This window comes from Companilactobacillus versmoldensis DSM 14857 = KCTC 3814 (genome assembly GCF_001434295.1).
Taxonomy (GTDB): Bacteria; Bacillota; Bacilli; order Lactobacillales; family Lactobacillaceae; genus Companilactobacillus; species Companilactobacillus versmoldensis.
Genome location: NZ_AZFA01000011.1, coordinates 1 through 57,671, shown reverse-complemented (window position 1 = coordinate 57,671; position 57,671 = coordinate 1). Strand labels below are relative to the sequence as shown.

Annotated in this window: 44 protein-coding genes, 4 tRNA genes, 3 riboswitches and 1 other annotated feature (1 of these 52 running past the window's edge); of the genes, 33 read left to right on the top strand and 15 right to left on the bottom strand. The window is 37.0% G+C overall.

The window, feature by feature from the left end; translation table 11 throughout:
* On the top strand, positions 1–1,482 hold the 3' portion of the coding sequence (locus FC27_RS07055) for a heavy metal translocating P-type ATPase (protein WP_010623397.1). Its footprint begins 315 nt before the window's first position; only the last 1,482 of its 1,797 coding nucleotides appear in the window; its start codon lies beyond the left edge, outside the window; the stop codon is at positions 1,480–1,482.
* Positions 1,483–1,485: 3 nt separating this feature from the next.
* On the opposite strand, the gene FC27_RS07050 is transcribed toward FC27_RS07055, so the two are convergent.
* The gene (locus FC27_RS07050; RefSeq protein ID WP_010623398.1) at positions 1,486–2,124 is read right to left on the bottom strand and encodes a DNA-3-methyladenine glycosylase; all 639 of its coding nucleotides are present in this window, start codon (positions 2,122–2,124) and stop codon (positions 1,486–1,488) included.
* Positions 2,125–2,227: 103 nt separating this feature from the next.
* Between FC27_RS07050 and FC27_RS07045 the strand changes: the two genes are divergently transcribed.
* A tRNA-Glu gene (locus tag FC27_RS07045) sits at positions 2,228–2,299 on the top strand.
* Between the two features lie 6 nt (positions 2,300–2,305).
* Positions 2,306–2,378: transfer RNA gene (locus FC27_RS07040), tRNA-Val, on the top strand.
* Positions 2,379–2,436: 58 nt separating this feature from the next.
* Here FC27_RS07040 and FC27_RS07035 read toward each other — a convergent pair.
* Entirely contained in the window at positions 2,437–3,111 is a 675-nt protein-coding gene (locus tag FC27_RS07035; protein ID WP_010623399.1) for a hypothetical protein, read from the bottom strand.
* A 91-nt stretch (positions 3,112–3,202) separates the two neighbouring features.
* A riboswitch (SMK box riboswitch) is annotated at positions 3,203–3,284 on the top strand.
* On the opposite strand from FC27_RS07035, the gene metK reads away from it, so the two are divergent.
* Both metK and FC27_RS07025 read left to right on the top strand, forming a co-directional pair.
* The gene (gene metK, locus FC27_RS07030; RefSeq protein ID WP_010623400.1) at positions 3,282–4,487 is read left to right on the top strand and encodes a methionine adenosyltransferase; all 1,206 of its coding nucleotides are present in this window, start codon (positions 3,282–3,284) and stop codon (positions 4,485–4,487) included. It overlaps the preceding riboswitch by 3 nt.
* A gap of 66 nt (positions 4,488–4,553) precedes the next feature.
* Entirely contained in the window at positions 4,554–6,032 is a 1,479-nt protein-coding gene (locus tag FC27_RS07025) for an MDR family MFS transporter (RefSeq protein ID WP_010623401.1), read from the top strand.
* On the opposite strand, the gene FC27_RS07020 is transcribed toward FC27_RS07025, so the two are convergent.
* Positions 5,955–6,437, bottom strand: a complete 483-nt coding sequence (locus FC27_RS07020) for a phosphatase PAP2 family protein (protein ID WP_076613314.1) — start codon at positions 6,435–6,437, stop codon at positions 5,955–5,957. The two genes, FC27_RS07025 and FC27_RS07020, sit on opposite strands and share 78 nt — an antisense overlap.
* A gap of 275 nt (positions 6,438–6,712) precedes the next feature.
* Here FC27_RS07020 and FC27_RS07015 point away from each other — a divergent pair, with 275 nt between their 5' ends.
* From FC27_RS07015 to FC27_RS07005, 3 genes are all read left to right on the top strand, one after another.
* Positions 6,713–8,317, top strand: a complete 1,605-nt coding sequence (locus FC27_RS07015) for a glucosaminidase domain-containing protein (protein ID WP_010623403.1) — start codon at positions 6,713–6,715, stop codon at positions 8,315–8,317.
* Positions 8,315–8,530, top strand: a binding site (T-box leader). (Overlaps the previous gene by 3 nt.)
* Before the next feature lie 41 nt (positions 8,531–8,571).
* Positions 8,572–10,989, top strand: coding sequence for a leucine--tRNA ligase (gene leuS / locus FC27_RS07010; protein ID WP_010623404.1), 2,418 nt, complete (start codon positions 8,572–8,574; stop codon positions 10,987–10,989).
* A gap of 284 nt (positions 10,990–11,273) precedes the next feature.
* Positions 11,274–12,869, top strand: a complete 1,596-nt coding sequence (locus tag FC27_RS07005) for a putative polysaccharide biosynthesis protein (protein WP_050901031.1) — start codon at positions 11,274–11,276, stop codon at positions 12,867–12,869.
* Positions 12,870–12,910: 41 nt separating this feature from the next.
* On the opposite strand, the gene FC27_RS07000 is transcribed toward FC27_RS07005, so the two are convergent.
* Positions 12,911–13,762, bottom strand: coding sequence for an NAD(P)H-hydrate dehydratase (locus tag FC27_RS07000; RefSeq protein ID WP_010623406.1), 852 nt, complete (start codon positions 13,760–13,762; stop codon positions 12,911–12,913).
* Between the two features lie 58 nt (positions 13,763–13,820).
* On the opposite strand from FC27_RS07000, the gene FC27_RS06995 reads away from it, so the two are divergent.
* Both FC27_RS06995 and FC27_RS06990 read left to right on the top strand, forming a co-directional pair.
* Positions 13,821–13,904 (top strand) — tRNA-Leu (locus FC27_RS06995).
* Between the two features lie 902 nt (positions 13,905–14,806).
* The gene (locus FC27_RS06990) at positions 14,807–15,052 is read left to right on the top strand and encodes a GlsB/YeaQ/YmgE family stress response membrane protein (protein ID WP_010623407.1); all 246 of its coding nucleotides are present in this window, start codon (positions 14,807–14,809) and stop codon (positions 15,050–15,052) included.
* Positions 15,053–15,454: 402 nt separating this feature from the next.
* Here FC27_RS06990 and FC27_RS06985 read toward each other — a convergent pair whose 3' ends face one another.
* Positions 15,455–16,912 (bottom strand): catalase, encoded by a 1,458-nt coding sequence (locus tag FC27_RS06985; protein WP_010623408.1) that lies wholly within the window; start codon positions 16,910–16,912, stop codon positions 15,455–15,457.
* A gap of 449 nt (positions 16,913–17,361) precedes the next feature.
* Here FC27_RS06985 and FC27_RS06980 point away from each other — a divergent pair, with 449 nt between their 5' ends.
* From FC27_RS06980 to FC27_RS06965, 4 genes are all read left to right on the top strand, one after another.
* Positions 17,362–18,693 (top strand): dihydrolipoyl dehydrogenase family protein, encoded by a 1,332-nt coding sequence (locus FC27_RS06980; protein ID WP_010623409.1) that lies wholly within the window; start codon positions 17,362–17,364, stop codon positions 18,691–18,693.
* A 72-nt stretch (positions 18,694–18,765) separates the two neighbouring features.
* Positions 18,766–18,827: riboswitch (Fluoride riboswitch) on the top strand.
* A gap of 61 nt (positions 18,828–18,888) precedes the next feature.
* The gene (locus FC27_RS06975) at positions 18,889–20,427 is read left to right on the top strand and encodes a MutS-related protein (RefSeq protein ID WP_029508082.1); all 1,539 of its coding nucleotides are present in this window, start codon (positions 18,889–18,891) and stop codon (positions 20,425–20,427) included.
* Complete coding sequence (locus FC27_RS06970) at positions 20,424–22,190, top strand: MutS-related protein (RefSeq protein ID WP_010623411.1); 1,767 nt, start codon at positions 20,424–20,426, stop codon at positions 22,188–22,190. The genes FC27_RS06975 and FC27_RS06970 overlap by 4 nt, the downstream gene beginning before the upstream one ends.
* A 199-nt stretch (positions 22,191–22,389) precedes the next feature.
* Positions 22,390–23,046, top strand: a complete 657-nt coding sequence (locus FC27_RS06965) for a histidine phosphatase family protein (RefSeq protein ID WP_010623412.1) — start codon at positions 22,390–22,392, stop codon at positions 23,044–23,046.
* A 46-nt stretch (positions 23,047–23,092) separates the two neighbouring features.
* On the opposite strand, the gene FC27_RS06960 is transcribed toward FC27_RS06965, so the two are convergent.
* Entirely contained in the window at positions 23,093–24,034 is a 942-nt protein-coding gene (locus FC27_RS06960) for a DHH family phosphoesterase (protein WP_010623413.1), read from the bottom strand.
* An 18-nt stretch (positions 24,035–24,052) separates the two neighbouring features.
* Positions 24,053–24,901: a metallophosphoesterase family protein gene (locus FC27_RS06955; RefSeq protein ID WP_010623414.1), complete on the bottom strand. Its 849-nt coding sequence runs from the start codon at positions 24,899–24,901 to the stop codon at positions 24,053–24,055.
* A gap of 225 nt (positions 24,902–25,126) precedes the next feature.
* Here FC27_RS06955 and FC27_RS06950 point away from each other — a divergent pair, with 225 nt between their 5' ends.
* The 7 genes from FC27_RS06950 to FC27_RS06925 all read left to right on the top strand — a co-directional run bounded on the left by FC27_RS06950 (position 25,127) and on the right by FC27_RS06925 (position 29,462).
* Positions 25,127–25,351 carry a P8 family protein gene (locus FC27_RS06950; RefSeq protein ID WP_010623415.1) on the top strand — a complete coding sequence of 75 codons (225 nt, stop codon included), beginning with the start codon at positions 25,127–25,129 and terminating at the stop codon, positions 25,349–25,351.
* 312 nt (positions 25,352–25,663) lie between these two features.
* Positions 25,664–25,864, top strand: a complete 201-nt coding sequence (locus FC27_RS06945; protein ID WP_010623416.1) for a cold-shock protein — start codon at positions 25,664–25,666, stop codon at positions 25,862–25,864.
* A gap of 162 nt (positions 25,865–26,026) precedes the next feature.
* Positions 26,027–26,419 carry a hypothetical protein gene (locus FC27_RS11930; RefSeq protein ID WP_010623417.1) on the top strand — a complete coding sequence of 131 codons (393 nt, stop codon included), beginning with the start codon at positions 26,027–26,029 and terminating at the stop codon, positions 26,417–26,419.
* Positions 26,403–27,695, top strand: a complete 1,293-nt coding sequence (locus tag FC27_RS06935; RefSeq protein ID WP_029508083.1) for a Y-family DNA polymerase — start codon at positions 26,403–26,405, stop codon at positions 27,693–27,695. The genes FC27_RS11930 and FC27_RS06935 overlap by 17 nt, the downstream gene beginning before the upstream one ends.
* A gap of 15 nt (positions 27,696–27,710) precedes the next feature.
* Positions 27,711–28,064 (top strand): hypothetical protein, encoded by a 354-nt coding sequence (locus FC27_RS06930; protein ID WP_010623419.1) that lies wholly within the window; start codon positions 27,711–27,713, stop codon positions 28,062–28,064.
* Between the two features lie 214 nt (positions 28,065–28,278).
* Positions 28,279–28,410, top strand: a complete 132-nt coding sequence (locus FC27_RS12160; protein ID WP_268869672.1) for a hypothetical protein — start codon at positions 28,279–28,281, stop codon at positions 28,408–28,410.
* A gap of 155 nt (positions 28,411–28,565) precedes the next feature.
* Entirely contained in the window at positions 28,566–29,462 is an 897-nt protein-coding gene (locus tag FC27_RS06925; RefSeq protein WP_010623421.1) for a tyrosine-protein phosphatase, read from the top strand.
* A gap of 65 nt (positions 29,463–29,527) precedes the next feature.
* On the opposite strand, the gene FC27_RS06920 is transcribed toward FC27_RS06925, so the two are convergent.
* Positions 29,528–29,875 carry a hypothetical protein gene (locus tag FC27_RS06920; protein ID WP_010623422.1) on the bottom strand — a complete coding sequence of 116 codons (348 nt, stop codon included), beginning with the start codon at positions 29,873–29,875 and terminating at the stop codon, positions 29,528–29,530.
* Positions 29,876–30,112: 237 nt separating this feature from the next.
* Between FC27_RS06920 and mscL the strand changes: the two genes are divergently transcribed.
* The 5 genes from mscL to pnuC all read left to right on the top strand — a co-directional run bounded on the left by mscL (position 30,113) and on the right by pnuC (position 34,311).
* Positions 30,113–30,505 carry a large-conductance mechanosensitive channel protein MscL gene (gene mscL, locus FC27_RS06915; RefSeq protein WP_010623423.1) on the top strand — a complete coding sequence of 131 codons (393 nt, stop codon included), beginning with the start codon at positions 30,113–30,115 and terminating at the stop codon, positions 30,503–30,505.
* A gap of 159 nt (positions 30,506–30,664) precedes the next feature.
* A complete protein-coding gene (locus FC27_RS06910) occupies positions 30,665–31,891 on the top strand; it encodes an argininosuccinate synthase (RefSeq protein ID WP_010623424.1) in 1,227 nt (408 codons plus the stop codon).
* Complete coding sequence (gene argH, locus FC27_RS06905; protein ID WP_010623425.1) at positions 31,891–33,291, top strand: argininosuccinate lyase; 1,401 nt, start codon at positions 31,891–31,893, stop codon at positions 33,289–33,291. Before FC27_RS06910 ends, argH begins: the two co-directional genes overlap by 1 nt.
* A 290-nt stretch (positions 33,292–33,581) precedes the next feature.
* Positions 33,582–33,809 carry a hypothetical protein gene (locus FC27_RS06900; RefSeq protein ID WP_010623426.1) on the top strand — a complete coding sequence of 76 codons (228 nt, stop codon included), beginning with the start codon at positions 33,582–33,584 and terminating at the stop codon, positions 33,807–33,809.
* On the top strand, positions 33,769–34,311 hold the full coding sequence (gene pnuC / locus FC27_RS06895; RefSeq protein WP_010623427.1) for a nicotinamide riboside transporter PnuC: 543 nt from the start codon (positions 33,769–33,771) through the stop codon (positions 34,309–34,311). Before FC27_RS06900 ends, pnuC begins: the two co-directional genes overlap by 41 nt.
* Positions 34,312–34,364: 53 nt before the next feature.
* Here the strand turns inward: pnuC and FC27_RS06890 are convergent, their stop codons facing one another.
* The 5 genes from FC27_RS06890 to FC27_RS06870 form a co-directional block, all read right to left on the bottom strand.
* Entirely contained in the window at positions 34,365–37,154 is a 2,790-nt protein-coding gene (locus tag FC27_RS06890; protein WP_010623428.1) for a hypothetical protein, read from the bottom strand.
* A 189-nt stretch (positions 37,155–37,343) separates the two neighbouring features.
* Entirely contained in the window at positions 37,344–40,373 is a 3,030-nt protein-coding gene (locus FC27_RS06885) for a hypothetical protein (RefSeq protein WP_056938085.1), read from the bottom strand.
* A 184-nt stretch (positions 40,374–40,557) separates the two neighbouring features.
* Positions 40,558–43,299 (bottom strand): hypothetical protein, encoded by a 2,742-nt coding sequence (locus tag FC27_RS06880; RefSeq protein ID WP_010623431.1) that lies wholly within the window; start codon positions 43,297–43,299, stop codon positions 40,558–40,560.
* A gap of 446 nt (positions 43,300–43,745) precedes the next feature.
* On the bottom strand, positions 43,746–45,071 hold the full coding sequence (locus FC27_RS06875; RefSeq protein ID WP_010623432.1) for a sensor histidine kinase: 1,326 nt from the start codon (positions 45,069–45,071) through the stop codon (positions 43,746–43,748).
* Positions 45,049–45,747, bottom strand: coding sequence for a response regulator transcription factor (locus FC27_RS06870; RefSeq protein ID WP_010623433.1), 699 nt, complete (start codon positions 45,745–45,747; stop codon positions 45,049–45,051). Before FC27_RS06870 ends, FC27_RS06875 begins: the two co-directional genes overlap by 23 nt.
* A gap of 277 nt (positions 45,748–46,024) precedes the next feature.
* Here FC27_RS06870 and FC27_RS06865 point away from each other — a divergent pair, with 277 nt between their 5' ends.
* The 3 genes from FC27_RS06865 to FC27_RS06860 are packed head-to-tail and all read left to right on the top strand — an operon-like array spanning position 46,025 to position 49,447.
* The gene (locus FC27_RS06865; RefSeq protein ID WP_010623434.1) at positions 46,025–48,121 is read left to right on the top strand and encodes an ArnT family glycosyltransferase; all 2,097 of its coding nucleotides are present in this window, start codon (positions 46,025–46,027) and stop codon (positions 48,119–48,121) included.
* 1 nt (position 48,122) lies between these two features.
* Positions 48,123–48,437 (top strand): hypothetical protein, encoded by a 315-nt coding sequence (locus FC27_RS12235; RefSeq protein WP_010623435.1) that lies wholly within the window; start codon positions 48,123–48,125, stop codon positions 48,435–48,437.
* 41 nt (positions 48,438–48,478) lie between these two features.
* Positions 48,479–49,447 (top strand): glycosyltransferase family 2 protein, encoded by a 969-nt coding sequence (locus tag FC27_RS06860; protein ID WP_010623436.1) that lies wholly within the window; start codon positions 48,479–48,481, stop codon positions 49,445–49,447.
* Between the two features lie 417 nt (positions 49,448–49,864).
* On the opposite strand, the gene FC27_RS06855 is transcribed toward FC27_RS06860, so the two are convergent.
* Entirely contained in the window at positions 49,865–50,839 is a 975-nt protein-coding gene (locus tag FC27_RS06855) for a GMP reductase (protein WP_010623437.1), read from the bottom strand.
* Positions 50,840–51,137: 298 nt separating this feature from the next.
* Between FC27_RS06855 and glnA the strand changes: the two genes are divergently transcribed.
* On the top strand, positions 51,138–52,466 hold the full coding sequence (gene glnA, locus FC27_RS06850; RefSeq protein ID WP_010623438.1) for a type I glutamate--ammonia ligase: 1,329 nt from the start codon (positions 51,138–51,140) through the stop codon (positions 52,464–52,466).
* A gap of 118 nt (positions 52,467–52,584) precedes the next feature.
* On the opposite strand, the gene FC27_RS06845 is transcribed toward glnA, so the two are convergent.
* Positions 52,585–53,082 carry a hypothetical protein gene (locus tag FC27_RS06845; protein WP_010623439.1) on the bottom strand — a complete coding sequence of 166 codons (498 nt, stop codon included), beginning with the start codon at positions 53,080–53,082 and terminating at the stop codon, positions 52,585–52,587.
* Between the two features lie 168 nt (positions 53,083–53,250).
* Between FC27_RS06845 and FC27_RS06840 the strand changes: the two genes are divergently transcribed.
* From FC27_RS06840 to FC27_RS06830, 3 genes are all read left to right on the top strand, one after another.
* A tRNA-Gly gene (locus FC27_RS06840) sits at positions 53,251–53,321 on the top strand.
* Between the two features lie 237 nt (positions 53,322–53,558).
* Positions 53,559–53,624: riboswitch (Fluoride riboswitch) on the top strand.
* Positions 53,625–53,691: 67 nt separating this feature from the next.
* Positions 53,692–54,975, top strand: coding sequence for a phosphopyruvate hydratase (gene eno, locus FC27_RS06835; protein ID WP_010623440.1), 1,284 nt, complete (start codon positions 53,692–53,694; stop codon positions 54,973–54,975).
* Positions 54,976–54,984: 9 nt separating this feature from the next.
* Positions 54,985–57,258, top strand: a complete 2,274-nt coding sequence (locus tag FC27_RS06830; protein WP_010623441.1) for an HAD-IC family P-type ATPase — start codon at positions 54,985–54,987, stop codon at positions 57,256–57,258.
* The last annotated feature ends 413 nt before the right edge of the window (positions 57,259–57,671 follow it).

The following is a 57,671-nucleotide window of genomic DNA, read 5'->3' as shown; positions in this document are numbered from 1 at the left end:
TTGAGAACGTTACTGGATAACTCGCCATCAACCGCTCATGTATTCAAAAATGACGAGATGGTTGATGTCGACGTCGATGAAGTTCAGGTCGGGGATGAATTGTTAGTCCGTCCTAAAGAGCAGGTGCCAGTGGATGCCGTGGTTATCTCTGGTGATTCTGAAGTCGACGAATCAACTTTGACCGGTGAATCAGTGCCAGTTCAAATATCTGCCGGTTCACATGTTATGTCAGGTTCGATCAATGGGGAAACACCATTCAGAATCGAAGCAGAGAAGGTCGCCTCTGAAAGTGAGTATCAGGCAATCGTTAAATTAGTTAAAGAGTCAGAAACTCATCCAGCACATTTTGTTCGTCTTGCTGACCGTTATGCGCTACCGTTCACGATCATTGCATATGTTATTGCAGCCATTGCTTGGTATGTTTCAAAAGATCCCATCAGAATTGCTCAAGTGTTAGTAGTTGCTTCTCCATGTCCACTGATTTTGGCGGCACCAATTGCCTTTGTTTCAGGGATGAGTCGCAGTAGTCGTAATGGGATCATTGTAAAATCAGGAACGGCACTGGAAAAAATCTCCTCTGCTAAAACGATGGCTTTTGATAAGACGGGTACGATCACCAGAGGAAAGTTGGTTATTCAAGCAGTCAAAGTGGTTACTGGTTTTGACCCTAAAAAGATTTATGCTTATGCGGCTGCCGTTGAACAAAATTCGAGTCATATCATGGCTCAAACGATTGTCAATTTTGCTGAGGATCAGAAGTTGACGCTCCCTGAGGTGACTAACGTCAAAGAATTTACCGCACAAGGAATCGTTGGAGAAATTGATGGTCAAATTATTAAAGTGGGTACGGCTGAATTTGTCACTGACCAAGTGGTTGAAAAGGTTCCTGGATCAGCGGTCTATTTGTCAGTTGATGATAAGTACGCTGGTGTCTACAGTTTAATTGACCAGATTCGTCCTGAGGCTAAGGAGACGGTAACAAGACTTCGGAAACTAGGATTCAATGATATTTTGATGATTTCTGGAGATAAAAAAGAGACAACCTCTGCGGTTGCCTCTGAAGTTGGCATAAATAAAACATATCCGTCAAGTTTGCCTGCTGATAAGGTGAAGATCATTCAGCAATTTCCGAAAGCTAAATTGCCAATCATTATGGTCGGTGACGGTGTTAATGATGCTCCGGCTTTAGCTTTAGCTGATGTTGGTATTGCGATGGGTTACAAGGGTGCTAATGCAGCTAGTGAATCAGCTGACGCAGTCGTTTTAAAAGATGATCTCAGCAAGGTTGCTGATGTAGCGAAAATTTCTGATGATACCTTGCGTGTTGCCAAGCAAGCAGTTTTGATTGGTATCATAATTTGTATCGTCTTGATGGTTATCGCTGCTTTTGGTCTAATACCAACGATCATTGGTGCCTTATTACAAGAAGTGGTTGACACGGTGACGATTTTATATGCGCTACGGGCAAAGAGTGATCGCTAACGATTATTTCCAACCAAGTGTTTTTAAATTCATGTCGCGTTTATACATTTTAGAAACGTAAGGATTGCCGGAAACAATGAAACGCATTTTCTTTTCGGCCCATTCTTCCTTATTGGCAACTCCGATTCTTGGAGTTGCCTCTATTTTTTCTGGTGTTTTAGAGTGGGTTAAGTCAAAATTGAATTTTCCAGCGTTGAGCATCGTACCAGAAAGTTCTTTATCCATGATCCCGAAAGCTCTGATCCATTTAGCAGGGCCATTTGTAACGTCATAGCCAGTTTTCTTACGATTCTCTTCCATGATATCTAATCCTTCTAAGGGCTGGACACCGCGGATAAGAACGCCGTTTGGAAGACCTGCTTCTTGAAGACTGATATCCATGTCCAACCAACTGTGGATGGAGTAGATATAAATCGTTCCGCCTTTTTGAAAAAGTGGGTCATTAGCTTTTGAGCGACGGCCACCGTAACTGTGTGCAGCTTTGTCAACAGGTCCTAAGTAGGCTTCGGTCTCAACGATCATTCCAGAGACTTTACCTTTAGGAGAGTCATAAGTTAAAATGTGACCTAACATCTCTTGGGCTGTTTCGATAGTTGATCGAGTTTGAAAAAACTCGTTTGTTTTCGTTACTAAATCCGTCAAATTTATTACCTCAAACTTTTTTGAATAAATTATAAAAATTACTTGCCTTTGCTATTCCACTTAATATATAATACTCCTTGTGCTTACGAAAGAAAGCAGAAATGACCCCTTGGTCAAGTGGTTAAGACACCGCCCTTTCACGGCGGTAACATGGGTTCAAATCCCGTAGGGGTCACTATTTGGAGGATTAGCTCAGCTGGGAGAGCATCTGCCTTACAAGCAGGAGGTCACAGGTTCGATCCCTGTATCCTCCACTAAATAGAAAAAAGAGATATTTCATTAAATGAAATATCTCTTTTTATTTATCCAATTTTAGATGATCAACAATATGTTACCGATAAAACGATAGACAACATTGTTGGTAGCAAATTTGTTGAAAATTTTCAACAGGACCGTGATCAACGTGAAAGCAATTACGGCAATCGTCGAAAAGATATTTAAATATCCAAGTAAAAATAAGATGAGTGTTGCGACTGCAGTTACGATGATCTGAATATATGAATTCATTTCGCCATCAAAATAGGTGATCATTATGGCTATGATGTTGACCAAAAGTAACGGTACGACGAAATGGATCGAAATAAAATGAGCGTAATAAAACAAGATGGCAATCGAAACGAAACAAGGGACGACAAAATCTTTGATGACTATCGAAGCTAAGTTGTATTTTTGCGGAATATATTTAGTAACGAACAAAAAGAAAAGCTGCGCAAAGATCAGGATACTCACGTAAGGATTCATTGATTTATAGCCAAATGCAGCAATTAAAATGAAAATCAGTGAATAAAAGCCACTGAAGAATTGATTAGGCTTCAATGGCAACATGAATTCTTTATATAAGGCGATCATTGCAATCAGTACCAATAAATAATAATTGATTGCAGTACTTGGTAAATGGTGAGTTAATACAAAGCCAACTGCAAAAATATGGAAACTAATTAGTTCAATTAATGATTTAATTAAATTCTTAACTCTAGTTTGGTCCATTGGTTGCTCCTTTACATATGAACTTATAGTAATTGAGTCGACAACAATCGTCAATTCAATCTTTTTATGAAAATAATGTTTTTTTGTGGTAATCTAATAAAAGGTTCCTGATGGGATCCTTTTGCAATTTGCAAAGGAGAAGCCCTGTAACCGAAAGGTGGAAAAAATTAATGTCAAAGAATTACTTATTTACATCCGAGTCCGTTTCTGAAGGCCATCCAGATAAAATTGCTGATCAAATCAGTGATTCAATTTTAGATGCACTTTTAGAACAAGATAAGAATGCTCGTGTTGCCTGCGAAACTACTGTTACAACTGGATTAGTTTTAGTTGTTGGTGAAATATCAACAACTGCTTACGTTGATATCCAAAGTGTAGTTCGTAATACTATTAAAGAAATTGGTTATGATGGGGCCAACCCCGGATTTGATGGTGGAAGCTGTGCTGTCTTAGTTGCACTTGATGAACAATCACCTGATATTGCTCAAGGTGTCAATGACGCTCTTGAAAAGAGAGAGTCAGACCAAGACATCGATCCATTAGATCAAATCGGTGCTGGGGATCAAGGCTTTGTTTTTGGTTTTGCAACTGATGAAACTAAAGAATATATGCCTTTACCAATCTCACTAGCACATAAATTAATGCGCAAAACTGCTGAAGTTAGAAAGAATGGAACAATCGATTATTTGATGCCTGATGCTAAGTCACAAGTTACCGTTGAATACGATGAGAATGACAAGCCAGTTCGTATCGATACGATTGTTTTAAGTACTCAGCACAAAGAAGAAGCAACTCTTGATCAAATCAAGAAAGATATTAAAAAGTATGTTATCGACCAAGTTGTTCCAGCTAATATGATTGATGAAAATACTAAATATTTGATCAACCCAACTGGTCGTTTCGTAATTGGTGGACCAGAAGGGGATTCCGGTCTAACTGGACGGAAAGTCATCGTTGATACATATGGTGGTTTTGCTCGTCATGGTGGTGGTGCCTTCTCAGGTAAGGATGCCACAAAGGTCGACCGTTCAGCAAGTTATGCTGCTCGTTACATTGCTAAAAACTTAGTAGCAGCTGGTATTGCTAAAAAAGCTGAAATTCAAATCGCTTATGCGATCGGTGTTGCACGTCCTGTTTCAATTCATGTTGATACATTTGGTACAAGTGAATATTCAGAAGAAGAAATCGTTAAGTGCATCAACCACAATTTCGATTTGAGACCATTAGGTATCATCGAAATGTTAGATCTGCAAAGACCTATTTACAAACAAACAGCGGCTTATGGCCACTTTGGACGTACAGATATTGACTTACCTTGGGAACATTTAGATAAAGTAGATTCAATCAAAGAATTTTTATCAAAGGTTAAAGATTAGTTAACGAGTACAGAGGCGTTCTTTAAAGTTCATACTTTAAAGGACGCTTTTTTTTATGGAGGAAATATGAAAGAGAAACAAAATCAGTCACACGTGGTTATTGTGACGGTCGCCGTTTTTATCGCGACATTTATGACGGCTGTTGAGGGGACAATCGTTTCAACCGCCATGCCGACTATCATTGGTAGTTTACACGGAGTGAGTTTAATGAACTGGGTCTTCTCAATTTATTTACTGATGACTGCTGTATCAACACCAATTTACGGAAAACTTTCCGATATCATCGGAAGGAAACCAGTCTTTTTGTTCGGACTAGGTCTGTTTGTAGTCGGATCAGTTTTATGTAGTTTATCCAACTCAATGTTGACCTTGATCCTCTCTCGGGTAGTTCAAGGATTAGGTTCTGGGGCCATCCAACCATTAACATTTACGATTATTGCTGATATTTATCCCTTAGAGAAACGGGCCAAGATATTAGGCCTGAACGGATCAGCTTGGGGAGTAGCTGCCGTTATTGCACCATTATTAGGTGGATTCATCGTTGAACAATTAAGTTGGCATTGGGTCTTCTTGATCAACTTACCAGTTGGCTTGATCACAATGTTCTTAATTTGGTACTTCTTTAAAGAAAAAGTCGAAAAAGCCGATCGAGTCAAAATCGATTACGTTGGGACTGTCTTATTGATCCTAGTCCTCTTGCCAATCATGTTGGCTCTACAATATATCGGCACAGGTTCACCACTATTACCGATTGGACTTGTCTTAGTCTCGATCATCGCCGTTTTCATCTTCATCCATTTCGAACGGCGCGTAGCTGATCCGATCTTGCCACTCGAGCTCTTTAAAAATAAGACTTTCGTTATCCAAAACGTCATTGCCTTATTGATCAGTGGATTTTTGATTGGCTTTGAAGCTTACATTCCCACTTGGATGCAGGTAATTTTAGGCTTAAGCCCATCAATGGGGGGATTTGCTGTTACACCAAGTTCCGTCGTTTGGATTTTTGGTTCATTTTGGGCCGGGACACTTTTGAAAAAATTTGCTCCCAATCGAATCATCTATATTAGTTTGATCTTTTTAGCAATTGCTAACACTGCTTTATTGATGGCTCACGTTGGCACTTCGTTTACCTATTTCCTATTACTGGCAGCCGTAGCTGGATTAGGATTTGGCTTGACGATCACCACGACCACGGTGACTGCCCAAACAGTCGTACCACCAGAAAACGTCGGTGTCGCTACCAGTTTCAATACTTTACTAAGAACGATTGGTCAATCAATGATGGTTTCTGTTTATGGAATCGTCTTGAATATGGCACTAGCTAATGGGGCAGCACAAAACAAACACATCACTGTCGACATGATGAATAAATTGATCGACCCACAAACGGCCAATCAGTTACCAACTGATTTGTTGCCAAAGATGCGACAGATCTTATTCAGTGGGTTGCACAATATCTACGTAGCATCAGCTATTTTGCTGGTGATTGCTTTGCTGTTGAATGCCCTTGAGATCAAGAACAAAGATATTCTTCATTCTAAATAAATAAATCGTTGTAATTAAAATAAACGCAGCTAATAAATAGGCACCGATGATATCACTGGGATAATGTACACCCAGGTATATTCGACTGTAACCGATGATGATTGCCATCAAGACAGCCAGAGTAGAGATGATTATCTTGGTACCTATTTTTTTGACGATAAATATCCCGATGACCAGTAGTGGGATGTAAAGACTAAAAGCTGACGAGGCATGACCGCTCGGGTAGCTGTAAGTTGATTCCAGCATGAAATGATGCTGATCAGGACGTGGCCTTTGAATCAAATGTTTGATTAACGTATTTACTATCACCATTGACAGCTTATTAGTTAATAGGAAAGCAGCCGCGTAGTAATACTTTTTTACTGAGAGTATGGCTAAGAAAATTAGCGTAATTATGATTGTCATGATCGTTCCACCGACCTGAGTTAGCGAGCGAAAGAACAATAATAATGAATTGCTATGATTTTGATAGATCAGACTGATTCCAAGATCGTCAAAATCATTGATAAATTGGGAATTGTTGGCAACAAGTAATGTCCAGATAATAAATATTATTATCAAAAATATATCTGATGAAATTAAAAAGTGGCTTTTTTTCATTTTTTTAACCTTCTAATATTGTTTAAAATTTCTTTAAGAAATATAATAGTGTCATGAGTATTTAAAGGGGTGTTGTTTATATGAAAGTTTCACGTTTCCAACGTAAAGCAGAAGAGCAACAAATGATTCACTCGAATGCTAAAAAATTAGCAAATACTAATTTGAAGAAAAACGTTACTGTTTTAGGGGCAGGATTATTTTTTGGTGGAGTAGCCGCTCAGGCAAGTACCGCATTGACCACTCAACCAGTTTTCGCTGATACCACTGACAGTGATGATCAAACAGCCACAACGAATGATACGACAGATTCCGGAGTAGGGATGATCACCCCACGGGGTGTCGGTGACCAAGCTTTTGTCACTTACTTAGGTAATACAGCTCGTAAATTGGCTGAAAATAATGACTTGTATGCATCAGTCATGATTGCTCAAGCTTTGATCGAAAGTGGCTGGGGTACTAGTGGCTTAGCTAGTTCACCAAATTATAATTTGTTTGGTATCAAAGGTTCTTACAAAGGGACCGCTGTTAATATGGCGACTCAAGAAGATGATGGAACTGGTAGTTTGTATTCCATCAATTCTGATTTCAAGAAATATCCTTCATATAAGGAGTCTCTCGAAGACTATGTTTCTTTGCTACGTGGTGGGGTGTCTGGTAATCCACAGATCTATGCCGGTACTTGGAAGAGCAATACTAGTTCCTACAAAGATGCCACAGCATTTTTGACAGGCCGTTACGCTACCGATACGACTTATGCGGATAAATTAAATAATATCATAGAGAAATATAATCTAACTCGTTTTGATGAACCACTTGATGAAGACTCAAATAGTCAGACTTATATTTATGCCCAAGGAGATACTTTGCAATCAGTTGCTGATAAATTTAATATCTCTTTGCAAACTTTGATGGATCTGAATGGCTTGAAGACGTCAAGTTATGTCTATCCAGGTAAAACTTTAATAGTTAATAAAGTTATTGGCGACGATGACGATAATAATAGTGAGACTTCCGCTGTCCAAGCAGTTGATCTCAGCACAAATGCTACAACTAATGATAGTTCAACGGTCGATGATAACGACGATATGTATCAAGGTAAACAAGCACCTGTGATTGTCCAAGATGAAACTAATGGTGTTAAGAAGTATGATAAGTCTGATTCATCAGCAAATGTTGCTGTCAGTGTCAATAACTCGACTGGTTCAACAACTGCCACATCACCAAACTTCTCGTCTGAGACTAATTATCCAGCTACAGCAAGTAATTCATCCAGTTCTTCAGATGCAACTAATAATTCAGCTGTGACTGAAGTATCGACGCCAAGTTATTCAACTGGTTCAACGACAAGTACAACCACTACTACAACAACGCCAGATTATTCATCGTCGAATGATTCAACGGCTACAAATAATAACGATAGTAGTGCAAGTGCAGCTAATAGTAATGCTTCTACAAGTTCACAAACTGAAAGTTCAACTACACCGGTAGCTGCCCAGACTACTAATGACAGCCAAACTCAAACTACCAAGACAGAAGCTACTGCTAAAAGTGATAGTGTCACGGTCAAAGATGGTGATTCGATTCAAAGTCTTGCTGCTCAAGCAGGTATTACTGTCGAACAGTTGAAGCAAATTAATAATTTAAAGTCAGATTTATTGGTTGTCGGACAACTGATAAAGTTGTAATATGTAATTCAAAGGAAATAGTAAGTTGTTTCTGATTTTTCAGAAAGTGCATGGTTGTTGTGAATGCATAAATTAGTTCAACTGAACTCGTCCACTAAGTTTGATTGCTGAACTCATAGTAAGTGATCACGTCTAGTCCATGTTACGGATTTTGAGAGTCATATGTTAAATACATATGGAACTTAGGTGGTACCGCGATAATTCGTCCTATGATTAATTTTTAATCATAGGACTTTTTTTATGGAGGAAAACATATGTCATACAATCACAATGTCGTTGAGAAAAAATGGCAAAAGTATTGGAAAGAACACCAAACATTCAAGACTGGAACTGACAAGAACAAAAAGAATTTTTACGCTCTCGATATGTTCCCATATCCATCTGGACAAGGTTTGCACGTAGGACATCCAGAAGGCTACACAGCAACTGATATCGTTGCTAGAATGAAGCGGATGCAAGGATTCAATGTTTTACATCCGATGGGGTTCGATGCGTTTGGATTGCCTGCTGAACAATATGCTTTGGATACAGGTCACAATCCTGCAGAATTCACTGAAAAGAACATCAATAACTTCAAGCGTCAGATCAATTCACTTGGTTTCTCATATGACTGGGACCGTGAAGTTCAAACGACTGATCCTAAGTTTTATAAATGGACTCAGTGGATCTTTGAACAAATGTACAAAAAGGGTCTAGCTTATGAAGCTAAGGTACCGGTCAACTGGAGTCCTGATTTAGGAACAGTTGTTGCTAATGAAGAGGTCATTGATGGAAAGACTGAACGTGGTGGCTACCCAGTTGTTAGAAAGCCTATGCGTCAATGGATGTTGAAGATCACAGCTTACGCTGATCGTTTATTAGATGACTTAGACTTGATCGACTGGCCTGAATCTATCAAGGAAATGCAACGTAACTGGATTGGTCGTTCAGTTGGTGCTGAGATCGATTTCAAGTTGGAAAATTCTGACCAAACAATCGATGTTTTCACTACTCGGCCAGATACTGCTTTTGGTGTAACTTACGTTGTTTTAGCTCCAGAACATGAATTAGTTGAAAAAATCGTCACACCTGAACAAAAAGATGCCGTTGAAGCATATAAAGAAGAAGTTTCTCATAAGTCTGACCTTGATCGGACTGATTTAAACAAGGATAAGACAGGTGCTTTCACCGGTGCATATGCTATTAACCCTATCAATGGTAAGAGAATCCCTATTTGGATCTCAGATTATGTTTTAGTAACTTATGGTTCAGGTGCTGTTATGGCCGTGCCTGCTCATGATGATCGTGACTATGCTTTTGCTAAGAAATTTGGTTTACCAATGGAACAAGTTATTGAAGGTAATATTGAGAACCAAGCTGTTACTGGTGAAGGTAAACATATCAATTCTGATTTCTTGAATGGCCTTCAAAAAGACGCTGCCATCGACAAGATGGTCGATTACCTTGAGGAAAAGGGCATTGGTAAAAAGAAAGTTAACTATAAGCTTCGTGATTGGTTGTTCTCAAGACAAAGATATTGGGGTGAACCAATTCCTGTTATTCATTGGGAAGATGGCGAAACTACTTTAGTACCAGAAGATGAATTACCTTTAGAATTACCAGCTGATAGTGATATTGCTCCATCGGGAACTCCTGAGAGTCCATTGGCCAACCTAACTGACTGGGTCAATGTTGTTGACAAGAATGGTCGTAAAGGTCGCCGTGAGACTAATACAATGCCACAGTGGGCCGGTAGTTCATGGTATTACTTGAGATATATTGATCCACATAATGATGAAAAATTGGCTGACTATGACTTATTGAAACAATGGTTGCCAGTTGACCTTTATATCGGTGGTGCAGAGCATGCTGTCTTGCATTTACTTTATGCACGTTTCTGGCATAAGGTCCTTTATGATTTAGGCGTCGTACCAACGAAAGAGCCATTCCAAAAGTTGTTCAACCAAGGGATGATCTTAGGTGATAACCACGAAAAGATGTCTAAATCAAAGGGGAATGTCGTTAACCCTGATGATGTTGTTGAATCATATGGTGCCGATACTCTCAGGCTTTATGAAATGTTCATGGGACCATTGGATGCTTCGATTTCCTGGTCAGAAGATGGATTGGCTGGAGCTAACAAGTTCTTGGAACGTGTTTGGAGATTGTTCATCAATAATGATGACGATAATACAGTACGTGATGACTTCTTGACTGATAAGAATGATGGTAAGCTATATAAGGTCTACAATGAAACAGTCAAAAAAGTAACTGAAGACTTTGAGGTCTTACATTTCAATACAGCGATTTCTCAAATGATGGTCTTTACTAATGAAGCCAACAAAGCTGACAGCCTTCCTAAAGAATATGCCGAAGGATTGGTTAAGATGTTGGCACCAATTGCACCACATATGATGGAAGAATTATGGAGCAAATTTGGTCATGACGAATCGATCACTTATGCCAAATGGCCTGAATTTGATGAATCTAAGTTAGTTTCTGATACAGTTGAAATGATCATCCAGGTCAATGGTCGTCTACGTGACAAGTTGAGTTTACCTGTGGATACTGACAAAGAGAAGATCAAAGAATTAGCTCTTAGTGATGAAAAGATCCAAAAATTCATCGACGGCAAAGATGTTGCTAAAGTAATCGTTATTCCTAACAAGATTGTCAACATCGTTGTAAAATAATTTTAGACAAGTTTTGAGTAATGATTTATGCTTAAGAAGTTCGATAGTTGTCGAACTTCTTTTTTATATCAAGAATCAAATGTGAAGTTGACGCCAATAAGCCAGTTTTAGCAATGATTGATTTTTTCAATAATTAAGAGAATTTAAGGTTTCCCTGATTACAAATTTGCTATAATTAAAGGGTTAGTTTTTTTAAGGTGGTGCAGGTATTGAGCGCAAACGACAAGCAATCTGTGGAAGAAGCTATTCCCAAATTGAATCCTGAGTCATCGAGTCAAGATACCATGTTAAAAGGTTCTGTCTGGATGACTGCGGGAAGTATTTTTTCACGTGTTTTAGGTGCTATTTATATTATTCCTTGGATGGCTTGGATGGGTTCGTCGTATTCATCTGCCAATGCCTTATTTGCCAAGGGATATAACATCTATAGTTTATTTCTGATTATTTCTACTGCCGGGATACCGGGAGCCATTTCCAAACAGATTTCCCATTACAATGCTTTAGACGAGTATGCGACCGGAAATCGATTGTTTAAGCAAGGCCTGAAGATCATGGCCTTGATGGGGATAATTTTTGGAGCCATTATGTTTTTTGGCGCCTCAATCATTGCCTTTTTCTTTACCGACAGTGATCCTAATAGTATTCCTGTTATCAAATCACTAGGTATTGCCGTGTTAGTGATCCCTATCTTGAGTATTCTGCGTGGATACATGCAAGGATATTCAGATATGGCTCCATCTGCTATCTCGCAATTTATTGAGCAAGTAGTCCGAGTGATCTACATGTTGGCCGCTACTTATTTGATCATGCAAGTTCAAAAGGGTAGTTACGTCGATGCAGTTACCCAATCGACATTTGCAGCCTTTATTGGGGCAATATTTGCGATTGGACTGTTGGTTTATTATATTTTCAAGAAATTACCGAAATTACGAGCTTTGTCTCGTGATGGTAAGCCGGTTTCAGCAATCAACAAGAATTTTGCTAAAGAAATTTTTGCTCAAGCTTTCCCATTCATTATCATGGATGCCGGGATAACATTCTTTAATCTTTATGATCAATCGACTTTCCAGCAGTACATGTTGATGTTCGTCAATGCTTCAAAAGAGCAACTAGATAATTATTATTCACTGTTCGGTTTCCAGGCCAACAAGTTGATCATGATAATCGTTTCTTTATCAACTGCCATGGCCGTCACAGCCGTTCCAATCTTGTCCGGACTATTCGCCAAGGGTGATAAAAAAGACATCCAGAAGCAAATCAGCAACACTCTCGAGCTATTCTTTTTCATTATGATCCCATCAGCTCTAGGGATGTATGCCGTCTCACAACCATTGTGGACAACCTTTTATCGTTATGATGCCTTAGGTGTGTCAATGCTCCAGTTCTCATCATTGATGTCGATCTTGTTGGGCTTGTTCACTGTCTTATCAGCAGTTTTGCAGGCATTGTATCGAAACCGTCTGGCAATCAAGTATTTGGTGATCGGCTTTATTGTTAAAATCGTTATCCAAATACCAATGATCGGGATGTTCCATGAGTTTGGCCCATTAGTGGCAACCAGTGTCAGCATGGCCTTGATCTGTTATTTGATGTTAAGAAAATTACATGAGCTTTATCCCTTCAATATTGAGCGGACTGAAAATAGGATCAGTGGTATCATCATTTTCTCAGTTGTTATGTTCGTTATCGTTATTTTGATCAATTGGATCGTCTACCGTTTCGTCGGTAATTCTGATCGAATCCTAAGTTTAGTGTTTCTATTAGTTGAAGCGGTAGTAGGTGCAGGTGTCTTTGGTTACTTAGTATTGAAGACTAAATTAGCTGATAAAATTTTAGGTGCCAGAGTGGCTAGGATTCGTCGACTAGTTAAAATTAAATAAAACAAAAAGATGTTGAAATCAATTGATTTCAACATCTTTTTTTAGCCTTTTGCAGTATTATTAGCTATTTTTTTCATAACTTTCGGCAAATTTTTGATTAACATCTCTGGTAAAACTACATAATTCTTTTCAAAAATTTTGTCAGCAACAAAACTGTGTAAGAATAAAGCTGCCTCTACAGTCTTTAAAGAGAAATCAAATTGGCCGACTAAAGCTGCAATAATACCGGTCAAAGTATCACCCATACCACCAGTAGCCATCCCAGCATTACCAGCTGTAATTTGAGAAACTTGATCTTGATAATAGATTTCTGAATGATGTTTTTTGACGATCAAAAGGGCATTTGGGGCTATTTTGTTGATGGCTGTTTGATTATTTTGCTCAGTCTGTTGATCGATATCTAAACCTGAGAGCCTCCGCCACTCACCTTGATGAGGCGTTAGAATCAGATTAGCGCTAGTTTGACTAAGTGATAATTTTTGCTGAGCAATAATCGTTAGTGCCGAGGCGTCAAGTACTAGCGTCTGTTCTGCTTTCGCATTGTCTAGGACCAGGTGAACAAGTGATTTGGCGTATTCATCAGTCCCTAGACCGGGTCCGATGACGATCACGTTTGCCTTATTGATAGCGTCTGAGGTTTCAATGATGTTGTGATAATCGACTGTCATTGCTTCCGGTATCTTGGTATTTATCGCTGTGAACTTTTCCTGAACGGTGGCAACAGTCACTAATCCGGCCCCAGCATGGACTGCAGCTGAAGAAGACATGATCGCAGCTCCGCCAAAGGGCAGAGAACCAGCAATGATTAAGATCTTGCCATAATTACCTTTATATGAGTTTGGGTTGCGAGGGGCAATGATTTGAGATAAAATTGATTTATTGATTTTTTTCATAACATATCCTCGATTTTGTGGTATCGTTTTAAGGTAAGCTTATCACAAAATGAATCAAGCCGTTGTGGCGGAATTGGCAGACGCGCAGTGTTCAGGTCGCTGTATGGTTATCCATGTGCGAGTTCGACTCTCGCCAACGGCATTTTTACCGGTGTTATAGGCTTTATAGAAAAGATCAGCAAAGCCCCAAAACGTTGTTATATCAATGTTCTGGGGCTTTTTGTATTCTATAGGTTTTATATAAAAATAAAAAATGTGCGCACTTCTTGCGCACTTCTTTGTGAAAATCAAGGATACACATGTGATTTTAAGCAATTGGATTTAGACCCTATGTTGATCGATTATATAATATTGAAAATGGTGTGTTTTATTGTAAACGATAATGTGTGGATTTATTTTTTGTATCCTACAAATTAGGGAATTAAATATTGTTAGATACTTTTATCTTTTGTAGGGAGAAAATTTTAAATGATTTTACGTGTTGATCATTTAAACTAAAAAATTAATATGAATTATTTTGGTGTTGTTTGGGTGAGTAGAAATGATAATGGAATATATCTGGGAGTATTAATCGTAGTATCCATTATAATGATTATTTCATATAATGATTATTTCATTTTTCTTTAGTAAAACAAATTGGTTAAAAAATATTTTTACTAGATTCAGCAAGGAAAAAGATAAAGTTGAGGGACCAATTAGTTTTGGACCCGATATTTTTGAATTTATTACAATGTGTGTGAAAGTTATTCTCAATATTTTTAGAAGATAATCAACTTTTAATGCATTAATTTATATGCCAAGACTACTATTAGTAACGATACTCTATAAAATTTGATTCTGTTGTGGGATAGATCAATGCTAACAATTAAATTATTAAAGTTTATCTTATTCGTTACATGGCTTATCAACATTGGTATCTCAGTGTTGATAAGCTCTTTTTGTTTAGTAACTTAATATTTATTAAGTAATTTTAGCGTATTATTTGTCTTATAATCCTTAATACCATAGACTTGAAGTGTTAAATATATTTCAAGGAGGGATTTTATGCATTGGTTATGGGTTTTAATCGTCGGTGCAATTATTGGTATGATTGCTGGTGCGCTTACAAAAAATGGTAAATCAATGGGCTGGATCAGCAATATTGTAGCTGGAATCGTTGGTTCTGCTTTAGGTGAAGGTCTATTGGGATCATGGGGTCCACAAATGGCTGGTATGGCTATAATCCCATCATTGATTGGAGCTATTATTTTAGTTGTGATCGTATCCTTTGTCATTCAAAAGATGTCCTAAATATTTAGGACAAAAAATAAAATATCTAAATAAAAGACGCTAATTATCCGAGGAAAATAATTAGCGTCTTTTATTTTTTAAAGTTCTCTTGGCAGAAGAGAACTTAAGATACATAGGGGGGAGATTCATGTTAAATCCCATAAACCATAAAATTATGAAGGGAAATCATTCTGAGTCTTCATAAGTAATAAACAATGTAGGGGGTTGTTCATTACTTACTCTTCAGAACACCATCATAATATTACATATCTGACCTTAGTTGCGATTACATTTGACAAGAAAAATTTTTATATTGTGGAACGTCATTTCGAAATTAATGTTATCAAGGAAAAATTAATTAGATATCAAAAAAAGCCTCGATCGATGGCATGATTACCATTGATTGAGACTAATTATTTTGAATTATTCAGTTTGTAGGATATCGTCCAAGTTCATCTTTAAACCTGCAGCGACCCGTGAACCATAATCTTTATCAGCACCATACATTTGTCTGATTTCAAGTGTCTTGATCTCATCGTTATCGAAACTACCCATAGCATCGACGACTGTATTGATCAAACGATCTTGTTCTTCCTTACTCATTAACCGATATAAGTCACCAGCTTGAGTTGTATAGTCAGGGGAATAATTATATGGTTGATTACCAGTATGTCCTTCAACTTCATCAGGTTTGATTGAGGCCTTTGGATCCTCTTTAGGACCATCAAAACCATTAGGTTCATAGTTGACATCTCCACCTGGGTTAGTGGTATTCATAGCACCATCACGAGCGTAATTGTGAACTTCATTCAATGGTCTATTGACAGGTAAGTCCTCAAAGTTAGCACCTAATCTGTATCTTTCGGCATCTTTATATGAGAATAATCTACCTTGCAAAAGTTTATCAGGTGAGGCTTCGATTCCTGGGACTAAGTTTGCAGGTGACATAGCTGCTTCTTCAACGTCAGTAAAGTTGTTGCTTGGATTTTCATTCAAGGTCATTTTGCCGACCTTGATCAGTGGGTAATCTTTATGAGAAATTGTCTTTGTGACATCAAAGATATCCCACTTATAGTTGAGTCCTTCTTCATAAGGTAAAATATGAACATATAACGTCCATGATGGATAATCTTTCTTTTCAATCGCATCAAAGAGATCATCTTGAAGATAATCAGTATCTTCTCCGGCCAATTTAGTAGCAGCATCATTAGTCATGTTGTGAACACCTTGGTCTGAGATGAAGTGATACTTGATCCAGAATTGTTCGCCATCTTTATTGACCCACTTGAAAGTATGTGAGCCATAACCGTTCATTTCACGGTATGAAGCTGGAAGTCCACGGTCACCCATCAAATAAGTTACTTGGTGTAATGATTCTGGTGAATGTGACCAGAAGTCCCATTGCATTTCTTGAGTTCTACGATTTGTTCTGGGATCACGTTTTTGAGAATGAATGAAATCGGGGAACTTCAATGGATCATTGACGAAGAATACTGGGGTGTTATTTCCAACAAGGTCATAATTTCCCTCTTGAGTGTAAAATTTAATTGAGAATCCTCTGACATCACGAACAGTATCTGGGTAACCTTTCTCACCAGCTACTTGTGAAAATCTAACGATCAGTGGAGTTTTCTTGCCAGCTTCGTTGAACATATCAGCTTTCGTATATTTACTCATGTCATTTTCAAGGACGAATTCACCCTTGGCACCTGCACCTTTAGCATGAACAACACGTTCGGGGATCCGTTCACGATCGAAATGAGCCAATTTTTCCAAGAGTTGATAGTCTTGCATTAAAACAGGTCCACGTGAACCTGCAGTTTGAGAATGTTGATTATCTGCCCAAGGTTGTCCACTTTCTGTTGTAAGTTTTTTTGCCATGTTACCCTCTCCAATCAATTAAATTATTAAGTGATAAGTGAATGATACAGGTACATCATTAGGTATTTTTGATGGAATGTCAACCGCCTATATTAAAAAAAATAAACATTATTATGTAACATAATAAGAAAACTCAGAACATAAAAATTATAATTTTAAAATTATGATAATTTGTTTATTTGAAAAGTTCTACCTATATATAACTTCAAATTCATCTATCATTTACAAAAATAAATTAAGCAGATATAATTGAATCGAAATTTAGTTAGGCTATATTTAAAGTACTTTCAAAATTATTTGAAAGAAAATTCAACTACCACGTTTGGTCCAAGCTCCTCGGGGAAAATTGTTTTTGATAGAGTGATTTTTTCATTCATTAAAATCTTTGTTTTATTATTACTTTTGTTCTAAATTAAACATAGTAAATAGATTGCAGGAGGAAGTTTTTCATGTCAGATAAGTATGATTACGACGTTCTATATATTGGAGCTGGACACGGGACCTTTGATGGAGCAATTCCTTTAGCAGCCACAGGCTGTAAAGTAGCAGTTATTGAAAGCGGTTTGATTGGTGGAACTTGCCCAAACCGAGGATGCAATGCGAAGATCACTTTGGATGAACCAGTAAAAGCTAGTCGTGAATTAGAACGACTGAATGGTATTTTAACTGGTGATGTCAAGATTGATTGGACGAAAAATGTTGAACATAAGCAAGATGTCATCGATTCTTTGCCAGACATGATCAGCGGACTGATGAAGAGTGTAGGGATCGACATTATCTCTGGTCATGGTGAGTTTTCTGACCCGCATACTGTGGTTGTTAATGATAAAGAAGTAACGGCTGATAAGATCGTTATTTCAACTGGGTTGAGACCACATAAGTTAGACATCCAGGGAACTGATTTAACGCATGACAGCGAAGATTTTATGAATATGAAGTCATTGCCTAAAAATGTTGTTATTATCGGCTCTGGTTACATTGGGATGGAATTTGCGACGATTGCTAATGCCGCAGGTGCTAAGGTAACAGTTATGTTGCATGCTGATAAAGCCTTAAGGCGTTTCCATCAACCATTCGTAGAAAAGGTCATTGCTGACCTTGAAAAGCGAGGAGTAACATTTGTCCGTGATTCTAAGGTTTCAGCAATCATGGAAAATAGTAGTAATTTGACTGTTGAATATGGTGACGATCAGAGCATTGACACCGATTGGGTCTTAGATGCTACTGGTCGGATCCCTAATGTTGAAAATGTTGGCTTAGATAAAGCTGGTGTTAAATATGATCAACACGGTGTGACCGTGAATGATCATTTACAAACTAATGTTGAAAATATTTATGCATCAGGTGATGTTATTGCCAGTGAACAACCAAAATTAACACCGACAGCACTCTTTGAATCAACATATTTAATGGAGTTATTCTCTGGTAAAACCAAAGATGCCATTAAGTTTCCAGTCATCCCATCAGTTGTCTTTACCTCTCCAAGAATTGCTGAAGCCGGCGTTTCAGTGGAAGACGCAGAGGCTCAAGGTCTTTCAGTTACAGATACCGACTTGTCACAAGATTGGTACTATCAAGTCGACAAAGAACAATTGGCTGAAAGCAAACAAGTTCATGATAAGGATGGTAAATTAGTTGGAATCACTGAAATGAGTGATCATGCTGAAGATGTCATTAATAGCTTGTTACCAATCATCGAATTGAAACTCGATAGTGATCAAATCGGTCGAATCGTTAGTTTGTTCCCATCTATCGGTGCTGCATCATTTGGTCGACTTTAAAATAATTATAAATTTAGATAAGAGCTTTAATGCTTGTACTAATAATTGAATGAGCATATTATAAAAACAGATAAAAACTTCGGTGATGACGTTCGCCGTAAGAATTCGTAAGAATTGATGACGCCTGCCCAATAGGGTAGGTGTCTTTTTTTGTCGACATTTATCTTTTATAAAAAATATAAAGGAAGTGCTGATATGTTTAATAGCTTATTGTTCAAAAACAAAGATGAACCAAAGACGATCATCGTTCAAAATGATCCCATCTTACAAGATCTAAATTTAGACGAACTATTTCAACAGGTCGATGAATTTTCAGGATATTCAACCAAAAATTTTGATTATCAATTACCACAAAATTTGGATGATGTAAATTATCGCCAAGCAATTTTTGATGATTTGATTGATCCTGATATTTATCAAGCTTTGGTCAACTTTACCGACAAAATGATTGATTGCCTGAATCAAAAATCTCAATTAGAGCGACTTGATCCTTTGGCATATCGTCAACACGTTTTAGTCAGTCTTTGGGACCAACAATTGAAAGCTATCAACGAATTAGTTGAAGAATTAGCTGATCAGTCAATTACGTCTGAAGGGCTCAGATCATTTTTGCAGTATCTGAATGATTTTCAAAAAAGTTCCGAGATTGAACAGTTACGTGAAGTCATAGCTGACATCAATCAAAAATTTTCGAAAATTTATTACCGTTTATATTTGAGTGGAAGAAATGTCACGGTCGAATCCGATCCTCAACCACGAGAGAGCTTTGATGAAAGATTCAAAAAGTTGTTCGGTGGTTTGTTTGAAGACACTGACAAAATGCTTGCACCAATCAAAATAAAGCACACTCCCGCACCATTCAATATGAATAACTTACAAACATCGATCATCAGCCAGTTGATCAAGTTATATCCTGATCAATTTGCGCAATTGAATGAATTTTATGGAAAATATCGTAGTTTTCATAATGATCGTATCCAACTAGCTGTTCAAGAATTAACTTTTTACGTTGGTTGGGCCAAGGTGGAAAAAATGATTAGCCAAGAATTTGGTTTGGATTTCACATTGCCTAAAGTTACGGTCGATGGTGAACAGTCAATCAGCGATTCTTTTGATTTTTCGATGGCCGTCAAAAATTTGTCGGACAAAGATAGTGACTCTATTGTTACTAATGACTATCATCTGTTACCAGACCGACCATTTTTGATTATTTCCGGACCTAATCAGGGTGGAAAAACAACTTATGCTCGAATGGTCGGTCAAGCATATTATTTGCTACGGTTGGGGATGCCGATTCCAGGAAGCCAAGCTATCTTACAACTTAAAAACAAAATATTTACTCATTTTGATCGCCAGGAGTCGAGCAATAAATTAAGTGGACTATTAGAGATCGATGTCCAGCGGATCCACGATATCATCGATCAAGTAGATGACCACAGTTTTGTCGTATTAAATGAATTATTTTCGTCGACTTCGGAAGAAGATGCAACTGAGTTAGGTAAGCGGGTCCTGACAGCATTAATGAAGAAAAATGTCTGCGGTATTTATGTGACTTTCTTGGAGGCCTTAGGTGATCATCCTGGAGTTCAAACACTGATGAGCCAAGTGGATGATCAAGCTCAACGGACTTTCAAAATTGTCCCCGCAGACCTTAATGGTAAGGCTTACACTTCAATTTTATTGGCCAATTACCATTTGACGACTGATGATATTGAAGGAAGGTTTCAAAAATGAGAGTAAATTTGATCGATCACAATAATATTGCTGTCAAAAAATTTGAATTGTCTTCACAGCAAAATGATGTTTTTGAAGATCTCGAGCTAGAACCCATCGTGTCTGAAATGACAGGTGACGATAAATTTTTACGACAAGTGGTCTTGAGTGTTTTATTTGCACCAATGCAAACTTCTGAAGAAATTTATTTCCGGCAAGCGGCAGTTAAGGATTCATTGACTCATCGCGATGAATTGACGGAATTGTATACCATCGTTTCTCAAGGTTTGGATGAAGCCAAGAATGAGTATTGGTCCCTAGATTCTGGTTCAGCATCATATAAGTTGCACAGTAATGCGCGTCAAATCGATATCTTTTTGAATTATTTAGAAAAATTAACACCGTTGGGTAAGGTTGGTTGGCGTTCAACTAATTTCAAAAGTTTTTTTCAAAGGCTAAAAGATGTTTTCAAAGTGGATGATCTGACAGCTATGCATGGGGTGATTCAAGCAATTTTAGCTAATTCGACACACAGCTATCCGGTTAAACTGACAGCTGATTTTGGCAGTCAGATAGCTGACTTAGATTTTTCTGAGAAAAAGGGGAGTCGGCTAACGAATATTTTTGGTTCCATGAAAACCCGTTTCGAAAAAAATGAGGCACAATTCGTTATTCCTGATCGGGATGATAATAGTAGCAATGCCTTAGGTAGTTATGATAATCAAGCTGATTACCATTTGGCTATTAAAGTAGTCAATACAGAAAAAGAACTAGAAAATTTCTTCATTGAATTACAGTATCAATTAGGATTTTTGATTGCCATAGGGCGACTAACACATCATTTTGCGGATGATTTAAAGGTTACTTATCCTACTATTGGAGAGGCCACTTCAATTTCTGATTTAAAAAATGTTGTTTTACTCTTACATACAGATCAAGTTTCTCAAGTGGTTGGTAATGACTTGTCTGCTGACAAACTGACCTTAGTGGTCATTTCTGGCGTTAATCAAGGCGGTAAAACGACGACATTGCGGAGCCTGGGCCAGGCACAAATGATGATGCAAGCAGGGATGTATGTTTTTGCCCAAAATTATCAGGCACCGATTTATCATGATATCTATACTCATTTCAAACGAGAGGAAGATAGTCAGCTGAATTCTGGCAAATTGGATCTAGAATTGCAAAGAATGTCTGAGATCATTGATGAGTTAAAGGCACCTAGTTTAGTATTAATGAATGAGTCTTTTTCATCGACTAACGAGCATGAAGGATCCCAAATCAATGCCCAGGTGGTTTCTGGTTTGGTCAATAGTCGAATCGCAGTCATCTCTGTTACTCATCAATTCGAGTTTGTCAGGATGCTTAAATTGAACGATACTAATGCTCCAGTTTTTCTCCGTCCAGAACGTTTGTCTGATGGAAGTCGCAGTTTTAAATTGATTCTTGGTAAACCATTGAAGACTAGTTTTGGGGTCGATATATATGATCGAGTGTTTAATTTGCATAAAAATAACTGGAGCGTTTTTTCTCACGACTTTCTTGTTCTAATTCTTCAGTATCGATGTCAACTAGAGTTACTATATCTGCTTGGGGTGCGGTTGGTAATTCTGGATTTGATGGAGGGATTTTTTTGCCATCCTGATCAAGAATATCTATTTCATCCTGGATACGCCTTCTTGCATGTTGCATACCGGATACAGGATCCTCAGCATGGATTGCACAATCCAAGTCTGGTATATCAACATAATATGGATAATAATCTCGCTGACTTTTTATCATTGTGATCGGATATACTGCTTTCATATTAAGACCTTCCTTGAGTCAGACTTCTTTATTGATACTGTTATCATAAATGAAAAAATTTATCTTATCGTATTTATTTTTAAAAGTAGTTTTTTGATAATCTGACATTATTTGTAATGAAATTCCGCTATAATTTAATGTGACAATCGACTTAATTTTAGGAAAATGAAGGTAAGATCAATGGATGATCCGACAAAGATTTATTTTATTCGTCATGGTCAGACTTATTTTAATTATTTGCAAGTAATGCAGGGCTGGTCCGATACGCCATTGACTGAAAGTGGCCATGAACAAGCTTTTGCATTAGGTAAAAAGATTTCTCAATTAGGAGAATTTTCCAATACGATTTATTGCAGCGATATGAATCGTTCAATTCAAACTTGTAGTGAGATCAATCAAGGATTGACTGAAGTAGGGCAAAAGACTTTGACAATCAAGCCGATGCCGGAATTACGGGAGCAATTTTATGGATCATTTGAAGGCCAACCGAAAAAGAAAATTTTTAAATTAGTCGAAGATGCAATGGATGAACCAGAAAAAATGACTCCAAACGATTTTCAAGATAACTTGGCAAGTTTGGATAAATCAAAATTAGCGGAGACTAGTGCTAAATTTTGGGAAAGGTTTTCCGATGTGATCAAGGAGATCATTATTTCTAAAGAGAGCCATAAACCAATCTTGGTCGTTACTCACAGTGCAATATTGACTGCCCTAGTGGGGACGTATGCTCCTGAATTATTGGACCCAATTCAACCGGATAATCTTTCTATCACCACGGTGGAATTCGCAAAGTTTGGTTTCAATCCTAGAGTTATCGAATATAATCGAATTTTATAGAATAAATAAGCGACGTAATCGGGTAAGATTGCGTCGCTTTTAAAAATTATTCTACAGTTGATTTTGTTATTTGATCCATATCTTCAATCAAGTGGTCGACCGATTTGTAATCATGGAGAAAAACTCCACTGGCAAGAGGATGCCCACCACCGCCATATTTAACAGCAATTTGGTTGATCGACACAGCTTTCGATCGTAGATTGACTCGAAATTTTTCTGGCTCAGGTTCACTGATGACTGCCCAAGTTTTGACTGAATTGATTTTACCAATCAAAGGTACAGCATAATCTAATTCACCGGGATTGAGATTGAAGATCCTCAGGTTACGATGGTCGATCACTATGTAGCCACAGCCATTTTCAGTCAACGTGAAATTTTCCAAGATATAGGCTTCGAGACGAGAGATTTCCAATGACATGCTATCTTCATGCTGGCTGATCTCGGAAACGTTGATGCCAGTTTTGACTAGTTTTGCAGCTATCTCCAGTGTTTGGGCGTTAGTTTCAGGATATAAGAAACGGTTCGTGTCACCGATGAGACCAGCATATAGCAAGCGACCCGCGTCTGCATTGACAGGTAAATCAGTTTTTTCGGCAAAGGTGAAAATCATTTCTGCACAACTAGAAAAATTTTCATCGACCCAATTTATTTTTCCAAAAGGATCATCATTAGGATGGTGATCTATCTTGATAATTTGCTCTTGGTCAGTAAAGTGGTGTTCAACATCAATGCGAATTTTATTGGCGGTATCGACTGCGATGATCAAAGCACCTTTATAGGCTGAGTCAGTGATCGATTGCATTTTGCCTAGCCAATCGAATACTTCTAGTTCAGTACCAGGAGTATAAATTTTCTTGTCAGGAAATTTATTTCTTAAGACAGTTGCTAAACCTAACTGGGAGCCAATGGCGTCTGGATCAGGATTTTGATGCCGGATGATAATGATTTTGTGATGGTTATTTATTTCTTGGATGATTTGTTCAAACATATGCCACCTCTATAAAAATTATTTAGGTAATTGATTTAAGAAATTTTCAGCTTTTTCTTTGTAGTGATTTTGACGATTGATTTTTTGTAAGACATCTTTATCATGGGTCGATGGTTGACCAGTCATTAATAATTTCTTATATAAGTCTAAGTAGGGATGTCCTAGATTCTTCGCATGCGCTAATTCTTCATCAATGCTATAAGGGATACGACGGAAGTCTACTCCTTCAATTTTTGAGTCAGACAAGGAGAGCACCAGGTAACTTGCATCACGATTGTGCATCAATTTTTTCCTAGAGTACCATGGTTGACCGACTGAACCGGGAGTCAAAATCATTTGACCATCAGTAGTGTAACGCCAGACTGGCGTGTGCGTGTGGGCATATATGGCAACGTCCATCTTTTTGTCGATTTCAAGTTTATCAAAATTACTTTCTTTTTTGTCGGGGAACAATGAATGCCCACGATTTTTATTGGGCAGATTATGTGTCAATGAAAAGACTGTTCCTAAGATTTCTTTTTCATTATTCATAGGAAGATCCCTGATTTGTTGGCTGCGGGTAGCACTGAAATATTGTTGTTCATAACGTACTAAGGATATGAAATAGATGTCACTTGGGTCACTTAAATCGACTGATTTATTATCTATCACGTCCAAGTAGGCAGATTCCCAATTGCCCATTAAATATTGGGTGGTGTTCACTTCATTGAGCATCTCAAAACAATCTTCTGAAGATGAGCCACCGAAGGCGATATCTCCTAAGGACCAGTATTCTTGGACTCCTAACTTTTTGGCATCCTCGATAACTGCTTTTAAGGCGGTAGCATTTCCGTGGCTATCAGCTATAACAGCAATTTTTGTATTCACAATGATCGCTTCTTTCAACTAACATAGTCAATATTTTTTAATTGGTGTACTTTAACTCAAGTTTATTCCAAAAGATACAAAAATAATAGTTGCATTTATATAAAAATCCTTACCGAAAATAAGTTGATAAATTATGTTGCGATTGAAAAAAGTAGTACCTTTTCTGTGTCATTTTTAATAAATAGACTTATAATGATGTTGTAAATTCTAAGGAGGCTGTTTGACATGACAGATTCAAATATTGCAACTGAACCACAGGTTCTTAATATGAAAATGAGCGATGCTTTTGACTGGAGCGATGATAAAACTATCGTTCGTGACGCAATTTGGAATCATATGATGGAAAACGACGATCGTAGTACCGATAAGACTATCGAGACTATGAAGCCATTTTTAAGCATGAGTGAAGACGATGTAAAAGATTACGTCGAGAAGAACTTAAAAGCTTAAGCCTAAGAATCTTACAACTTAAACTTGACTCTAAAACTGAGAAAGTTTTAGAGTTTTTTTTATGGCTGATTTTTACGAAAATTATACAAAGTAGGGCATATTTGATAAGAAAAAATGCTTTTAAACCGACAAAAATAGAATTAAATTAAATAAATAGTTCAAATCGGTATCTATTTCCGAAAAATTCATGTATACTCACATTATTGTATTACGAGTTGGTTAGAGATTTAATTTTTCTTCACGAATGGTTACTTTCTGGATTAGCTTAACAATGCAAAAAAAATGCGCAACAAGCGCTGGAGGTTCTCATTCATGGAACAAGGAACAGTTAAATGGTTTAACCCTGATAAAGGTTTTGGTTTTATTACTCGCGAAGATGGCAGTGACGTATTTGCTCACTTCTCAGCTATCCAAGGTGAAGGATTCAAGACTTTAGACGAAGGCCAACACGTTACTTTTGACGTTGAAGAAGGCGACCGTGGACCACAAGCTGCTAACATCGTTAAAGACTAATTAGTAGTTTAATACATGATCGAATCATGTAGGAGAGCTCAAATTCCTGGTATACAGGAATCTGAGCTCTTTTTTTGTGACCAATTTTTGAAATTTTTTAGATAATTCTTGAAAAAGCGAACGTACGTTCGTATAATGTCTTTATAAAGGTTGGTGATTCAGATGGAAAATATTGTTCCACGTGAGAAGTGGCTATATAACGATCGTGGCATGATGAAATGGATGGGCTGGCTACTGTCTGATCATAGTGCCTATATGGACGAAGAAAAAATAAAAGAACGCAAGCAACCGCAGCACACGCAGATGAAATCCGGGCAGATCAGTGAACGATTGAATAACTCCAGGTTACATGCGAATGAAGTATTGATTCAAGTTAATGTCTTAGAGGATGATTATTTGATCCCCGAATTTAAAGGAATCGTAGCAGGTTTTGGCTCAGGACAAATTTATCTACAATTGGACAATAGTGAATTCAAAATTCTTCAAGTTGAGCAGATTCGTTGGATCGGTTCAGTAAAAGATGGAAAGTGGTGGGATGATGAGTACACCCTTTGACGACCCCAGCCGGTTACCTGTGAGAGATATTATGTGCATTGACTGTAAGTCATTCTATGCCAGCACTGAAGCTATTAGACGGGCAGAATATCCCTTAGCAGCTAAGATTGCGGTTTTGTCTCGTGCTGAATCTAATGGTGGATTGATCCTAGCCGCTTCACCAGATACTAAAAAAGATTATGGTGTCAAATTAGGGACTCGTAAATTTGAATTGCGTTCGGATATGGATATTCAATTGGTAGCTCCGCATATGAGTGACTACATCAAACTAAACTATCGGATCAACCAAATTTTTCGCCAATTCACTGATGATCAACATTGGTTCATTTACAGTATCGATGAAGCTTTTATTGATGTCAGTCACAGTCATAAATTATTTGGGACTAATGATGAAATAGCGGCTAAAATTCAAAAAAAGGTTTTTCAAGAGACTGGTATCGTCACGACGGTTGGTATTGGTCCTAATCCTTTGATGGCTAAACTAGCTTTGGATAATGCAGCTAAGACAGAAGCACCTTGGCGTGCTCAATGGAATTATCAAGATGTTCCAAAAACGATTTGGAAGATACCATCCTTGACCGACTTTTGGTCGATTGGAAGTAAAACTGCCGATAAATTAGAGCGGATGGGAATTCATACTCTTTATGATCTGGCTCATACAAATCGAAAAAAATTGCAAAAAAAATTTGGAGTTCTAGGAGATGCCTTATATTTTCACAGCTGGGGAATCGATTATTCAGATCTTACCAAGCGTTATGTGCCTAGATCTGATAATAAAGGTTATGGTAATAGCCAAGTTTTGATGCGGGATTATTTAACAAAAGATGATATTGAAACGGTCTTATTTGAAATAGCCGATCAAGTTGGGACACGGTTACGTAAACACCAAGTGCTAGGTGAAGTGGTCGGCATCCAGATTGGCTTTTCAGAACCTAATCAGGCTAATCAACGTGGGTTCAGTGCCCAAACAAAGGTTGATCCAACTAATCAAACTGATGATCTTATTCGAGCAGTCAAATATTTGTTCGAAAAGAAATGGCAAGGTGAGGCTTTGAGAAATCTCGGTGAACGCGTCAATCGGATCAGTAAGCCTAATTCTTTGCAATTGTCATTATTTGAAGATGTTCGTAAAGCCGATGCTAATCTTCGTTTGGAACATACGATCGATCAGATCAGAGATCGCTATGGCTATAAATTGATTGTCCGTGGTTATAGTAAGAAGAGTGCTGGTACAGCTATTGACCGTTCTAAATTGGTCGGCGGGCATCAAGCTTAAGCAGATGAAAATTAATTGTTGAAAGAGTCAAAAGAATTGATCAGGAATTATGATAAGCATTTTTTGCGTAAATATCGCTGGCGCTATCATTTGTTGATCGTGGATAATCATCTTTTTGACTGTTATAGTTTTTTTCTTCAGGCACATCGAGAGAAGGATAAACTACTACATAGTTATGACCTATTAGAGATTCCCCATAAAGAAGAATTATATCGACAAGTTTTGATTGATCTGAAAAAACATACTCAAATGTCAATTGAGTATCGAGATACTAAGCATTTGGTTCATCCAGGAAGCGATATTGTTCATGATCTTTCACATGGACATTATGGCAGTTCCAAATATCACCACGGACATATTGAAAAATAAATGAATTTATTGAAAAATAAAAAAAGGACTTTCAACCTAAATTGAAAGTCCTTTTTTCACAAACTATTGCAACCGTAACCATTCCCATGGTTATGGGGAAGAAAACAATTGAAAAAAATTGCATGTTTTGTTTGACAAATTAATCACAAACACATAAAATAAAATGTATTCGCTACCAGAATAATAATAATGAAGATGGAGGTAAACAATGATTATGAAATATCGCGTATATTTAAACACAGATTCGCAATTGTTTACTGTCGTAGATAAAAATAACGAAAACATTTTTGCTACTGGTAAAACAATTGAAGAAGCCATTGGCAATCTAAAATCAAAAGTCGCCTAATAAAATTTAAAAGCTATCTTAACTGAAAAATCATCACAATTCAAACTCTATTGAATTGTGATGATTTTTTTGTTCAAAACAATAATGATAAAAATATACAAGAAATATACATAGAAAGTTTACGATGATTTTGTAAAAAGTGGGGAGGGGATAAAATGTTTTCACGGAAAAATTATCAAAAAATTTTATTGGTGATCTTAGCAGTTGCTATTTCCATCATTTCGTTTCTATCAATCAAAACAATCGCTAGTGCCGATGAATTGTCGACTGATACAGGAGTGTTTTTATCACAACCACACAACACGCGTGACTTAGGTGGAGTAATAACTACTTCAGGACGACATGTTAAAAATAACGAGCTAGTCAGGTCCGATTCTTTGAATCAGACAACAGCTAATGATGCGATGGTATTAAGGGAAAACCATCACGTCACTAATATCATTGATTTCCGTTCTAATGCTGAAGTGACCGTGGCACCAGATAAAAATTTAGCTTGGTTTTTCTATCAACATCAAGCTATTTCGCCCCAGTTGTCTTACTTGGATGGAACTCATAGCATTAAATCAATTGTCAAAAAGGTCAGACAAGGGCATCAGACAGGAGATCAAATAATGCTTGATATGTATGATTACATTGCCGATTCACAACAATCAGTCACCGCTTATAAAACTTTGTTCAAAACTCTACTGACTAATGATAATGCGACCTTATACCATTGCACTTCAGGAAAAGACCGAACAGGAGTAGCGACAGCCTTGATCCTCACCGCATTGGGTTCTGATAAACAAACAATCGACTTAAATTATTTGGAATCGAATAGTTATCGCCAAATTAAGGTCAACAATGACCTGCAAAGGGCTCGCAAGTATACCAAGAGTCAAAGAATATTGGATGTGATCCAAGATATGGAAAGTGTCAAACAACCATATTTGGATGAATATTTCAATGAGCTAACGAGTAGGTATGGCGGAGTCACACAATACTTACATAACCAGTTAGGACTTACTGATCAAGACATTCAACAGCTACAAAGTAAGTATTTAGCAGCTTAAATCAAACTAACGAAAAGAGCTCAATTCAAAAGAATTGGGCTCTTATTTTGAGATTCTATTTATCATCAAGGATTTAGTCTTAAGTGGTTAGCGTAAATGACACCCCAGATGCCAGGGATGAGGTAAAGCGTATAACCGCAAAAGCCTAAGACAATCAAGATGATCGGATAAATATAAGAATTATCCCGATGTAGATATTTGATCATGAAATAAGCTAGCAATTGAATAATAACTAAGAAGAACAACATGAACATCCAAACGATAAAGGTAAATGCTTTATCTTGTGGTGAAAATTGGGTGTTAGGAATGTGGTAAATAAAGAAAATAGTTAGAATTAATGTCAGAACCGAAATGACGGTATTGATCCACCAAACGATCCAGCCTGACTTTTGAACTGCAGTACTAGATTTCAATGTAATGATCCCCCCTAATGGAATTATAAGTAAATTGTACCATGACATAATAGTTAACAATTATTGAGATATGAAAATATTAAATCATTTTTGAATGAATATTGTAAAATCCTTAATTCGGGTAAGATTTGTTGAAAAAACACCTCCGAACATTGCATAATCGGGGTAAGCGTATATCAGTCAAATTTGCAAAAAGGAACTGTTTGTACGAACTAAAATGCGAATGGAGTATTAGATATGCTAAAAGAATTTAAAGAATTTATCAGTCGTGGCAATGTTATTGATTTGGCCGTTGGTGTCATTATGGGGGCTGCTTTCACGTCAATCGTGACTTCTTTAGTTTCAAATTTGATCAATCCATTGATTGGTCTAGTGTTAGGTAAAATCGATCTATCAAAGATGGTCGTACAGGTGGCGGGAGCTAATTTTAAATATGGTAGTTTTGTCGAATCGATCATTAATTTTTTGATTATCGCTATTGTAGTTTTCTTTATTGTTAAGGTCGTTAACAAGATGGTTAGAAAATCCAAGAAGGAAGAGGAAACTGAAGAATCTGATAATGAAGCTGAGATGCTCAAGTATTTGAAGAAAATCTCAGAATCACTCGATAAAGATAAAGCAGAAAACTAGTTTGTCCTTTTCTGAAAATTAGAGAGCGATATACATTTAATTAAAATAATCTAAGAACCGACAATCCACTATTTTCACGGATAGACTTGAATTAAGTGAAAGAACGCGTTACTATTATTAACACAAAATTAATTTTTTCTAATCAGTGGAGGGAACATAATGACAGATACAAAAAAAGTAGTACTAGCTTATTCAGGAGGTTTGGATACATCAGTAGCCATTCCTTGGTTAAAAAATAAAGGATACGATGTAATTGCATGCTGTATCGATGTTGGAGAAGGAAAAGATCTTGACTTCATCGAAAAGAAAGCCATTAACGCAGGTGCTGTTGATGCCGAGACAATCGACGCCAAAGAAGAATTTGCCGATGGTTATGCTTTAGTTTCATTGCAAGGTAATACCCTTTATGAGGGAAGTTACCCATTGCTTTCTGCCTTATCCCGACCACTGATAGTTAAAAAATTAGTTGAAGTTGCTGAAAAAAATAATGCCGTAGCCATTGCTCACGGATGTACTGGTAAAGGAAATGATCAAGTTCGTTTCGAAGTTGGCATCCATGCATTGGCACCAGATTTGGAAGTACTAAGTCCAGTTAGAGATTGGCACTGGTCACGTGAAAAAGAAATCGACTTCGCTAAAAAACATAATATCCCTGTTCCAATCAATCTAGATTCACCATACTCAATTGACGCCAATATTTGGGGCCGTGCTAATGAAGCCGGTGTCCTTGAGGATCCATGGGTCGAAGCTCCAGAGGATGCTTTTGGAATCACCAATCCAATCGAAAAAACACCTGATGAGCCAACCACTATGACTATCAAATTCAACAAAGGTGTACCAGTTTCAATCAACGATGAAGAAATGAGTTTCGCTACGATGATTGAAAAGTTGAATAAGATCGCCGGTGAAAATGGTGTTGGTAGGATCGACCATATCGAAAATAGATTGGTCGGTATCAAATCACGTGAAATTTACGAATGTCCAGCAGCTATGGTCTTGATCAAAGCTCATCAAGAGCTTGAAGATTTGACTACTGAACGGGACTTAGGACATTTCAAACCAGTTATTGAAAAAGAATTGACAGAAATTATTTACAATGGTCTTTGGTTCTCACCATTGATGGAATCATTGTTAGCCTTCTTGAAGGAAAGTCAAAAGAACGTTACTGGCGAAATCAGATTACAATTATTTAAAGGCAATGTTTGGATCTTAGGACGTCGTGCTAAGACATCACTTTATGATAAAGACTTAGCCACATACACATCATCTGATTCGTTCGATCAAGAAGCAGCCAAGGGATTCATCAAACTTTGGGGCTTACCAACACAAGTTCAAGCACAAGTTAATGCTAAGAATGATCAGAAACCTGTTAATGAGGCTAAATAATGAGTACGCATAAGTTATGGGGTGGACGTTTTCAAGCTCAAGCAGAAACTTGGGTCGACGAATTCGGGGCATCCATAAGTTTTGATCAACTAATGGCTGATGAAGATATCGAAGGCTCATTAGCGCATGTAAAAATGCTCAAGGAAACCAAGATCTTGAATGGGTCCGATAGTGATCAAATTATTGCCGGTCTCGAAAATATTCAAAGAGAGCTTCACGCCGGAAAATTGCATTTTACGGTCGAAAATGAAGATATCCATATGAATATCGAAAGTATCCTGACTGACGAGATTGGTCCCGTAGCTGGTAAATTGCACACTGGTCGTTCAAGAAATGATCAGGTGGCTACCGACTTTCATTTGTATGTCAAAAACCGTCTGCCGAAAATCATTGATGAGATCCAGACTATCCAAAAAACATTGGTCAATCTGGCTGAGGATAATGTTGAAACAATTATGCCTGGCTATACTCATTTGCAGCATGCCCAACCGATTTCGTATGGACATTATTTGATGGCATATTATTCAATGTTAAAAAGGGATGTCGAACGATTCCAATTCAATATGAAACATGCCGATATCAGTCCTTTGGGGGCAGCCGCACTGGCTGGAACAACTTTCCCGATCGACCGTGAATTCACTGCTAAAGAGTTAGGTTTCAATGACATTTACCAGAACTCCTTGGATGCCGTATCTGACCGTGATTTTGCCCTAGAATTTCTGAGTAATGCTTCAATTTTGATGATGCACTTGTCACGGTTATGCGAAGAAATCAGTATGTGGGTCAGCTATGAATTCAATTATTTAGAATTGAGCGACAAATATACCACCGGAAGTTCCATCATGCCTCAGAAAAAAAATCCAGATATGGCGGAATTGATTCGTGGTAAGAGTGGCCGAGTATTCGGACATTTAATAGGACTGCTATCGACTATGAAGTCGTTGCCTCTAGCGTATAATAAGGATCTGCAAGAGGATAAAGAAGGGACCTTTGATACTGTCAAGACTTTATTACCAGCACTCAAAGTCTTTAATGGCATGATTTCGACCATCAAAGTCAATAAAGATAAAATGCGTCATGCAACTGAAAATGATTTTTCGAATGCCACTGAGTTAGCTGATTATTTAGCTACTAAGGGAATCCCATTTAGAGAAGCCCATGGTATTGTTGGTCAGTTGGTTTTGAAGGGATTGCAAAATCATCAAAATCTCCAAGATATCAGCTTAGACGAATATCAAAAGATTTCGCCTTTGATTGATAAAGATGTCTATGAGGTCTTAAAACCAGAGGTTGCAGTTGAACGTCGCAATTCTTTAGGTGGGACTGGGTTTGCGTCCGTGAAAAAGCAAATCCAAATTGCTAAAGAAGAATTATCTGAAACGTCAAAAATAGATAATTGATCATTGAACTAGTATTCCAAACGAATACTAGTTTTTTTTTGCACTCATCAAAAAGTTGTGTTTAAATATTATTTCAATGAATTGATTTAATGATAATTTTCATAAAAAATTGCAACTTTCAATTATTTTCAAAAATTAGAAAAGGCTCTAATTGGCTCTAAAACACAATATATGGTATGTTACTAATTTGTTTATCACCATATATATGTAAAAATGGTAGATTCACTATTATGAAAATGATATACTAATAAACGTTGTTTCAAAAACAAACGTTTAGAGGGTGTATTTATATGATGGTCATTAATGACTTTAAAGGATGGAGCAAGGCAAGTTATGGTTTGCTAGCGCTAGGAATTTTGATGCAAGCAATCATATTGGTCAGTGCAGGTAATTACTCACCAATGACTCTAATTACCACGTTAGGTGCCGTTTTAGGTGTAATTTGTGTGTTAATGATCAGTAATCAAAAGGCAAGTAATGGTTTTCGGAATTATTTCGGCCGTTATTATTATTTTTAATGCTTTCGTAAGTAAGGTATATGCGGATGCATTGCTACAATTTGCTTATATTTTTGTTTTGGATATCCCAGTTTTATTAGCATGGACAAAACATGAAGATGGTACTGGTGGTGCCGAAGTTTCTAAACCACTAAAGGGTTTTTTCCAATGGGCTTTGGCAATCGTTGGCATGTTAGTAATATGGGGAGTTTCCTATTTTGCTCTTAAGCAACTTGGTGATTCTCAACCAATCCTTGATGCTTTAGGTTTCTCGATTGGCATGATCGCATCGATTTTATGTGTTAAAAGAATCAAGACACAATTTATTTTCTGGTTCTTTCAAGGAGTTGTTTCAATGTTCCTTTGGATTAGAGCCTCAATGCTCAATGGAACAGGTTTCTTGAGCCCACTTGGATTCATGTATGTAATTTATATGTTGAATGATTTAGTTGGTTGGATCACATGGTCCAGAGCTGAACACAAGGCAAAAGTTAATGCAACTGTAGAAGAAGTTGTTGAATAAAGATAATAAGTTTAAAAAATGACCGCTAGTTCAAATGAATTAGCGGTCATTTTTTATAGTGCATCAGTTGCAGTCCAAGTCCAATGGCTGACATAACTACCAGGATTTTTAGATGCTTCTTTAGGTATTTTCAATACAAGATTATTTTTTAAAATATTAGTTAAATCTTCGGAATTATCCCAAATATCCTTATTTGGCGATGTTTGGTAAATCTCAACCTTGGTAACGTTTTGTTCTGTGTCTTTAGGGATGAGTTGATCTTTCCAAATAACAGAAGGAACAAAAGTTTTGGTTGAATCAATCGAACCATCATCAGAATCATCGGGACTTAAATTGGGATTATCACCATGTTCAGGCACTTCCTCTGAATCTAAAAATGGTTTTTCAAATTCAAAACCTCGTACCTCCAAATTAATACGCAATGGGGTGGCTTGTTCTCCGCGTTGATCTTTTAAATAGATATGATCATTATTTACTCTTGGTTTGACGTATCGATCCGTATTTGACGGGAGATTGATGGTTCCAAAATGAATATTTGCCGGGCTGAATATTTCTACATTGCCAACGCCATGTTTAAAATAGAATATTTCAGTGCCATTTTTAGTGGAATCTTCTTCATCGATCAATCTAAAGGTGATCTGGTGAGTTTTTAGATCATTGAATTGTTCAAGTAGGATTTTTATAGCCCAACGATGATTCTTTTCAGGTTTGGAATTCACTTTGTTTGTAAAAATATTGTTTGTTTTTTCATCATCAATTTGGTACTCAAGATGGACACTTTTTGATTTTAAGGAATGCCAAGTGCCATTAAAAATTAGAGTACTATTTTGTAAATCAAAGGGATTTTCCATTGAAGTTAGTTGGCTAGGAGAGTCGATCGTAACTTGTGGCATCATATCTTCTGGTGAAAGTATCTTAAAATGATAATGAATGGTTTTTGATTGGATTTTCCTATCATTTTTAAGATATAACTCCAGGTCATGGGGACCAGGTTGTAATTTTTCAATTGGGACGTTGATTTCTAAAAAGTTAAATTTGTCTTTGTTAGTATTAGTAACCTTTGATTTTAATTTCAGAAATTCGGTCGATCTATCAATTGAGTAATAAATGTCTTCATTATCTCCTGATTTATCTTTCCAGGAGATTTTAAGAGGGATATCTTTTTCGCCATTATGGATGATGGCTGGTCTAGTTTCGGCAGTGTCATGGTCAAGATTAAAAACAATTTGGTGCTTCAATTCTCGTACGAGAGAAATTCCATAGGTCATTGAAACCGATTTATCTTTTGGTAAAACGTGATTTTTGGTATGCATTGTCAGACCAGCATCAAATTTCGTGTCATCTGGATCATTTGCTCCTTTTTGGAAAAAATGTGTACCAATAGGTAAGTTATTTCCTTTAAGGCCAACATCATTTAAGTCAGTAAATGAGGCTGCATATAAAGTGGCCAAATTGGGATATTTAATTTTGTTACCCCAAGGATAATCATAAGGTTCGTTAACATGGCTTGATTCTGTAACGGTTCCTAAGCCCCAAGCGTAAGGTGCACGTGGAAAACCATTTAAATTAAATTCAATGTGATTCTGGAAATTTTTACTAAAAGCAATGACACCACGTGAAGCCCCCATGGATCTCATTACTGGGTCTTCCATGGCGGGGTTAGAATTATCGCTATTTTTTTTGTCAATATGGAAGGTTATATCACGAAAATTGTAACCACTGAAACTTGGAATATCCAATTCGCCAGTGTTTTTAAATGAGGTTGAAACAACGATTTTATTGTCGTTATCAAACCTCTGGGTAGTTGTTATTTCAACTTCATACTTTTCATATGATTGACGATATGTCAGGCGCTGCATAGTTTTATGCGTAAGGGGATCTTCTTTTTTATAAAGATGATAATCATAAGTTTTGACAGGATTATCCGATAGATTATTTCCAAGGCTGGATAACCTAGGCTTATTTTCTATTTTGTCCTTTGAGGAGTAATCAAATAAATTTGTTGTACTAAAGTTTTCATGGCTACCTTTTCGACCAGATTGAGTCAATTCGGAATCACCATAAGTATTAGTGTAGTGATAGATTAAATCGCTCTCTTTACGTCGTTCAACCAGAATCTCGAGTGCCGAATTGGGAGCAGTCAAATTATCAGATGGTTTTTTCATTTGGGCCTGTTGAAGTGATAAATCTTGTTGAGCATATTCTAGGGCACCAAAATACAAAATGGGAGTGACTTTTTCGTGTAATCCATCAGTATCGTAATTGATAGTTTTACCTTTCGAAATAGTAAGTCTATCGATTTCTTCCCATTCTTGATTATCCTGTTCTTGTGGATCGTCATAAAAATGATCGTCAGAATTTTCATCGATTTCTGTTTCTTCATCGTCATCATCATCATCATCGCGAACATTGAAACTATTATCAGCCAATAAATCACCGGTAATATCAGTCACGTTCAGACTGAAGGGAACTTTTGAAGTAATATCGATCGTAAAGCTATCATCATCGCTAGTTTTCGAAAAATCACTCAGATTCAAAGTAAGCTTATTCTCGTCCCAATTGATCCCAATATTTTTTTGCCCAATAAGTTTCTCAAGATGGTCAATGTTGATGCATTTAAGTTGGTCACTGTTCAATATCATGATCGGATCATTTTTTTTAAAATCATATTTGATCTTAAGCTGCAGTTCCTGCTCAGAAGAATCAACTTGACTAACTTCAACAAAATTTTTGTCATCGATAGGATCATTCAAATTTTTTTGCTCAGTAAATCCAGACAAGATACTAATAAAGGCAATACAAATTACTAGTAAAAAAGATTTTACAGCCACATTTTTATGCATAGGTCATCTCCCTCAGTTAGACGTAATGCTGTATCTTATCATGAGAAGATAGCTATTTTAGTTTGATAATGATAAGAGTTCCTTACTCAAAAAAGACAGGTTCTCATAATTATTAAAGTAAAAAGTTGAACTTATAAAAATTTTTGGATATAAAAAAATCGCCTAATCAACTGATTAGACGATTTGAAATCAAATAGTATCAGAAGCAGTCCAAAACCATTGACTACTGAAATCACCATTGGAATCGTGGTTATTCCCATGGATTTTTAATTTTATTTTATCGTTTATTTTATGAGATAAAACGGTGGTCTTTTTCCAAACACCATCCTCGGTATACAGATCAGGTCCAATCTGTACTGGGGTATTGAATGGTATCTTTTGGCCATCTAGTGAAAGGGAACTGGTTAACGTTTTGGTATTATCTTTACCACTATCTTCATCAAAGGTAGATTGATTGAAATGTTTGACCTGCAAACTTATTTTTAAAGCTTTGTTGGAGACACCTCTAAAATCATTGACCCTTAGAGGTCCACTGACATCAGCAGTAACAACTTGATCTTTATTAGGAATAATATGATTTGAGCCAAAATTGATGTTTGCTGGGACCTCTAGGATAGGTGCACCATTTCGTTTTTGGAAGTAGAACGTTTCGATTACAGTATCGTTACCATCATTTATTTTAATATCGATTTTGTGAACCTTTACGTCGTTGATATGCATGATGGATAAATTATTGATATGCCAAGGCATTGGTACACCAAGAATATTTTTATGTGTTTTGTTTTCGCCGATTGGCATTTCTTGGCCATCGTCTAATTGATAAGTTAAGTCAACATTTTTACTGTCAGCATCAGACCAAGATCCTTTGAGGTTAAGGCCATCATTATATTCTGGGTCGAACGGATCATCCTTAGATGAGGATTCGACAGGAGAATCAATTTCAATTTGTGGTTTTTTCGTAGCGTGTCGGGGAATTTTGATGACGACTTTTTTGATAGGGGATGTCTTTGTTTTTCCAACTTCATCTTTAGCCGCAAAATAAATTGTATGTATTCCAGCGGATAAATTCGAAATATCTATCTCGTGTTTCCAAGGTTTCCTGATTCCTTTTGACTGTTCATAGTCGCTTTGTCTATAATCAGCGATTTTATTTATTGGCTCCATTATTTGATGTTTCAATTTTTCGGGATCAGTTTCTTTGGCATCAACTAAGCAATTGATTGAGATCCTAGTGCTTCCTAGGTAGAACCAACTTCCATTCAGTTTTAATTTTTTAGATGGGTCAACCATGATGGGATCTTTCACCGTTCCTTTTTGATGGACATCAATCATGGGGTCAGAACTAATAGGAACCACTGAAGTTGAATAAGTCATTGAAACGGTTTTTCCAACGCCTAATGATTGGTTTTCAGTGTGCATTGAAATACCCGATTCCCAACTTACACCCTTTCCGGCAAAGGCTTTGCCTAATCCAGGATCGCGACCATTGTCTCCTTTATCATAGATATCATTAAACGAATCTGATTTGCCAAAGATTTCTTTTGATCTGGTATTGAATGGAAAACGATGCTCGTTAGAGGATTGAAAATATGATGATTTGGTGCCTCTAGCTGACCAAGCATACGGTGAATCTTCAAAATTGGTGAGGTGAAATTCGATACTACCGTTATGGGATTGTCTAGTAGCATAGACACCTCGATTGTCTCCCAATGAGCGTAATACATTTTTACTTTCACGGGTTTCATAACGATGATCTTTCATGAAGGTAACATCTCGGAAGGTATACCCAGTGAATTCAGGAATCCGTTCTTTACCGACATTTTTAAATTCAGTCGTGATAATGATCGATCCATCTAGTCCAAATCTTTGTGTTGTGGATATCTTGATGGATTTTTTAGAATGTGATTGTTTAAAAACGATTCGTTGCTCAGTCAAAGTGGTTACTGGATCTTTTTTCCAATAAAATTTGAATGAACTAGTATCCATACCCATCTTTTTTTTGTTTTTGTCGATATTTCCTGGTCCGAAAAGGTCTGGCCGTTTGACACTATTTACTCCTGGTAAATCCCTTTCAGCGTAATAGTTTAAATTAGTAGTAGTGAAATTTCTTTGGGAACCAAACTCGGTTTGCTTTTGATTATCATTATCGATGATCGATTTATCATAAGTCATTAATCCATCACCATAAGTACTAGTATACCAACGGTTTCTTTGAGTCGCTTTTTTATCGTTATAATCTGTATCGCGTTGGATATCGTTGGGATCACCATCAGGCTTAGTTAGTATTATTGCTGAATTAGCAGCGGTAATATTGTTTTTTCGACCATGTCCACTTCGATCGGTCGATAGGGAATCTGAAATTTTGATCCCGCCACCCAGTGCATAGTTTAAAGCACCAAAATAAATCACGGGGTAGGCGATTTTCTTCTCACCTGAATCAGGATCCAAAGTTTCAACTGGCTTTCCGGTCGAAATCCCTAACCGATCAGATTGGTTCCAACCAGAATTTACATCTTCTTCGTCGTCATTTAAGACTTGATCGTCCTCAATTTCGGAATCTTCATCATCTGGTTTAGAATCTTCAGGATTATCACTGTCAGGATCTTCACGTTTAGAGATATCAGTCACTGTCTCAGAATCAGTTGCGGTTTCTTTTACAGGTTCTTCGTTTGCAGTTTCATCTTCTGGATTTGTTGATTGGTTTGATTCTTGTTCATTTGGCGTATCTTCATCAGGCTCAGTATTATTTGAACTAGTATCCGTAACTTTTGTTTTTTCCGGATTGATTGCTTTTTCAGCTAATTTATTATTATCGATATCTTTGAATTGGAGCACCGTTGGCGCTTTAGATAGTATTTCTAAATTTAATTCGCCGCTACTTTGAGGTGAGATATGATTTTTTAAATTTAAATATACATTTTGTTCATCGGAATTGAGACCTACGTTATCAGCTCCGATGTCTTTTTTTAATTTGTCAGTGTCAAGGTTGTTTATTTGCGGACAATTAATAATTAAAATTGGTTGTTTAGCAGATAAATGATATTTGATCTTTACGGAAGTTTTTTGATTGGTTTTTTCAACTTCCAAGAATTCAATTTTATTATTTGGAGAATTATCGGTCGCAATCGTTGGGGATTGATGCGTTGTGATTGCTATGATGATCAAGCCTATCAAGCCAAATAGAAATATCGATAAAGTCAGTAATTTTTTTATATGCACAAATAGTCTCCTTTATTCACGAATGGTTATTACAAACTTGCATAATATCATTGATGAATAGGTTTCAGGCTTTAATTTAGATAGTAAAATGCTTTTGGAATTGGACATTTTTGGAAAATATATTTAATTAAAAACATAAAAAAAACATTACTTACGAAAAGTAATGTTTTTATGATAAAAATCACTAGATAGCATCTTTGACCGTCCAAACCCAAGTACTATTGAATGTCCCTTGGCGGACTCCATTTGGCATGGTGATGTTCATCTTTAAGCCTTTTTCAAATTCATGTGTTAGGTCGATGGAAGTTTGCCATTTACCAGCCTGTGGTTTGAGCTGTTCTTTGATTTTAAACGATGAATGACCGTTAATAGGCGTTTCTGAAACTTGATTGTTCCAAAAAACTTGGTTGTCGAGAGTTACTGATGGTGTCGGATTATTTTCATCAATACTATTATCGATCTGATTAAATCTTTGATTTTGAACAAAATTATTTGTCGTTAAATTAATATCTAGTCCTGGTGCATTTTCCGGACGATAATCTTTGAAGATAAGATTACCGGAAACTTTTGGCTTAGCAGTTACTTTTTGATTCGGTAGTAAATGGAAGGTACCAAAATCGATCGTATCAGGGACGATAATTTGATAATCTCCATGGACATGCTGGAAATAAAGGATATCTTTGGCATTTTCTGTTTTTGGATCATGATCGTCGATTTCAAAAGTAAGATGATGTATTTTCGTATCGTTGAGATCTTGAATTGAATAATTATCAAACTCCCAAGGCATCGTTTCTCCCTTGTCGTTTTTGGCATTTTTAAATAGATGTTTTTTACTTCCACAATCGTCTAATTCATAGGTGATGTCCACATACTCGTTGTCATTATCAGACCAGAAACCACTGATGTTCATAGCCTGGTTAGCTGGATGAAAAGGTGTGTTTTCTTGATGGATTGCAGGGGAAAGGATTTTTATTTGCGGTTCTTTAGTGGCATTTTTGGGGATCTCAATTACCAATGTTCTGATCGAAGAACTACGAGGTGGATCGTTTTTATCTGTCGCCAAAAAGCTGATCGTATGTTTACCTGGTCTTAGATTTTCGATTGGTATTTTAGAGCCCCACGCCTGTCTTTCAGCAACTTTTTGCTGAGATGGCGTTTGTGTCTTGTTAAATATCAAAGTCCCATGATTGATTATTTCAGATTTATCTTTGTTATTTTTAGCATCGATCAAGTACCGCATTGATATTTCTGATTCACCTAAATGGGCCCAGCCACCATCGACATTTATATTTTTTGAATCAGAATCGACGACATAAGGATTATTTGAAGTTCCTTTTTGATTTATCCCAATCATTGGGTTAGAGCTCATTGCTGCATACACAATTTCATAACTCATAGAAACTGATTCACCGTAAGCTAAAGGTTGACCTTCAGTGTGCATTGAAATTCCCGAGTCCCATCCAGAAGCCCCATTTTCACCGACGAATCGTTTTCCTAATGGGAGGGCAAGTTCTTTATCTCCATGATCATAGATGTTATACCATTCATCATTTTTTCCCGACATTTCAGATGAGTAATGTCGCCACGGAAAGTCAGTTTGAGTAGTGCTGAAAAAAGTTGAACTAGTGCCACGTGCTGACCAAGCATAGGGAGAATCTTCAAATTCATTTAAACGGAATCTGATACTACCATTCAGGTCTTTTCGTGATGCATAAACTCCGCGGTTTTGTCCCAGTGATCTTAAAACGGTATTTTTATCAAAATTATTGACGCTGTGATTTCTCATAAAAGTAATATCTCTAAAGGCATAACCTGTGAAATGTGGGATTCTAGTATTACCAATATTTTTAAAATTGATGTGAACATAGATCGATCCATCGGCTTGAAATCCCTGGGTGATCGAAATTTTTATTTTTTCGTATCGACCATTTGCTTGGTCAAAAGTTATCCGTTGTTGGGGAAGCTTAGTTACAGGATCATCCCTAGTATAAAATCTTTCGGAACCCTCATCTAACGCAATGCGGTGGTCACCTTTACCAGTTTTATTATCAACACCTAATAAATTGGGTTGAGACCAAGTACCACTAGGACTGACAAGATTATAAAGGTTGGTCGTGACATGATTTCTTTGAGAACCTAAAAAGTTAGTAATGACATGGCCACCACCAGTTAATAAACCGTCCCCAAAGGTATTAGTCAGCCATTCATTTTTATTGCCGTCAAAGGTTTTGGTTTGTTTATCAAAAACATTGCCACCTTTAGGGACAATGATTACTGCAGTGTTGGCTGCGGTGATATTATTTTTACGACCTTCACCTTTATTGATGGAGAGTTGTCCATCAGCTCCTGGAATCGAAACAAGGTCGCCAAATGATTCTGAAGAAGGTCGGTCACCAATTGATTCGTGAATATTAATATTCTCTAGTGCGTAATTTAAAGCACCAAAATAAATTACCGGAACTACCTGCCTACCATCAGTTAATTTTTGTGCCGGACCTGGAGAGATTTTTAATTTTCTTGAGGAGATCCACTGCGATTCTGGATCTGTTTCGTCGTCTGATATCGGATCACCACCAGTGTCGGTAAAGGTAGCACTTTTTGACAAATCAGATGAGTCGTAATTATTTTTAGATTCAGATGTTGGTTGATTTGTCGTACTGGATGATTGACTAGATTGACTTGTTTCAGGGGATGACGAAATAGCTGAATCAATAGTGTGATCTGCTGATTGATTGTCATTTAATACTTTTTTCGTAAGGATACTTGCTTTCGAATCAGTAAAAGTCAAATCTGTCTTATTTTGATTTAACGTTTCCAGCAAAAATTCGCCATTTCCTCTTGGATCAATATTGTTTTTTAAATTAATAAAAATTTTTTTATCATCTTCTTTAATACTAATATTCTTATCGCCAATTTTCTTTTTCAACTTTGTGATATCGATATTTTTGAATTGCGGAGAGTTAAGGACGATGACTGGATTATCAGATGGTAAAGTGTATTTGATTCTCAGTACGGAAGTATCTTTACGATTTTTTATTTCAACAATATCTAATTTTTTAGTAATGTTAAGATTCTCTTCTGCGTTAGAGGCTGATTTATTAGTAAAAAAATAAATAGACTTATTACACTGATTAAAATTGCTGTTAGTGAAATCAAAAGATGTGTTTTAGATTTCATAGTTTCTCCCAGAAATAAATATATTATTCGCAAATCTGTATCTTAGCATGTATTTATTAGGGAAAAGTCTGCAAAATCATAACGAATGATTGTCTAAAACGGCGCTTGATCTAACATTATTTTTATTTTTTAAACAAAATTAAGTATTTTAAAAGCATAGAAAAAGTCCAGATGATGTATTCATCTGGACTTTTTTTATGATTTCAATTGTTTATGTCTAACTGGTAACTCAACAGTAAAGATACTACCAGTAGGGTGGTTATCTTTGACAAAGATTTTACCATGGTGTATCCCGACAATTTGTTTAGCGATTGCCAAACCTAATCCGTTGCCACCAGTGGGTTTAGTTCTGGATTTATCAACTCGATAAAAGCGGCCAAAAATCTTTTGTTTGTCCGCATCAGATATTCCCACACCTGTATCAGAAACGGCAAAATAATATTTACCATTGTCCAGATAATCATAGATCTTGATAGTTCCACCCTCGGGAGTATATTTGGTGGCATTATCTAAAAGGATGATCAGTAATTGCTTGATCTTATCCTTATCAACACGCAAAGTAATTTTTTCATGGATATCGATTTCGAAATGTTTATTTTGCGATTCGATAATATCCTTGAATGGTTTGATAGGGTCCGGCAAAAAATGTTCTGGCTCCGTGAGTCGCATTGAAACTTTGGTAGTGGCTTGGTCAGCTCTAGCAAGTTCCAAAAGACTATTTGTCAGTGAATTCAAACGGTTGACTTCATCAAGTGAAACAGAAATGGATTCAGCTTCATCGATAATAGTTTTGTTGGGCTTAGTAAACATATATTCCAGTTTACCCTGAATAATTGCCAAAGGAGTCCTCAACTCATGAGCCGCATCATTCACAAATTCACTTTGTTTCTTCCAAGAAGTGATAATCGGCCGCATAGTCAGGCGAGTCAAGAAATACGATAGGATCAACGATATCAGCCAAAAGGTGACAAAGGAAATAATAACGATTCGTTCGAAATCTTGTAGTGATTGCATTTGATTATCAATATTTTGTACGACCATCACGTATTGTCCCGCATAAATCGGGCTATTGTTTGATTTTGAAACTTTAACTAATTCCGTCCGGAAACTCATATCTTTCACGACTAAAGTTTGTCGCTTATTAACGGTTGATTTTTTCAAAGGCAAATTTTTCAACAAATTATAACGATTTCCCAAGCTAGATTTGTTCAGTAATTTACCTTCAGGGCTGTAAATCAAAATTGAAGTTTGAAAAGGTGCCTTTGGTTGTGGTGTCTTGTTTGCCGCATCATGAAGGTCGTTTGGCCCATGAGGCTGATTTTTAGGAGAAAATTTTATTGAATTTACTTGGTCTTTGACACCTTTATCGATTCCATTGTAAGTGGAATTATAAAAAGAGTTGACCAAGATAAATCCCAAGGTGATGAAAAGGATGGCAAAGGTAGCCATGACTAAGAAGAATAACTGTAGTTGTTGTCGACGAATGATTTTTGTTAATTTAGTTTTTCGCTGTTTCTTCATTTTGGAAGATATACCCAACATTTCTGATTGTCTTGATTAGATAATCGTTTTTAGATGGTCGTAATTTTTTTCTTAAATTACTCATATAAACTTCGACAACGGTAATGGAAGTGTCTGAGTCAAATCCCCAGATTCTTTCAAAAATCTGATCTTTAGTCAAAATAGTATTTTTATTTTGGACCAGATAAACTAACAAGTCATATTCCTTACCATTCAAAGAAATCGGTTGATCTTCGATATTTACCTCATGATTATTTAAATTGATCTCAATATCATTGATCTTCAAAATTGAATCATCAGCTAAGGCACCGCTTCTTTTTAAAAGTGATTTGACCCGAACTAGTAATTCTTCCCGATGGAATGGCTTAGTCAAATAATCATCGGCTCCTAAATCAAAGCCTCGTAATTTATCGTCTAATTCAGCTTTGGCTGTCAAAATCAACACAGGGGTGTTGATTTTTTCAGTTCGGATATTTTTTAAGACGTCATAGCCGTTCATACCTGGAAGCATTAGGTCCAGGATAATCAGGTCATAAACACCTTCTTCAGCATCGAATTTACCTGAAAGGCCATCATTTTCGATATCGATTTTGGCAAAGTCAGATAAGAAAGACTCGATGTTGTTAGCCAAATCAACATCGTCTTCGACTACTAAGATTTTAATATTGTTATCCATAAAAGTTCCGCTCTCCTTTTTTCGATGTGTCTATTATAAATGATTGTTTTGAATGTTATTTCATTTTTTATCAAAAATCAAATCTTTTTAAATTGAGATAATTATTTAAGTTTGGTTTAAGTTGAGTCGATTATTCTGTATTCAGCGTTGAAAAAGGGAGTGAAACAAATGAAAAGACATTTAACAAAAACAATGCCAATTTACCTGTCCGTATTGTTGTATGCGGGGATTTGTTTCCTAATCAATATGGCCCTTTAAGATTGGAGAATAATAATAAATGGAATCAAAAGAACCGCGTAACACAAGGAGGCAACATGGCTTTATTGCCCGCTTGAGAACTGCTAAGTGGGATTATTGGTTAATCGCCATTTTGATTTTAGCGGCATTTTTATATGCCTGGAATATTTGGGAAGCTGGTGAAGCTAATAGTTTCTACACGGCTGCGGTAGAAAGTATGACCCAGAGTTTTAAAAATTTCTGGTATGCTAGCTTTGATCCTGCCGGATACATTACTGTTGATAAACCACCTGTTGCTTTATGGTTTATGGCTATATCAGCTAAAATTTTTGGAGTTCATGGTTGGAGTGTCGTTCTACCATCGATCCTTTTCGGGATTGCTTCGGTATATTTGATCTACAACATGATTGGTAAAAGATTCGGACGTATTCCTGCCCGGTTATCAGCTCTTATTATGACATTGACACCGATCGTTGTTGCAGATTCAAGAACCAACAACATGGATGCAACATTGATTTTCTTCTTGTTACTATCAATATTTTTTGTTCAAAAAGCTGTTTTCAAATCTAAACAATTTTATCTTTGGATCGGCTTTGCCATCATGGGGGTAGCATTTAACGTTAAAATGTTGCAAGCCTTCATGTTACTTCCAGCTCTTTACTTCTATTATTGGATCGCAACGAAGATCAATTGGAAGAAAAAATTATTACATCTAGGTATTGCTACGATATTTTTAGCAGTATTCACATTGATCTGGCCATTATCAGTTGATATGACTAATGCCAATGATCGTCCTTATGAGGGTGGTTCTGAAACTAATTCGGCTTTGGAATTAGCTTTTGGTTACAATGGTGCTCAAAGATTATTAGGTCAATCGACTGGTACTGGTGGTGCTTTCCCAGGAATGGGCAATAGTAAAAAAGGTGGCTCAAAAGAAGGCATGACCCCACCGACTGGCTCAAAGAAGGGTTCTAAAGAAGGCAATCCTCCCGCAAAACCAAGTGGTTCAAAAGGTAAGACTGGTCAACCAGGCGGTCAAGGCAGTCAAGGAGGACCTGGCCAAGGTGGTCAAGGCGGACCCGGACAGAGTAGTAAAAAAGGTAACAAGCAAATGGCTGGTGGAGGCGGTGGTGCCTTCAATATTGGTACCGCTGGTCCATTAAGACTCTTCCAGCAAGAATTAGGACCACAGATCAGTTGGTTATTGATCGTGGCGATCCTTGGATTCTTTTCAAGTTTCTTCTATTATAGAGGCTCGAAGATGAAACACTGGTGGTCTTTGAATCCACAAAGAAAAGAATTATGGCTTTGGGCAGCTTGGTTAGTACCCGTATTTGGATTTTTCTCAGTTGCCAGTTTCTTCCATCCTTATTACATGATTATGTTGGCACCTGCTATTGCCACTCTAGGTGGAGTAGGACTTTATACAATGATCAAGCAATGGCTTCACAAGTCAGGCTGGTCGTTGATGCTACCAACAGCTATTTTAAGTACCAGTTTATTACAGGCTTGGTATGTTTGTGATAATTATTCAACTTTAGCTTGGATCTTAGCTGGATTAGGCATCTTGGTTTCAATCGTGCTCTACATCTTGCCTTGGATCTCGAAGAAAGCAAAACGTGCTTATACTTGGCCAATCATTGGATCTATTTTGATCATGATTGCTCCAACATGGTGGTCTCTCACACCGACGATTGCTGGTTCTAGTGACGGTATTCCAAGTGCTGGACCATCATTGCTTCAATCCGCCGGTATGGGCGGCGGTGGAGGTGGCATGGGCAATTCCCAAGTCAACTCTGAACTATTGAAATATGTTGAAAAACATCAAGGAAATGCCAAATATTTATTTGCTACTGATGATTCAAGTACCGCTTCACCATACATTATCAAGACAGGTAAAGCTGTTATGGCAATGGGTGGATTTAATGGTACTGAACCAGCGATTACTTTGGCTCAATTTAAGAAGTTAGTTAAATCCGGTCAAGTTAAGTATTACTACTCTGGTGGTAAGACTGGTAGTGGTAATTCTGAAATTGTTAGCTGGATCAAAAAGCACGCAAAGAAGATTACTTTGAAGAGTAGTTCTTCAACTACAAATTCTGGCATCCCAACCTCGGCTACAACTGAGAAATCTTAAAGTGCAGCAAATAGTCAACAACCTGGTGGTCAAGGTGCTCCTGGCCAAGGTGGTAATGGTACACCTAGCGGTGCTCCAAGTGGTAATCAAGCCCCAAGTGGCAGCAAAAAGCCTTCTGGAAGTAAACCATCTAAAAAGCCATCTGGAAAGAAACCAGCTGGTATCAAAGCTGGAAGTAAACCATCTGGTACTAAAGCTCCAGGCTCATCATCGAAGAAATCAGGTCAAACTGGTACACCTGGTGGTGGCGGTATGGGTGGTCCTGGTCAATCGGGAACACTTTATGACCTTTCGAGCATTTACAAATAATGATTAGGTAAAAACTTAGACTGAATAATTGAGAAAGGAAGTCTAATAATGACAGAAACAATTTCAGTTGTTTTGCCGGTTTTCAATGAAGAAGCTGGTATTAAGACGACCATTGATACACTTGAAAAATTTGTATCAAAACAACCAGAACACTATGAATTGATTTTCGTCGACGATGGTTCAAAAGATCGGTCAGTCGAAATTATCAATGCAGAAGTTAAACTACATGATAATATCAAAATCGTTGAATTTTCACGTAACTTTGGACATCAAATAGCTATTACCGCTGGATTGCAGTACACCTCAGGTGACGCAGTCGTCGTAATGGACGCTGACCTTCAAGATCCACCTGAAGTGATCCCCAGAATGATTGAAAAATGGCATCAAGGATATGACATCGTATACGGCAAAAGAGAAAAGCGTGATGGCGAAACAATTTTTAAAAAATTCACAGCTGCAATGTTTTATCGGACATTTCAAAAGTTGGCAACAATCAATATGCCGTTGGATACTGGCGATTTTCGTTTGATGAATCGTAAGGTGGTCAATCAGATGCAACGTCTTCATGAACATGATCCATTTGTCCGTGGACAGGTCACCTGGATCGGTTTCAAGCAAACGAGTGTTGAGTATCACCGTCATGAAAGGATTGCTGGTGAAACGAAGTATCCTTTATCTAAAATGATCAAATTATCATTGGATGGTATTACGTCATTTTCAATGAAGCCATTGCAACTAGTCAATCTTTTTTCAGGATTGCCATTGCTCGGCGGTCTGATTTATCTGATTTACTTGATTGCTACTGGCGGATTTACAGCGATGACGACTGGAATAACTTTACTTTTGTTTAGTCTTGGTTTGATCTTCTTGTCATTAGGCATTTTTGGAAGTTATTTAGGAAGGGTCTTGGATCAAGTCAATAACCGTCCGCGGTTCATTGTTAGGAATACTGTCGGTTTTGATGAAAGAGCTAGTAGTATTCACCATCTTGAAACGAGACAACAGGTTACACGCTAATAGTGCATCTATTCATGATCATTTTTAGTTTCTTTATCTTAATTGGTCTACTGCTTTTACCTAATGATAAAAAAGTTCCAAAACATTCAGAAAAACAGTCTTCACTAAAAAAAAGATTCATGTAAGGAGGTGAAGTTTGGTTCTCCCCTGAAATTTGTAAGAACCGTTGGAACATGGTAGGATATGTTTCTAATAAAAACCTCATAGAGATAGGAAAAAATAATAAAATAATGAGCGAATTTACTATTTAATTCTGCTAGATTATGTTACAGTAATGTTAAATTTGATAGGAGGGGTATTCAGTCTGCTAAGCTACGATTAGCGAACTTATACTTGTTTGTCAAATTGAACAATGAACTATCCCATTCATTAAAAAAGCTGACGATTACCCAGTCGTCAGCTTTTTTGTATTTAAATTTACATATCACCATTAAAAATTGAATTTCGTACGATCACATAATCAACACGACGCAGGGATGATAGATCATTTCCACCTGCATATGAGATCGATGATTGAAGATCTTCATGCATCTCACGTAAAGTATCAGCAATATTACCACGTGATTTGATCAACATCTTCTTACCCTCAACGTTCTTATAAACGCCTTTTTGGTATTGTGAAGCCGATCCAAAGTATTCCTTATATTTGACACCATCTTTGATGATAGTTTCGCCAGGTGACTCTTCATGTCCAGCTAGTAATGAACCAATCATGACCATGCTGGCACCGAAACGAATCGATTTTGCAATATCACCATCATTTCTGATTCCACCATCGGCAATGATAGGCTTTTTAGCAGCTTTTCCACACAGCCTGATAGCGGCCAGTTGCCAACCACCAGTACCGAAACCAGTTTTTATTTTGGTGATACAAGCACGTCCAGGTCCGATACCTACTTTAGTGGCATCAGCACCAGCATTTTCCAGTTCACGAACGCCTTCAGGTGTACCAACATTCCCAGCAATCAAAAATGCTTTAGGGAGTTGTTTTTTAACATATTTGATCATCCTGATGACACGATCGCTGTGTCCATGAGCAACGTCAATGGTGATGTACTCAGGGACTAGATTCCTTGCTTTTAATTGATCAATGAAATCAAACTCTTCATCTTTGATGCCTAAACTGATCGAAGAAAATAGCTTGGCTTGTTGCATCTTTTCCACGAAGGCCATTCGAGCCTCTGGTTGGAAACGATGCATAATATAGAAATAACCGTTTTTAGCTAGGTATTCAGCTAAGTTTTCATCGATAACGGTCTGCATATTAGCAGGTACGACCGGTATTTTAAATTCTCGGGGTCCAAATTTAATTGTTGTGTCACAATCAGAACGACTGTCAACAATACATTTATTCGGAACCAATTGGATATCCTCGTAATCAAATACTTCCATATTTATTCATTCACTCCAAAATGCGAACTATTATTTTGATAATTGCACATTTAGTTCGCATGTATAATTTACATGTTAATTCTGCTTTCGTCAATCGAAATAGCTAAATATTTTTTTCTAAAATTATATAAAATTAGGATGTATTCCGTGTTAAATTAGAAATGGTTCAAATATTATAATATTAATTTGACAGTTAAATGTTACATTGGTATTATCGTTTTATTGTTAAAAATTATTATTGGAGTAACGATTTTTGGCGACAAAACAATATTGGTATATACAAAAAAGGAGCGGTATGATGCACAAGTATTCTGCAGAAGATATTAAAGAAATGGCAACTGAAGAAAACGTTGAATTCATCTGTTTAATGTTCACTGACATTAATGGTATGATCAAAAACGTTGAAGTCCCAGTTTCACAAATCGATAAGGTTCTTGCTAACAAGATCACTTTTGATGGTTCATCAATCGATGGATTTACTCGGATTGAAGAGAGTGACATGTTGTTGCATCCAGATTTAAGTACATGGTTGATCTTCCCATGGGGATCAGAGCATGGAAAAGTAGCTCGTCTAATTTGTGATATTTATGAAACAGACGGTACACCATTTAAAGGTGACCCTCGTTACAATTTGAATCGGATCATTAAGAAAATGCAAGGAATGGGCTATTCTAATTTCAACATTGGTCCAGAGCCAGAATTTTTCTTATTCAATACCGATGAAAAGGGACGTCCAACATTACAATTAAATGATGATGGTAGTTACTTTGATTTTTCACCTGTTGATCTAGGTGAAAATTGTCGTCGTGATATTGTTATGATTCTTGAAAAGATGGGCTTTGAAATCGAAGCCAGTCACCACGAAGTTGCTCCTGGTCAGCAAGAAATTGACTTCAAATATGAAGATGCTTTATCAGCTGCTGATAGTATTCAAACATTTAAACTAGTAGTAAAAACAGTTGCAAAGCGCCATGGACTATATGCAACCTTTATGCCAAAGCCATTGCAAGGTATCAACGGTTCAGGAATGCACATCAATATGTCACTATTCAAAGGTGACGACAATGTCTTTGATGACACAGATGACATGCTTTCAGAAACTGCTAAGCAATTCTTGAGTGGTCTAATGACACACGCCCGTGCTTTGACTGCTGTAAATAATCCAACAGTCAACTCATACAAACGTCTAGTACCTGGTTATGAAGCACCAACATACATTGCTTGGTCAAGTAAGAACAGATCACCATTGATCCGTGTACCAGCTGCCAAAGGTAAGTCAAAACGTCTAGAAATGAGAAGTGTTGATCCAACAACAAACCCATACTTAGCAATTGCAGCTATCTTGGATGCTGGTCTTGATGGACTCGCAAGTGATTATAAATTGATGCCAGAAGTTAAAGAAAATATTTATGCAATGACAGACGAACGTAGAGAGGAACTTGGAATTACTGATTTACCTTCAACATTGCATAACTCATTAAAGGCTTTAAGAAAAGATAAGTATGTTCAAGAGTCATTGGGTAAGCAATTGACAAACAGCTTGTTTACAGCTAAGAATGCTGAATGGGATAAGTATTGTCAAACTGTTTCACAATGGGAAAGAGATACTTACATGTTCCAATATTAATTTTGTATAATATCAATTAAGATGAACCGGCCAGGCAAAAATTGCCTGGTCGTTTTTTTGTCAAAAAAATAAGGCATCGACTTATGTCGATACCTTATTGAATTAGGTCAAAAGCAAATTATTTTTGATTTTGAGCTTGTTTTTGAACATGTTTGATAGCACTCTTTTGGCTACCATTGTACAATTTCCATTCTTGCTTGTTTTCAGTTGATTGGATTGTGGTCTTTCCAACCTTCTTAAAGTTGTAGTGGAATTCTGGTTTGGACATGATATTCATACCCTTAGAAATCTTGAACTTCTTAGGATTGTCTTTATTGATCGACAACTTAGGAGCTGGTTTCTTCATGTAGTAAGAAATATTTGATTTCGTACCGTCTTTACTTACTTGGTTATGGATAATTGGCTTATTTCCCCCAACGAAAAACGAGATATATTGGTCTTTGTTGTCCTTACTTACACCAACGTAAGTTTTGCCTTTGATCTCTGATTTAGTGATCTTTTTGGCAGAATGCGTTTCAGCTTGTTCAGTTTTAGTATTGTTAGAACAAGCGGTAGTAATTGATGCAGTCCCCATTAGCGTAATTAAAGCTAACAAAGCAACTATAGTTTTTTTCATTTCTTTTACTCCTCAATGAAGATATTCGATAGCCTTGCTATCATTAACTTTGATTTTAGGTTACCGGGATAAAAAAATCAATTTATATTCAAATTTGAACCAATACTTTAATTTTATTTATCATTTTAGGTGAATTTAATGTATAATGAGTAATTGTGAAATGATTTTGCGAACTTAGTTTAATGGTAAAATACCAGCTTCCCAAGCTAGTGTCGCGGGTTCGATTCCCGTAGTTCGCTTAAAAGTTAATTAATGATTTTAGAAAAGAAACCTATTTTTAATAAAATGGTTTCTTTTTTTGTATCTAATTTGACTAAAATGGATGGATTAATATTGATTAATAGTTCAAAAATTAACTGACATATCAATGCCAGATTACCGATTAATTTTATATTTTATTTCAAATATATTCATCATTTATAAACTTATATTACAAATATCGGATACACATTTTTTGAACTTAGCGGTACCATGAATTTGTAATCGGCGATGACGTTCGCCAAAAATATTACTTGATTGTAATTGATGACGTCTACTTTGAAGGACCTACTCGGTGGGTGTCGTTTGGAGTAGGCGTCATTTTTTTATGACCAAGAAGGGAGAGCAATTATGGCAGTAAAAATTGAAAGTGTTAAGGCACGAGAGGTTTTTGATTCCCGTGGTAATCCTACAGTTGAAGCTGATGTTATTTTAGACAACGGTATTGTAGGACGTGCAAGTGTTCCTTCTGGTAAATCTACTGGTGATAATGAGGCGGTTGAACTTCGCGATGGCGGAGATCGTCTTGATGGTAAGGGCGTTTTAAAAGCTGTAAAAAATGTAAATACTTTGATCAATGAAAAATTACATGGAGCAGATCCATTTAACCAAGCTGAGATCGATCAAATGATGATTGATCTTGATGGCACACCAAATAAAGCTAAGTTAGGTGCAAATGCTATTTTAGGTGTTTCGATGGCCAATGTACGTGCAGCTGCAAACTGTGAAAAGATTCCAGTTTACCGCTATTTAGGTGGTGTTGATCTTGAGCTACCACAGACGTTCCATAATGTTATCAATGGTGGCGAGCACGCCGACAACGGCATCGATATGCAAGAATTCTTGATCACACCTATCAAACGTACCAGCTTCCGTGACGGCTTTGAAAAGATCGTCAATGTTTATCATCAATTGAAGAAAAATCTTGAAAAAGAAGGTTTTCAAACTGGTTTAGGTGACGAAGGTGGATTTGCTCCGGATCTTCCATCTAGTGCTGCTGCAGTTGATGAATTGAACAAGGCCATCAAAGATGCGGGCTATGAACCTGGTGCAGAGATTGGAATTGCATTTGATGCTGCTGCTTCAAGTTTTGCTCAAGATGATGGCTCATATTTGTTTGAAGGTAAGAAATGCTCACCAGACGAAATGGCAACTTACTATGAAGGATTGCTCGACAAGTACCCAGCTATTGTTTCAGTTGAAGATCCATTTGGTGAAAATGATTGGGATAATTTTGCTAAATTTACTGAAAAGAATGGCAAGAGAGTTCAAATCATCACTGACGATAACGTATGTACAAATCCTGAATTGTTCAGAAAAGCTATCAAGAAGGGTATGGCAAATAGTTTCTTGATCAAATTGAATCAAATTGGTACAGTTACTGAAACTATCGAAGCTATCCGTGTAGCCCGCAAGAATGGCTATACAGCTATGATGTCTCACCGTTCAGGTGAAACAGAAGACAGCTTCTTGGCTGACTTTACGGTTGGACTACATGCTTCACAATTGAAGTCAGGTGCTCCAGCTCGTGGTGAGCGTCTCGCTAAATACAATCAACTTCTAAGAATTGAAGAAGAATTAGGTGAGAACACTGAATTCATGGCTCATTTCCCAAATGATGTTGATTTTGACTAGGAGATAATCATGCATGAAGAAATCGAACACTTAGGACTGACAAATGCGAAAGTTATCAGTCAGAGAGCCAAGTTTGGTTATAACGAAATTCCCAAACTTCAGCGAACCTTTCTTCAGTTGACAATCAAAAGGCTGTGGGGGCCGATCCCTTGGATAATTGAATTAGCTTTGATCATTGAGCTACTGTTAGGCAATTTCATCCAGGTAGTCTTCATCTTCGCACTTTTGCTTTTTTCAGCACTCGATGGCGCCATTCAAGAGTCCAAAACAGCCCGCTCCTTGAAATTTTTAGATGATCAACTGACCATTTCCACAAATACCAAGCGGGATGGTCAATGGCAGATGATTTCTGCCAGAAATTTAGTTCCAGATGACTTGTTGCATTTGACAGTTGGTTCAGTTATTCCAGCTGATTGCCGAATAGTCACCGGTGCGCTCACTGTTAATCAAGCTATTATCACAGGTGAGTCCCAAGCGGTCGTCAAGCAAAAAGATGACGACATTTATACTAATTCGACCGTAGTTGAAGGAAATGCTTATGGTGTAGTAACCAAAACAGGTACGCACAGCAGTTATGGACAAACTACGAATCTGATTCGTCAGAACGAAACTCCAGGACAACTCCAAAATATTTTGTTTAAAGTAGTTAAGTATCTAGCTTATTTGGATATTGTCTTAGCGTTGATTTTGGTCGTTGCAGCTTTGATAAATCATGAACGAATATTATCATTGTTGCCATTCATCGTAATTTTATTCGTAGCTACGATTCCGGTGTCCATGCCATCAAGCTTTGATGTCGCCAATTCTGTTGAAGCTAAAAGATTGGCTAACAAACATATCTTAGTTAGTGGGTTATCAGGTATCCAAGAGGCCGCTAGTATGGACGTTCTCTTAGTTGATAAAACCGGTACGCTGACTGAAAATAAGCCGATCTTGACCAAAATCATTCCAATTGAAAATTTAACCGAAAGGCAGTTACTGCAATATGCTTTATGTGTTAGTGACGTAAGCGGTGGTAATGCTTTAGATTTAGCGATTGGTGCCAAGAGCAAAACAGAAAAAATCAAGGCCTTGCCGATCAGTGATTTTGATCCCTTTGATCCGGCTTTGAAAAGTTCTAAAGCGATTTTAAAAACTAATCAAGTATTGGTCAAAGGATCACCCAAGGCTTTGTTAGATGTACATTCATCGTGTTATCAAAAGTTCATTGAATTAACTGAAACAGGACTACAAGTATTGGTAGTCAAGCTGGATGGACAAGTGATCGGGTTGTTAGCTTTTAAAGATCAACTAAAAACCGATAGCGTTAAGTTTATTCAGGAAATTAAAAAAGCTGGAGTTACGCCGTTAATGATTACTGGTGATACTATTCCAACTGCCAGCGCTGTTGCCCAAGGCGTTGGATTGACTGGAAAGGTCACTAGTTTTGAACAAGCAAAGGCTGATCCATTATCGTATGCAGGGGTAGCTAGTGTTTATCCAAAAGAAAAATTAGCAATGGTCGAATTACTTCAGCAACAAGGCCATACCGTTGGGATGACCGGTGATGGCGTCAATGATGCACCAGCATTGAAAAAAGCTAATGTAGGTATCGCAATCAATACCGCGACAGACATTGCCAAAACGGCTGCAAGAATCATTTTGACGCATTCATCGTTATTGGGAATCCTGATGGTGATCGATTCAGGACATCGAGTTTATCAACGAATGATGACCTGGGTGATCACTAAATTGGCACGGACAGCACAGTTATCGTTATTGTTGACATTTGGTTACTTATCAGCCCGGTTTTTCCCAGTTTCTTTGAGTTTGATAGTTTTGATCGTTATCTTAAATGATTGCGTGACGTTGACATTAGGAACAGACAACGTCAAAGTTATACGTCGACCGGAAACTTGGAATATATTGAAACTAACGAAATTGTCATCAATTTTGACAGTGAGTTGGCTAATTCTCGGCTTTGGGATGTTTGCCTTTTTAATGACGATGTCGAATTTGAATCATGGTCAGATCAGTACTATTCTTTTCTGTTACTTGATATATTCAGCGATGGGAACGATTTTATTAAGTCGAACAAGAGATCAAATGTGGTCCTTAGCACCCAGTAAAATCGTTTCTTACGTTGTGCTAGCAAATGTCGTGGTTGCAACCCTGATCGGTTCTTTTGGATTTGTGACTGATCCAGTGCCTGTCAGTTATTTAGGCTTGACTTTAGTTTTATGCCTAGTATTCACTTTGCTAAACGATTATCTAAAAAGAATGTTTTATCAGAGCTCTAAATAAATTTAAAAAAGTTGCCATAAGTTAGGAAAAAATCTTAATTTGTGACAACTTTTTATTTTATTTGAAAATGATTAAGTATCTGTGAAAATATTTTTGGTAATCTAGTTATTTTTGATTTAATTCCCATTATATAGATAATGTAATTGCTTTCATTCAGAATTATGTTTACAATATATTTGTTAAGTGATTTCAGGTTGAAGGAGTGAAAATTCATGTTTAAATTACAAACAAAGTTAGGTTCATTTATCGGCTCATTTGGCGGCGACGTTTTGGGCTGTGCCTTTAATTTCTATGACAAAATGACTGCTAAAAAGTAGGATTCAGTGGCCATTGATCATTTTCATTAGTTTCTTTAACAAATTGAATCGAATCGCAAATTCATAACGTGTGAGTTTGGCTCTAAGTCAAATCGT

Excerpts from the sequence above, each read along its gene's own strand:
- FC27_RS07035 (WP_010623399.1), bottom strand. The coding sequence starts at position 3,111 with ATGGACCAAACTAGAGTTAAGAATTTAATTAAATCATTAATTGAACTA.
- metK (WP_010623400.1), top strand. The coding sequence starts at position 3,282 with ATGTCAAAGAATTACTTATTTACATCCGAGTCCGTTTCTGAAGGCCAT.
- FC27_RS07025 (WP_010623401.1), top strand. The coding sequence starts at position 4,554 with ATGAAAGAGAAACAAAATCAGTCACACGTGGTTATTGTGACGGTCGCC.
- FC27_RS07020 (WP_076613314.1), bottom strand. The coding sequence starts at position 6,437 with ATGACAATCATAATTACGCTAATTTTCTTAGCCATACTCTCAGTAAAA.
- FC27_RS07015 (WP_010623403.1), top strand. The coding sequence starts at position 6,713 with ATGAAAGTTTCACGTTTCCAACGTAAAGCAGAAGAGCAACAAATGATT.
- leuS (WP_010623404.1), top strand. The coding sequence starts at position 8,572 with ATGTCATACAATCACAATGTCGTTGAGAAAAAATGGCAAAAGTATTGG.
- FC27_RS07005 (WP_050901031.1), top strand. The coding sequence starts at position 11,274 with ATGTTAAAAGGTTCTGTCTGGATGACTGCGGGAAGTATTTTTTCACGT.
- FC27_RS07000 (WP_010623406.1), bottom strand. The coding sequence starts at position 13,762 with ATGAAAAAAATCAATAAATCAATTTTATCTCAAATCATTGCCCCTCGC.
- FC27_RS06990 (WP_010623407.1), top strand. The coding sequence starts at position 14,807 with ATGCATTGGTTATGGGTTTTAATCGTCGGTGCAATTATTGGTATGATT.
- FC27_RS06985 (WP_010623408.1), bottom strand. The coding sequence starts at position 16,912 with ATGGCAAAAAAACTTACAACAGAAAGTGGACAACCTTGGGCAGATAAT.
- FC27_RS06980 (WP_010623409.1), top strand. The coding sequence starts at position 17,362 with ATGTCAGATAAGTATGATTACGACGTTCTATATATTGGAGCTGGACAC.
- FC27_RS06975 (WP_029508082.1), top strand. The coding sequence starts at position 18,889 with ATGTTTAATAGCTTATTGTTCAAAAACAAAGATGAACCAAAGACGATC.
- FC27_RS06970 (WP_010623411.1), top strand. The coding sequence starts at position 20,424 with ATGAGAGTAAATTTGATCGATCACAATAATATTGCTGTCAAAAAATTT.
- FC27_RS06965 (WP_010623412.1), top strand. The coding sequence starts at position 22,390 with ATGGATGATCCGACAAAGATTTATTTTATTCGTCATGGTCAGACTTAT.
- FC27_RS06960 (WP_010623413.1), bottom strand. The coding sequence starts at position 24,034 with ATGTTTGAACAAATCATCCAAGAAATAAATAACCATCACAAAATCATT.
- FC27_RS06950 (WP_010623415.1), top strand. The coding sequence starts at position 25,127 with ATGACAGATTCAAATATTGCAACTGAACCACAGGTTCTTAATATGAAA.
- FC27_RS06945 (WP_010623416.1), top strand. The coding sequence starts at position 25,664 with ATGGAACAAGGAACAGTTAAATGGTTTAACCCTGATAAAGGTTTTGGT.
- FC27_RS11930 (WP_010623417.1), top strand. The coding sequence starts at position 26,027 with ATGGAAAATATTGTTCCACGTGAGAAGTGGCTATATAACGATCGTGGC.
- FC27_RS06935 (WP_029508083.1), top strand. The coding sequence starts at position 26,403 with ATGAGTACACCCTTTGACGACCCCAGCCGGTTACCTGTGAGAGATATT.
- FC27_RS12160 (WP_268869672.1), top strand. The coding sequence starts at position 28,279 with ATGAAATATCGCGTATATTTAAACACAGATTCGCAATTGTTTACTGTC.
- FC27_RS06925 (WP_010623421.1), top strand. The coding sequence starts at position 28,566 with ATGTTTTCACGGAAAAATTATCAAAAAATTTTATTGGTGATCTTAGCA.
- mscL (WP_010623423.1), top strand. The coding sequence starts at position 30,113 with ATGCTAAAAGAATTTAAAGAATTTATCAGTCGTGGCAATGTTATTGAT.
- FC27_RS06910 (WP_010623424.1), top strand. The coding sequence starts at position 30,665 with ATGACAGATACAAAAAAAGTAGTACTAGCTTATTCAGGAGGTTTGGAT.
- argH (WP_010623425.1), top strand. The coding sequence starts at position 31,891 with ATGAGTACGCATAAGTTATGGGGTGGACGTTTTCAAGCTCAAGCAGAA.
- FC27_RS06900 (WP_010623426.1), top strand. The coding sequence starts at position 33,582 with ATGATGGTCATTAATGACTTTAAAGGATGGAGCAAGGCAAGTTATGGT.
- pnuC (WP_010623427.1), top strand. The coding sequence starts at position 33,769 with ATGGTTTTCGGAATTATTTCGGCCGTTATTATTATTTTTAATGCTTTC.
- FC27_RS06890 (WP_010623428.1), bottom strand. The coding sequence starts at position 37,154 with ATGCATAAAAATGTGGCTGTAAAATCTTTTTTACTAGTAATTTGTATT.
- FC27_RS06875 (WP_010623432.1), bottom strand. The coding sequence starts at position 45,071 with ATGAAGAAACAGCGAAAAACTAAATTAACAAAAATCATTCGTCGACAA.
- FC27_RS06870 (WP_010623433.1), bottom strand. The coding sequence starts at position 45,747 with ATGGATAACAATATTAAAATCTTAGTAGTCGAAGACGATGTTGATTTG.
- FC27_RS06865 (WP_010623434.1), top strand. The coding sequence starts at position 46,025 with ATGGAATCAAAAGAACCGCGTAACACAAGGAGGCAACATGGCTTTATT.
- FC27_RS06860 (WP_010623436.1), top strand. The coding sequence starts at position 48,479 with ATGACAGAAACAATTTCAGTTGTTTTGCCGGTTTTCAATGAAGAAGCT.
- FC27_RS06855 (WP_010623437.1), bottom strand. The coding sequence starts at position 50,839 with ATGGAAGTATTTGATTACGAGGATATCCAATTGGTTCCGAATAAATGT.
- glnA (WP_010623438.1), top strand. The coding sequence starts at position 51,138 with ATGCACAAGTATTCTGCAGAAGATATTAAAGAAATGGCAACTGAAGAA.
- FC27_RS06845 (WP_010623439.1), bottom strand. The coding sequence starts at position 53,082 with ATGAAAAAAACTATAGTTGCTTTGTTAGCTTTAATTACGCTAATGGGG.
- eno (WP_010623440.1), top strand. The coding sequence starts at position 53,692 with ATGGCAGTAAAAATTGAAAGTGTTAAGGCACGAGAGGTTTTTGATTCC.
- FC27_RS06830 (WP_010623441.1), top strand. The coding sequence starts at position 54,985 with ATGCATGAAGAAATCGAACACTTAGGACTGACAAATGCGAAAGTTATC.